Annotated in this window: 48 protein-coding genes (1 of these 48 running past the window's edge); 29 read left to right on the top strand and 19 right to left on the bottom strand. The window is 72.7% G+C overall.

Annotation, left to right across the window (positions count from 1 at the left end; genetic code table 11):
* The 3 genes from B056_RS0127600 to B056_RS0127590 form a co-directional block, all read left to right on the top strand.
* Positions 1–184: the end of a hypothetical protein gene (locus tag B056_RS0127600; protein ID WP_026240215.1), read on the top strand. It extends 1,241 nt beyond the left edge of the window; only the last 184 of its 1,425 coding nucleotides appear in the window; its start codon lies off the left edge, out of view; the stop codon is at positions 182–184.
* Positions 185–656: 472 nt separating this feature from the next.
* Positions 657–3,800, top strand: coding sequence for a hypothetical protein (locus tag B056_RS0127595; RefSeq protein ID WP_026240214.1), 3,144 nt, complete (start codon positions 657–659; stop codon positions 3,798–3,800).
* A 352-nt stretch (positions 3,801–4,152) separates the two neighbouring features.
* Entirely contained in the window at positions 4,153–5,529 is a 1,377-nt protein-coding gene (locus tag B056_RS0127590) for an ABC transporter substrate-binding protein (RefSeq protein ID WP_230203225.1), read from the top strand.
* A 233-nt stretch (positions 5,530–5,762) separates the two neighbouring features.
* Here B056_RS0127590 and B056_RS0127585 read toward each other — a convergent pair whose 3' ends face one another.
* From B056_RS0127585 to B056_RS0127570, 4 genes are read right to left on the bottom strand one after another with little or no spacing between them, the layout of a single operon-like run.
* The gene (locus B056_RS0127585; protein ID WP_018505077.1) at positions 5,763–6,359 is read right to left on the bottom strand and encodes a GTP-binding protein; all 597 of its coding nucleotides are present in this window, start codon (positions 6,357–6,359) and stop codon (positions 5,763–5,765) included.
* Positions 6,340–6,699 (bottom strand): DUF742 domain-containing protein, encoded by a 360-nt coding sequence (locus tag B056_RS0127580; protein WP_020463434.1) that lies wholly within the window; start codon positions 6,697–6,699, stop codon positions 6,340–6,342. Before B056_RS0127580 ends, B056_RS0127585 begins: the two co-directional genes overlap by 20 nt.
* A 25-nt stretch (positions 6,700–6,724) precedes the next feature.
* The gene (locus B056_RS0127575) at positions 6,725–7,147 is read right to left on the bottom strand and encodes a roadblock/LC7 domain-containing protein (RefSeq protein WP_020463433.1); all 423 of its coding nucleotides are present in this window, start codon (positions 7,145–7,147) and stop codon (positions 6,725–6,727) included.
* Positions 7,144–11,031 (bottom strand): sensor histidine kinase, encoded by a 3,888-nt coding sequence (locus B056_RS0127570; protein WP_026240213.1) that lies wholly within the window; start codon positions 11,029–11,031, stop codon positions 7,144–7,146. Before B056_RS0127570 ends, B056_RS0127575 begins: the two co-directional genes overlap by 4 nt.
* Before the next feature lie 474 nt (positions 11,032–11,505).
* Here B056_RS0127570 and guaA point away from each other — a divergent pair, with 474 nt between their 5' ends.
* From guaA to pcrA, 3 genes are all read left to right on the top strand, one after another.
* Complete coding sequence (gene guaA, locus B056_RS0127565) at positions 11,506–13,110, top strand: glutamine-hydrolyzing GMP synthase (RefSeq protein WP_018505073.1); 1,605 nt, start codon at positions 11,506–11,508, stop codon at positions 13,108–13,110.
* 948 nt (positions 13,111–14,058) lie between these two features.
* On the top strand, positions 14,059–15,537 hold the full coding sequence (locus tag B056_RS0127560; protein ID WP_026240212.1) for a pyridoxal-phosphate dependent enzyme: 1,479 nt from the start codon (positions 14,059–14,061) through the stop codon (positions 15,535–15,537).
* 179 nt (positions 15,538–15,716) lie between these two features.
* On the top strand, positions 15,717–18,314 hold the full coding sequence (pcrA, locus tag B056_RS0127555) for a DNA helicase PcrA (RefSeq protein WP_018505070.1): 2,598 nt from the start codon (positions 15,717–15,719) through the stop codon (positions 18,312–18,314).
* Here the strand turns inward: pcrA and B056_RS0127550 are convergent.
* Positions 18,311–19,474, bottom strand: a complete 1,164-nt coding sequence (locus B056_RS0127550; RefSeq protein ID WP_035753023.1) for an FAD-dependent oxidoreductase — start codon at positions 19,472–19,474, stop codon at positions 18,311–18,313. The genes pcrA and B056_RS0127550 overlap by 4 nt on opposite strands.
* A gap of 166 nt (positions 19,475–19,640) precedes the next feature.
* On the opposite strand from B056_RS0127550, the gene B056_RS38265 reads away from it, so the two are divergent.
* Entirely contained in the window at positions 19,641–20,357 is a 717-nt protein-coding gene (locus B056_RS38265; RefSeq protein ID WP_018505068.1) for a TetR/AcrR family transcriptional regulator, read from the top strand.
* 69 nt (positions 20,358–20,426) lie between these two features.
* Here the strand turns inward: B056_RS38265 and B056_RS38260 are convergent, their stop codons facing one another.
* The 3 genes from B056_RS38260 to B056_RS0127530 form a co-directional block, all read right to left on the bottom strand.
* Positions 20,427–21,149, bottom strand: a complete 723-nt coding sequence (locus tag B056_RS38260) for a M23 family metallopeptidase (protein WP_230203224.1) — start codon at positions 21,147–21,149, stop codon at positions 20,427–20,429.
* A 275-nt stretch (positions 21,150–21,424) separates the two neighbouring features.
* Positions 21,425–22,366 carry a lipase family alpha/beta hydrolase gene (locus tag B056_RS0127535; RefSeq protein ID WP_026240211.1) on the bottom strand — a complete coding sequence of 314 codons (942 nt, stop codon included), beginning with the start codon at positions 22,364–22,366 and terminating at the stop codon, positions 21,425–21,427.
* Complete coding sequence (locus B056_RS0127530; protein WP_018505065.1) at positions 22,353–23,903, bottom strand: carboxyl transferase domain-containing protein; 1,551 nt, start codon at positions 23,901–23,903, stop codon at positions 22,353–22,355. Before B056_RS0127530 ends, B056_RS0127535 begins: the two co-directional genes overlap by 14 nt.
* A gap of 307 nt (positions 23,904–24,210) precedes the next feature.
* Between B056_RS0127530 and B056_RS0127525 the strand changes: the two genes are divergently transcribed.
* The 6 genes from B056_RS0127525 (at position 24,211) to B056_RS0127500 (ending at position 31,843) form a co-directional block, all read left to right on the top strand.
* A complete protein-coding gene (locus B056_RS0127525) occupies positions 24,211–26,013 on the top strand; it encodes a protein kinase domain-containing protein (RefSeq protein ID WP_018505064.1) in 1,803 nt (600 codons plus the stop codon).
* Positions 26,014–26,480: 467 nt separating this feature from the next.
* Entirely contained in the window at positions 26,481–27,647 is a 1,167-nt protein-coding gene (sucC, locus tag B056_RS0127520) for an ADP-forming succinate--CoA ligase subunit beta (protein ID WP_018505063.1), read from the top strand.
* 22 nt (positions 27,648–27,669) lie between these two features.
* Positions 27,670–28,542: a succinate--CoA ligase subunit alpha gene (sucD, locus tag B056_RS0127515; protein ID WP_018505062.1), complete on the top strand. Its 873-nt coding sequence runs from the start codon at positions 27,670–27,672 to the stop codon at positions 28,540–28,542.
* Between the two features lie 210 nt (positions 28,543–28,752).
* Positions 28,753–29,640: a hypothetical protein gene (locus B056_RS0127510; protein WP_018505061.1), complete on the top strand. Its 888-nt coding sequence runs from the start codon at positions 28,753–28,755 to the stop codon at positions 29,638–29,640.
* A gap of 74 nt (positions 29,641–29,714) precedes the next feature.
* On the top strand, positions 29,715–30,260 hold the full coding sequence (locus tag B056_RS0127505; RefSeq protein WP_018505060.1) for a hypothetical protein: 546 nt from the start codon (positions 29,715–29,717) through the stop codon (positions 30,258–30,260).
* 164 nt (positions 30,261–30,424) lie between these two features.
* The gene (locus B056_RS0127500) at positions 30,425–31,843 is read left to right on the top strand and encodes a cell division protein PerM (protein WP_026240210.1); all 1,419 of its coding nucleotides are present in this window, start codon (positions 30,425–30,427) and stop codon (positions 31,841–31,843) included.
* On the opposite strand, the gene B056_RS43170 is transcribed toward B056_RS0127500, so the two are convergent.
* Positions 31,744–32,160, bottom strand: coding sequence for a hypothetical protein (locus B056_RS43170; RefSeq protein ID WP_026240209.1), 417 nt, complete (start codon positions 32,158–32,160; stop codon positions 31,744–31,746). The genes B056_RS0127500 and B056_RS43170 overlap by 100 nt on opposite strands.
* A 171-nt stretch (positions 32,161–32,331) precedes the next feature.
* On the opposite strand from B056_RS43170, the gene B056_RS0127490 reads away from it, so the two are divergent.
* Both B056_RS0127490 and purH read left to right on the top strand, forming a co-directional pair.
* Positions 32,332–32,973, top strand: a complete 642-nt coding sequence (locus tag B056_RS0127490; RefSeq protein WP_018505058.1) for a helix-turn-helix domain-containing protein — start codon at positions 32,332–32,334, stop codon at positions 32,971–32,973.
* 221 nt (positions 32,974–33,194) lie between these two features.
* A complete protein-coding gene (gene purH / locus B056_RS41140; RefSeq protein WP_076784790.1) occupies positions 33,195–35,690 on the top strand; it encodes a bifunctional phosphoribosylaminoimidazolecarboxamide formyltransferase/IMP cyclohydrolase in 2,496 nt (831 codons plus the stop codon).
* Positions 35,691–35,863: 173 nt separating this feature from the next.
* On the opposite strand, the gene B056_RS0127475 is transcribed toward purH, so the two are convergent.
* Positions 35,864–36,184, bottom strand: a complete 321-nt coding sequence (locus B056_RS0127475) for a hypothetical protein (protein WP_018505057.1) — start codon at positions 36,182–36,184, stop codon at positions 35,864–35,866.
* Positions 36,185–36,466: 282 nt separating this feature from the next.
* A complete protein-coding gene (locus B056_RS0127470; RefSeq protein WP_018505056.1) occupies positions 36,467–37,168 on the bottom strand; it encodes an FHA domain-containing protein in 702 nt (233 codons plus the stop codon).
* 931 nt (positions 37,169–38,099) lie between these two features.
* Here B056_RS0127470 and B056_RS0127465 point away from each other — a divergent pair.
* Entirely contained in the window at positions 38,100–38,408 is a 309-nt protein-coding gene (locus B056_RS0127465; RefSeq protein ID WP_018505055.1) for a DUF3017 domain-containing protein, read from the top strand.
* 412 nt (positions 38,409–38,820) lie between these two features.
* Positions 38,821–39,753, top strand: coding sequence for a malate dehydrogenase (mdh, locus tag B056_RS0127455; RefSeq protein WP_018505053.1), 933 nt, complete (start codon positions 38,821–38,823; stop codon positions 39,751–39,753).
* A gap of 208 nt (positions 39,754–39,961) precedes the next feature.
* Here the strand turns inward: mdh and B056_RS0127450 are convergent, their stop codons facing one another.
* Positions 39,962–41,191, bottom strand: coding sequence for an NAD(P)/FAD-dependent oxidoreductase (locus tag B056_RS0127450; protein ID WP_018505052.1), 1,230 nt, complete (start codon positions 41,189–41,191; stop codon positions 39,962–39,964).
* A gap of 63 nt (positions 41,192–41,254) precedes the next feature.
* Between B056_RS0127450 and B056_RS0127445 the strand changes: the two genes are divergently transcribed.
* The 3 genes from B056_RS0127445 (at position 41,255) to B056_RS0127435 (ending at position 44,011) form a co-directional block, all read left to right on the top strand.
* Complete coding sequence (locus tag B056_RS0127445) at positions 41,255–42,088, top strand: serine hydrolase domain-containing protein (protein WP_018505051.1); 834 nt, start codon at positions 41,255–41,257, stop codon at positions 42,086–42,088.
* 218 nt (positions 42,089–42,306) lie between these two features.
* Positions 42,307–42,843, top strand: a complete 537-nt coding sequence (locus tag B056_RS0127440; RefSeq protein WP_018505050.1) for a 2'-5' RNA ligase family protein — start codon at positions 42,307–42,309, stop codon at positions 42,841–42,843.
* A gap of 28 nt (positions 42,844–42,871) precedes the next feature.
* Positions 42,872–44,011 (top strand): YihY/virulence factor BrkB family protein, encoded by a 1,140-nt coding sequence (locus B056_RS0127435; protein WP_230203223.1) that lies wholly within the window; start codon positions 42,872–42,874, stop codon positions 44,009–44,011.
* Positions 44,012–44,143: 132 nt separating this feature from the next.
* On the opposite strand, the gene B056_RS38250 is transcribed toward B056_RS0127435, so the two are convergent.
* The gene (locus B056_RS38250) at positions 44,144–45,991 is read right to left on the bottom strand and encodes a D-alanyl-D-alanine carboxypeptidase family protein (RefSeq protein WP_230203222.1); all 1,848 of its coding nucleotides are present in this window, start codon (positions 45,989–45,991) and stop codon (positions 44,144–44,146) included.
* Positions 45,992–46,225: 234 nt separating this feature from the next.
* Positions 46,226–47,116, bottom strand: a complete 891-nt coding sequence (locus B056_RS0127425; RefSeq protein WP_018505049.1) for a DUF1003 domain-containing protein — start codon at positions 47,114–47,116, stop codon at positions 46,226–46,228.
* Positions 47,117–47,707: 591 nt separating this feature from the next.
* On the opposite strand from B056_RS0127425, the gene B056_RS0127420 reads away from it, so the two are divergent.
* Positions 47,708–48,928, top strand: a complete 1,221-nt coding sequence (locus B056_RS0127420) for a zinc-binding metallopeptidase family protein (RefSeq protein WP_018505048.1) — start codon at positions 47,708–47,710, stop codon at positions 48,926–48,928.
* Positions 48,929–48,965: 37 nt separating this feature from the next.
* On the opposite strand, the gene B056_RS0127415 is transcribed toward B056_RS0127420, so the two are convergent.
* Positions 48,966–50,063: a glycerol dehydrogenase gene (locus B056_RS0127415; RefSeq protein WP_018505047.1), complete on the bottom strand. Its 1,098-nt coding sequence runs from the start codon at positions 50,061–50,063 to the stop codon at positions 48,966–48,968.
* Between B056_RS0127415 and B056_RS43165 the strand changes: the two genes are divergently transcribed.
* The 8 genes from B056_RS43165 to B056_RS45545 are packed head-to-tail and all read left to right on the top strand — an operon-like array spanning position 50,062 to position 55,128.
* A complete protein-coding gene (locus B056_RS43165; protein WP_154677274.1) occupies positions 50,062–50,472 on the top strand; it encodes a hypothetical protein in 411 nt (136 codons plus the stop codon). The genes B056_RS0127415 and B056_RS43165 overlap by 2 nt on opposite strands.
* 8 nt (positions 50,473–50,480) lie before the next feature.
* On the top strand, positions 50,481–50,741 hold the full coding sequence (locus B056_RS0127410; protein ID WP_018505046.1) for a ferredoxin: 261 nt from the start codon (positions 50,481–50,483) through the stop codon (positions 50,739–50,741).
* Entirely contained in the window at positions 50,731–52,140 is a 1,410-nt protein-coding gene (locus B056_RS0127405; protein WP_018505045.1) for an NAD(P)/FAD-dependent oxidoreductase, read from the top strand. Before B056_RS0127410 ends, B056_RS0127405 begins: the two co-directional genes overlap by 11 nt.
* Before the next feature lie 28 nt (positions 52,141–52,168).
* The gene (locus B056_RS0127400; RefSeq protein WP_018505044.1) at positions 52,169–53,470 is read left to right on the top strand and encodes a cytochrome P450; all 1,302 of its coding nucleotides are present in this window, start codon (positions 52,169–52,171) and stop codon (positions 53,468–53,470) included.
* A gap of 35 nt (positions 53,471–53,505) precedes the next feature.
* Complete coding sequence (locus B056_RS38245; protein ID WP_018505043.1) at positions 53,506–54,234, top strand: hypothetical protein; 729 nt, start codon at positions 53,506–53,508, stop codon at positions 54,232–54,234.
* 57 nt (positions 54,235–54,291) lie between these two features.
* Positions 54,292–54,567 carry a type II toxin-antitoxin system HicA family toxin gene (locus B056_RS0127390; RefSeq protein ID WP_018505042.1) on the top strand — a complete coding sequence of 92 codons (276 nt, stop codon included), beginning with the start codon at positions 54,292–54,294 and terminating at the stop codon, positions 54,565–54,567.
* Positions 54,560–54,934 carry a hypothetical protein gene (locus B056_RS38240; RefSeq protein ID WP_230203221.1) on the top strand — a complete coding sequence of 125 codons (375 nt, stop codon included), beginning with the start codon at positions 54,560–54,562 and terminating at the stop codon, positions 54,932–54,934. The genes B056_RS0127390 and B056_RS38240 overlap by 8 nt, the downstream gene beginning before the upstream one ends.
* 59 nt (positions 54,935–54,993) lie before the next feature.
* Positions 54,994–55,128: a hypothetical protein gene (locus tag B056_RS45545; RefSeq protein WP_268258397.1), complete on the top strand. Its 135-nt coding sequence runs from the start codon at positions 54,994–54,996 to the stop codon at positions 55,126–55,128.
* 240 nt (positions 55,129–55,368) lie between these two features.
* Here B056_RS45545 and B056_RS0127380 read toward each other — a convergent pair whose 3' ends face one another.
* The 4 genes from B056_RS0127380 to B056_RS0127365 all read right to left on the bottom strand — a co-directional run bounded on the left by B056_RS0127380 (position 55,369) and on the right by B056_RS0127365 (position 57,093).
* Positions 55,369–55,740, bottom strand: a complete 372-nt coding sequence (locus tag B056_RS0127380; protein WP_018505040.1) for a DUF5615 family PIN-like protein — start codon at positions 55,738–55,740, stop codon at positions 55,369–55,371.
* Between the two features lie 5 nt (positions 55,741–55,745).
* Entirely contained in the window at positions 55,746–56,003 is a 258-nt protein-coding gene (locus tag B056_RS0127375; RefSeq protein WP_018505039.1) for a DUF433 domain-containing protein, read from the bottom strand.
* Positions 56,004–56,428: 425 nt separating this feature from the next.
* On the bottom strand, positions 56,429–56,836 hold the full coding sequence (locus B056_RS38235; RefSeq protein ID WP_026240203.1) for a type II toxin-antitoxin system VapC family toxin: 408 nt from the start codon (positions 56,834–56,836) through the stop codon (positions 56,429–56,431).
* The gene (locus tag B056_RS0127365; protein ID WP_018505037.1) at positions 56,833–57,093 is read right to left on the bottom strand and encodes a hypothetical protein; all 261 of its coding nucleotides are present in this window, start codon (positions 57,091–57,093) and stop codon (positions 56,833–56,835) included. Before B056_RS0127365 ends, B056_RS38235 begins: the two co-directional genes overlap by 4 nt.
* Between the last annotated feature and the right edge of the window lie 578 nt (positions 57,094–57,671).

Raw genomic sequence — 57,671 nt, 5'->3', positions numbered from 1 at the left:
GGAGTACATCGACGCCTGTCTCGGCGTGAGTGACGGCAACGAGCGCTACTGCACCTGCACGCTGGAGAAACTGGAGGCCGACTACACCCAGGAGCAGTATCAGGCCTTCAACAGCGACGTCGAGTCCGACAACTCCCAGCGCATCGTGCGCGAGATTTACGCGGCCTGCCGCAATCTCCGGTGAGAGCGCCCGTGTACAGTGGGATGATCCCGTTTGCGACTGATTCGTGCTTTCCACCCGCAAGTGCCTGGGCAACCACAACGCCGAGGCCGCCGTCGCGGACGGGGAGACGGGCGCATCCAGATCGGACTCGTCCGGAGCGTGTGCGTCGCGCACGGGTTTGGTGCGGGGTGCCCGGATCGGTCGGTCACCCGCCGGCCCGCACGTGGTGTGCCCGGAAGAGCGGGTCCGGTCCTGGTGAGCGGTCTCGTGCTCGGGTGGCGTCGGCTTTTAACGGCGCGACAGGAAGCGGCCAGCGTGAATTCGGCCAGTACGTTCACGGCCTGTACATTCAGACGGCTGACCGCCTTGGGACGCTGATCAGAGAGGCGGGCGATGCTCACCGGCGAGTGTGGTCGATGAGCATGGTCGACGTCCCGACAGCGCGACGCGGGTCCGGCGCCGGGACGTGGGCATCCGGCTACCTCGGCGGCAGGTGGGTGATCGCTCCGTGACCGTGGACGGCACCGGCCGACCCACCGGCGGTCGTCGTGACGACGACTTCTTCGCGGTCGAACGGGTCGGCGAACCCGACGACACCGCGGTCTCCCGCCCGGCTCCCGCCACTGACGGGGGCTGGGATGTCACTCCCTGGCCGTCCTCCGGCCTGGACGTGAGCGCTGGCAGCGATCCGGCCCGTGGCGTCATGGGCGGTCCGCTGGTGGACGGTCCGGTGCTGGGCGGACCCGTCGTGGGCGGCCCCACCGTCAGTGGTCCCACCGTCGGTGGCGGAGCCTCGGCCGGAGACGACCCGTTCGACGTCAGCTCGACCTGGAACGGGCCCGCCCCGGTCATCGGGGGGCCGTCGGCCGACCTGGGCCGGGCCGCACCCGAGATCCAGCCCGGACCGCGTTCCCCAGGACCGGGGTCCCCGGCGTCGCACCCCCAAGGGCCGCACACGCCCGTCCCACCGGCCGCGGCGCCGCAGGCGGGCCTGCCGCCGGTGGGTCCGTCGGTGACGGGCAGCTTCCGGGTTCCCAGCAGGTACGAGTCGGGCCCGCCCGCGCCTGCGCGCTCCTATGTGGAGCCGACACCGCCGCCACGGTTCCCGACCGAGCGTGGTTCCGCCCCGCCGGGCCGGGTCGGGGGCCCGGACACCGGTTCGGTGCGCATCGGCGGTCCGGACACCGGCCCGGCACCCGGCTGGGGCCCCGTCGGCCCGGGCGCGGGCCCGCCCGGCATCAATCCGGGGACGGGGAGCTTCCCGCTACCGCCGGCCCGGTCGGAGCCGCCCGCCGCGCGACCCGGAACGCCCGGGCCCAGCGCCTACCAGGGCTATGACGCGGCGCGCCCGCAGAGCACCCCCCCACCGCCGTCCTCGCCGCCGCCGGGAGTCGGCCATCCGGGCGGCCCGGGTCTCCCGCGCCCGGACCAGACCGGCGGCTTTCCCCGCCCGGACCAGACCGGTGGTTTCGCGCGGCCCGGTGCCGCCTACCCGAACCGGCCCGGCGAGCTGGAGCGGCCGGCTCCGCGTCCGGTCGACCCGTGGAACGGCCACAGCACGGGCTCCGGGCCTCGCCCGGACCTGTCACTGCCCCCCCGGGGAGGTACACCGCCCGCCGACCGTGGCCCGGACGACCGGCGTGACGGGTACGACAGTCAGGCCCGCGGCGGTTACGAGGTCCGTCCGGACCAGTCCCGTGGTGAGCGCGGCCCGGCTCGCGCCCCGGACGGCTACGGGGCGCGTGGCCCGACCACCGGCGGCTACCGCGTCGGTGGCGGCGCCGCCCCGCTCGGCGGCACCGGTTCTCCTGGTGCCGATTCTCCCGGTGGTGCCGCTTCTCCTGGTGGAACCGTGGTACCCGGCGGTGGCCCGTCCATGGACGCGGCCGCGCCGGGGCGGCCTGTCGGCGTCGGGCCGGGGGCGCGGGCCGCGCTGCCGCCCGGCTCCTGGTCCGGGCCCCCGGGCGGGGACGCGTCCGGACCGTGGCGATCGCCGCACCGGGATGATCCCGCGGCCTTCTCGAACGGCCGCCCCCGCGGCGCCGAACTCCCGCCACTGGTGAACGACCCGCTGTCCGGTCCGCTGCCGGTCGCGACCCCGCCGCCGGGACGTCCCGAGCTCGGTCGCCCAGGCGGTCGCCCGGAGCCGGGTCGGGCTGAGCCGGGTCGACCGGAGCCGGGCGGCCGGGGCGGTCCGGCGGGGACCACGCACGCGGAGCCGCTCGCCCCGGGCCAGGGCACGGGCACGGGACCGTCCGGGCCCTGGCGTTCTCCGCCGCCCCGCGCGGCCGTCGAGGACACCATGACCACCACGCGCTCGCCGTTCCGCGGGTCGGGTGCGCTGCCGGCGCTGCCTCCGGGCCGCTCGGCGGCCCCGGGAGCCCCGGGAACGACCGGCGCGGACCAGATGCCTCCGGGCACGCCGCCGCCGCCGGCGCCCGGCGCGGGGACGGGCCCGCGGGCCGCGACCGGCCCGCGCGGCGCGACCGGCCCGCGCGCGCTGCCCGGACCGGCCGCGGCGGGTGCCGCGCCGGGGCGGGCCAGGCGTCCCGAGAGCCCGGCGGAGATGACCTCCCTGGTCACCCGTCGGGGCCGCGCGGGTGCCGCGGGCGCGGCCGACCGGGGCGACGACTCCGGCTGGCAGCCGTCCCGGGGGACTCGCCGGACGGGGGCCCGCGGGGTGCCCGCGGACCGCAGGCGCACCCCGAATCCGACCACGGACACGAACAGCCTCCAGGCCGTCTCCGCGCCGCCGGCGCGGCGCACCACACCCCGGCCCGCCGACGCCCCCGAGGACACCGGCTCGACGACCGGCCGGTCGCGTTCAACCCGGGCGGACCGGCCGGGCCGGGGCGGCCCGGACGTCGATGACCTGCACGTGGAAAACCGCCGGTCGGCGGCGCGCGGCGCGGGCCTGGGCGGAGCGGGCGGCGCCCGCGGCGGTGGTGCCGGCGGCGGTGGTGCCGGCCGTGACGGGGCCGGCCGTGACAGTGCCGGCCGTGACGGGGCCGGTGGCCGCGGCGGCCGTGGCCGCGGCGCCGGAGATGACCGCCCGTCGACCCGCGCGGTCGGGGTGCTCGAGCCGGCCGAGGTGGAGGACGAGGCGGACGACCAGCCGTCCACGCCGGACCGGCTGGCCTGGCTCAAGGAGGGCTGGATCGGCCCGCTGGCCATCGCGTTGGTGGTCTCCCTGTTCGTGGTCGGCGCCTACACCCTGCTGGCCGGGGGAGACGGCGGAGACCAGACGCCGACCGAGCCCACGGCCACGCAGTCCGAGCCGCCGGTGCCGACGAACCCGGAGGCCCTCGCTGGTAAGGCCCTGGTCAACGGGACCTGGCACTGCCGCGTGATGGTTGACGGGGGGACCACCGGTGACCTCCTTCCCGACAAGCTCGTCGTCGATCCGACGGGCCTGACGTATCGCTGGAACGATGGCCAGGGCGCCTACACCGTCACGCCGAAGCAGAGTGAAGCCGGGGCGTCGCTGATCTCCGAGATCCAGTTCACCAGCGGTCCGCTGCAAGGAGTCACCGGCAAGAGCCTTATCACCACCAAGGAAAACAGCGGTTTCGCGACTGGCACGCTGCTGCTCGACGCCATGCCGAACGTGCCCACTCGGGGTTGCTTCGTGAACTGAACCACCTCGGGTAATCCCATCGAGGGAGCAGCGGCGGTTGCGCATGAGTGCTGTCAGCGCGACGGATATGGTTCATTGCGCTCCGTGAGCATGTATCGCTAGAATTCCGGCAAATGGTGTCGGAGAAGATCCGGCTCACTTCCGCGGGGTGCGGTGTCGGCGGACCCGGTGAGATGGTTTTAAACGCCATGCGGCAGGATCGGGTGTCATGTTCTGGTCTGACCGTGTTACGGGTACCAGGCGGCGGCAGGCCGCCCACGAGGTCTCGAACCACGGAGGCCGCGGCCTCCTTCATCCGGTTCGGCCGGACCCGGTAACGGCGGCGCAGAGCTCCCCGGAGACAGCGGACCCCGTGGTCGCGACGAGCTCCCCGGTGGCGGGGGGCCCGTCGGGCCCGCGGGTGGAGCTGCGGCCGGAGGGATGGCGGCTGGTGGACCGCCGCGGCCTGCTGAAGGCCGCGGGGATGGCCGCCGTCGCGACCCCCGCCGCGAGCCTGCTGGCGGCCTGTGGGGGCGGTGGCTCCGGTGGTTCCGGCGAACGGTCGGTGCGCATCGGCCTCGTCAGCCCGCGCACGGGCTCGCTGCGGTACTACTCCGAGGTCGACGCGCACATCGTCGAGACGATGCGCACGATCTTCCGGGACGGCATCCGGGTCGGTCGGAACACCCTGCCAGTGGAGATCTTCGTCCGGGACGGGCAGTCCGACCGCAACCGGGCCGCGGCCGCGGCGACCGACCTCATCTTCACCGACCACGTGGACGTCGTCCTGGTCGGTGGCACCTCGGACAACGCCAACCCGGTGTCGGACGTGTGCGAGGCCAACGGCGTCCCGTGCATCTCCACCGAGGCCCCGTGGGAGTCCTGGTTCTACGGGCGGGGCGGCAACGTCCAGGCGCCGTTCTCCTGGACCTACCACTTCTACTGGGGCATGGCGGACCTGCGGGGCGTCTACCAGACCATGTGGGGGCAGCTGGACATACCCCGCCGGGTCGCGCTGCTGCTTCCCAACGACCAGGACGGCAACACCTTCGGTAACGGTGTGTTCGGCCTGCCCCAGCTGGCACAGGCCGGCTTCCAGATAGTCCAGGACGTCCCGTCCTACGCGGTCGGTGAACGTGACTTCAGCGCCCAGATCCAGAAGATCGTCGATAACGAGGCGACAATCATCGCGGGTGTGCCCAACCCCGACGACTTCGCCGCGTTCTGGCGGCAGCTGAACGACCGGAGCTACGCGCCTCGGGCGATCACCATGTCGAAGGCACTGTCCTTCGTGCGTGACGTGAACGACCTCGGCACGAGCGCCGACGGTTTCAGCACCGAGGTCTCCTGGTCGCCGAAGCACCAGTTCCGCAGCTACCTCACGAACCGCACCGCGGAGGAGCTGGCCAACGAGTACTTCGACCAGACGGGACGGTCCTGGGAACAGGCCCTGGGCTTCACCCACGCGCTGTTCGAGGTACTGGCGCAGGCCCTGGTGAACGTCGACTCCATCGACAACGCGCGCGGCATCGCCGACGCCATCTCGCGGGTGAAGGCGGGCACGATCGTGGGCACCGTCGCCTTCGGCGGGGACCAGAACGTCCCCAAGAACGTCGGGAGCGTTCCGCTGGTGGGCGGCCAGTGGCGTAGGCAGGACAACAGCTTCGCCCTTCGCATCGTCGCCAACAACGGCAGCAACATCGCGCCGGACGGGCCGTTCGAGGACTGGCAGACGCTGCAGAGCTCCTGACCCGAAGCCCCGGCCACGGCGCCCGGCCACGGCCCCCAGGCCGCGAGCACCGGGCCGCGAGCACCAAGCGCGGGCCGGCGGCACGAAGCGTGATCGGAGCCGGGGCTCTCCCGGCCCCGATCACGGCCGCGGAAGCGGTGACGGAACCGGAAAAGCCGAAGGCGTGGGGGGTGCTCCGAAATCGGAGCACCCCCCACGCCTTCGCGCCCGGGAGATCCCGGAACGGTGATAGCTCAGGTCCGCGCCGCCGCGCGGGTCATCGTGTGCTCGACGACGGCGATCAGCGCGCTCTTCGTGGAGTCGCGGTTGCGGGCGTCGCAGGTGATGATCGGGACGGCCTGATTGATCTGCAGGGCCTCGCGAACATCCTCGATCGAGTGCCGCAGAATCCCGTCGAAGCAGTTCACGCCGACGACGAACGGCAGCTGACGCTGCTCGAAGTAGTCGACCGCGGCGAAGCAGTCCGCGAGCCGCCTGGTGTCGGCCAGCACGATCGCGCCGATGGCACCGCGCACGATGTCGTCCCACATGAACCAGAACCGGTACTGCCCGGGCGTGCCGAACAGGTACAGGATCAGGTCCTCGTCCAGCGAGACGCGGCCGAAGTCCATGGCGACCGTCGTGGTGGTCTTGTCCACGAGGTGGGTGAGGTCGTCGACGTGCGCGCCGGCCTCGGTCATGACGGCCTCGGTGCGCAGCGGGACGATCTCGGACACGGAGCCCACGAACGTCGTCTTGCCGGCGCCGAATCCGCCCGCCACCACGATCTTCACCGAGGTCGTGGCGACGGCGGAGTTGACCCGTCTGTGGTCAGAGCTTTCGAAGGCCACTGAGAACCCTTTCGAGCAACGCGAGATCCGGTGCCTCATCGCGGTCCGGCTGCTGGTGGACACGGACGAAGCCTTCGTCCGCCATGTCGCCTACCAGGACGCGGGCGACTCCGAGAGGCACCCTCAGACCGGCGGCGATCTCGGCGATGGATCGCACCTGCCGGCACATGGCGGCGATGGTCTGCTGCTCCAGGTTGAGGCTTAGCACCCGCTCCTCGCCGAGCGGGGTCGTGAAAACGAGTGCCTCGATGGCGAGCTCGTAACGTGACCGAGTCCGCCCACCGGTCATCGCATAGGGGCGGACGACCGGTCCGGGCGCGTTCTCGGGATCGATGCTCACCCTGACTCCCTGGACCTACCCATGTTCACCGCGGAAGCGTTCCCTGCAGCTCGGCTCGCAGAGCCGGAGTGAGAACGTCCTTGGCACGGGTGACGAGCAACGCCATCTCGTAGCCGACCAGTCCGATGTCACAGGACGGTGCGGCGAGTACCGCCATGCTGGCCCCATCGCTGATGGCCATGATGAAAAGGAATCCGAGCTCCATCTCCACGACGGTCTGGGTGACGGCGCCGGCCTCGAACACCCGGGCGGCCCCGCCGGTGAGGCTCACCAGCCCGGAGGCCACCGCGGCGAGCTGGTCCGCGCGGTCGCGTGGAAATCCGTCCGACACCGCCAGCAGCAGTCCGTCGGCGGAGACCACCACGGTGTGGGCGACGCCCGGAACCCGGTCGACAAAATTATTGATCAACCAGTTTAGGTTCTGGGCTTCGGAACTCACGGGTGTCACCGTTCCTCCTGCGCGTCACGTCGGGGATTCCTCGTGGTGTCGGTTCCGACATCACGTCCCTGCCGCACGCCCTGGTAGAAGCTGGCGAGCCGACCACCGACAACCTCTGGGGAGCGTGTCGTCGGCTCTGCTGGGGGACGCCGGCTAGCCGCTGGTTCGGCGCTGCCGGGCACGAGATGGGTCATGGGAACTCGAACCGGTAGTCCGGACCGGGTGGTCCCGCCGGCGCTGGGCTGGCGGAGCTGCTCCGCGGCCTTCCAACCGGCATCGCCGGCGGACGACCAGGAGCCCTCCGGCGGCTGCCCACCGGAGACCACAGGCTGCGGTCCTGTTTGCGGGGCCTGCCGCGCTGCCTGCGCGGCACCGGCCGAAACCGAGGCCCCGGGGAACGCGGCACCGAGGCCGGGACGGCGGATCCCCCGCGCGGGGGACTCGACGATCGGTTCTCCCCGGGCCGGCGTGCGCGGTGCCGCGGGAGGCGGCGTGGCGCGGTGCGCGGGCGCCGACGGCTGGGGCCGCTGGGGCAGCGGGGTGACCTGGTGGCTGGGCTGCTGCGCGGGCGGAGCCTGCCGGGTCGCCGGCGGCTGCTGCCCGGCGCCCTGGGTCCGGACCGGGCCGCGGGCGGGCCGCTGCCCACGCCGCTCACCCTGCCCGTTCGCGACCCCGTTCGCCGACCCGTTGGCCGCGCCGTTCGAGGGTGCCGGCGACCGGCGCTGGAACCACGCCGAGACGGAGTCGAAGATCGGCGTGGTGTCCGCGTCCTCGCCCTCGCCGCCGGTCGCCAGCTCGCCGGTGTCCTCGGCCCGGGGCTGGACGGGCCGCTCGAGGGGGCCCGTCTCCCTGGGCGTGCGGAACGCGGCGGCCAGGTTCGGGCCGGTCCGCGGGAAGGGTCCGGTCTGGTCCGGGCTGGGTCGGGTGGGCGCCCGGTTGAACACCCCGGCCGGCCGGGAGAGCGCGTCGGTCTCCGGTTCGGCGTACATCGAGGTCGGCCCGGTCGGCGGGCCGGCCTGTGCCGAGTACTCGTCCTGGTAGTCGTCCTGCTCCGCCTGGACGTCGGGCAGCAGGTACCCGCCGGTGTCGGCGCGCTCCGGCTGGGGCTCGTCGCCCTCGCCGCCGCGGCCGATCGCCATCGGGTAGGTGTACGGGTGTTCCCCGGTGTGCGGGTCGAGGTCGTTCCGGTCGTCGAGGTTCTGGCCGTCCAGACGCTGGGGCAGCGGGCCCGAGTCGAACGCCTCGAGCGCGAACTCGGCGGAGTCCTCGGGACCGGTCTGGCCCTGGGCCGGGAACGGGCCGCTCTCCTCGCGCCGGGGCTGACCCGCCCCGTTGAGCATGCGCTCGTCGGGGCTGTCACCGGGGTGGTGCCCGTTGCGGGCGGGCCCGTCCGGGCGACCGCCCCCGCTCGAGCCGAACAGGGACACCGGGCCGGTGTTGGGGAAGCCCGATCCCTGCCCGGGGCCCTGACCGGGCCCGAAGCCCTGCCCCTGCCCGGGACCTTGCCCGAAGCCCTGCCCCGGACCTTGCCCGAAGCCCTGCCCCTGCCCGGGACCTTGCCCGAAGCCCTGTCCCGGCCCGAAGCCGTTGCCGCTCGGCGCCAGCGACGATCCGCCGGCGGCGGCGGCCGCGTTCGGGTCGACGGTGGGACTGAAGTTGGTGGTCGGCAGGCTGTTCCCGGCGCCGTTGCGGTCGCTGCCGCGGGGCAGGGCCAGCCCGCTGGAGCCGCCGCGGGCGAGGGCCTCCCGGCCACCGGGCGGGCCGCCCGGCGCGGAGCCGCCCGGCCCGCCCCCGCCCGGCCCGATCGCCGCGGCCGGGCGGGGGGCGCTGGGGATCGCGCCGCCGTCGCCGGTGACCAGCTTCGCGGGCAGCCGGACGACCGCGGTGATACCGCCGGACGACGACTCGCGGAGCTGGACGCGGATGCCGTGCCGGCCGGCCAGCCGACCGACGGCGAACAGACCCATGGTCCGGGAGACGGAGACGTCGACGATCGGCGGGTTCGCCAGTCGCTCGTTGACCCGCTCGAGCTCCTTGGCCGGCATGCCGATGCCCTGGTCCTCGATCTCGATCATCGCCCCGGCGCCGGGGCCCAGCGAGTGGCTGGACACCATGACGTCGGTGACCGGCGGCGAGTACGAGGTGGCGTTCTCGAGCAGCTCGGCGATCAGGTGCACGACGTCGCTGACACCGCTGCCGGCGATGGACACCGACGCCGCCCCGGTCTGCTTGACCCGGGTGTACTGCTCGACCTCGGAGATCGCGGCCAGGACGACCTCGTTGACCGGGACGGGGTGCGTCCAGCGGCGGGCGGTGTCCGTGCCGGCGAGGACCAGCAGGGACTCGTTGTTCCGTCGCATACGGGTGGCGAGGTGGTCGAGCTTGAACAGGTTGGCCAGCTGGTCCGGGTCCTGCTCGCGGTTCTCCAGGTCGTCGATCAGGCGGAGCTGCCGTTCGACGAGGCCCTGGCTTCGCCGGGAGAGGTTCACGAACATCGCGTTGACGTTGTTCCGCAGCACGGCCTGCTCGGACGCGAGCCGGACCGCCTCGCGGTGGACCGCGTCGAAGGCCCGCGCGACTTCACCGATCTCCTCGTCGGAGTCGATACCGATCAGTTCGACGTCGTCGGAGATGTCCTGGTCGCTGGAGTCTCGCAACCGGCGGACGGCCTCGGGCAGTCGCCGGCTGGCGACGTCGAGGGCCGCGGTCCGCAGCGCGAGCAGCGGCCGGACGAGCGAGCGGGCGACGACCACCGCGGCGAGCAGGGCGCTGGCGAGGATGACGACGATCAGCAGACCGGACAGCAGCGCGCCGCGCTGGATCCCGCCGCGCAGCTCACTGACCCGGTCGTCGGTGATGCCCAGCAGGCTGCCGGTGACCTCGGTGCCGAGGTCGATCGTCTCCTTGGTGGCCCGCAGCCACTTCTCGGAGTCGATCACCGTATTCTGCAGGGGCTGCCCGATCGGCGCGTTGAGGACCTGCTCCGTATACAGACCGGTGTTCTCGATGTCGTTGTTCTGGTTGGAGTCCAGCTTGTCGCGGTAAATGGCGAGCTCGGCGGGAGTCGCGTCTTCCTCGAACGCCCGGAGCAGTTCCACGCGCTGTGAGTAGGTGCTCAGGAACTCTCGGTAGTCCTCGGTGGTGAATGGGCGGCCACTGATCGCCACTCCGTGCACCAGTGCCTGCTCGATGGCGAGTTCCTCGTTCGCCCGGACGAGGTGGTCCGTGGCGGTGACGCTCGTGAGCAGCTGCTGGTCGTCGTTGCCCTGAGGGATCCGAACGACGAGATCGATCAGGGAGTCGATGAGGGGTTTGTAGACCGCGCGCACCGAGCTCGGGTCCACCATCCGCACGGAGGCCTGGCGCAGTGAGTCCAGGCGGCCCAGCCGGTCGTCGACCGCCTTCAGCGCATCCTGGACCTCCGGGCCGAACGATCCGATGCGCCCCTTGGTGACGTTCTGGTAGCTGGTGTAGGCCTCGTTCACCGCCGTGCGGCGGGCCTCGACCGCGGGCAGCGAGCCGGGGCGGGCGACGAGGCCGGTGGTGAAGGTCCGCTCCTGCTGCAGCGAGTAGACCAGCGTGGACGCCGACCTGCTGATCTCGATCAGATCCCGCACCCGGTTCACGTCACGGGTACTGGTCAGCACCGATGCCGCCTGGATCGAGGAGTTGACCAGGATGGCCACGATCGGCACGGCGAGAATGGCGATCAGCTTGGTGCGAACCCGCCAGTTGGTGGGGTCGGTCACCGCATGACGAAGACTCCGGCCGCCGGACCGCCCGGGCCGGGGCGGTGCCGGGGGCCGGTCGTCGTGGTGGCCCTCGTCTTCCACGGACGAACCAGTCACCGTCATCGGTGGCTGGTCTGCGGCCATGCCCGTGCTGCTGGCCATCGGTTGTCTGCGCACGTACCTTCGCAACCTCTCCGCCAGCCTCCCGGAACAGGTCGTACCAGGATGGCTCGGTATCGGGCCCGGATGTCCCTCACAACGCACCTTAGCGGTACGTACTGAGCACCCGAAAGGCGCCTACCGTACGCCCGTTGTCGGGCTGAGGCCAGTTGTGGGCGGTTTGCGCCGAGTTAGTCACCGATGACCTCCTCGGTGAGCACTGTCGGTCGGTCTGTCCATCGTCGTCAGTGACGTTCAAGGGGTCTTAGCGATGGCATCTGGGGGTTCATCGCGTTCGGTGGCCCGTTCGGTCGATCGATCGATCGGTTCGTCGGTTCGGCGGCCCTTCGTCAGCGGGTTCGCCGGCGGGTTCGTCAGTGGTTCGCCGCCACAGTCGAAGGCGGCCCCAATGGGGGGCGAGTGCACGGCCCCGCCGCCTGCCGCACGGGGGTCCACCGCCCTCCGTAGGCTTGATGGGTGAACGAGTCACCTCGCGCCAGCTATGGCTCCACCGGCGCACATCCCGGTTACGATCCGGTTCTCGTGATCGACTTCGGCGCCCAGTACGCCCAGTTGATCGCTCGGCGCGTTCGCGAGTGCCATGTGTACTCGGAGATCGTCCCGTGGGATATGCCGGTAGCCGAGATCCTGGCCCGGCGGCCGGCCGCGCTCATCCTCTCCGGCGGACCGAAGTCCGTCTACTCCTCGGGTGCCCCCCGGGTCGACCCCGCGCTGTTCGCGGCCGGGGTGCCCGTCCTGGGTATCTGCTACGGCCACCAGGTGATGGCGCAGGCGCTGGACGGCACGGTCGCCCGCACCGGCACCGCCGAGTACGGGGCCACCCGGCTGCGGGTGGCCGACCCCGGAGTGCTCTTCGACGGCCTCCCCACCAGCCAGCAGGTCTGGATGTCGCACGGCGACTCGGTGACCGCCGCGCCCCCGGGGTTCCGGGTGACCGCGTCGACGCCGTCCACCCCGGTCGCGGCGTTCGAGGACCCCACCCGCCGGCTCTACGGCGTGCAGTTCCACCCCGAGGTCGTGCACAGCGAGCGCGGGATGGACGTCCTGCGGCACTTCCTGCTGGTCGGCGCGGGCTGCCGGCCGTCCTGGACGATGATCAACATTGTCGAGGAGGCCGTCACCGCGGTGCGGGCCCAGGTCGGCGGCGGCCGCCTCATCTGCGGCCTGTCCGGCGGCGTCGATTCCGCGGTGGCCGCCGCGCTGGTGCAGCGCGCCGTTGGCGACACGCTGACCTGCGTGTTCGTCGACCACGGGCTGTTGCGGGCGGGTGAGGCGGAGCAGGTCGAGCGCGACTTCGTCGCCTCCACCGGCGTCGACCTCGTCCATGTGAAGGCGGCGGACCGCTTCGCCTCGGCGCTGGCCGGCGTGACGGATCCGGAGCGGAAGCGGAAGATCATCGGGCGGGAGTTCATTCGCGTCTTCGAGGAGTCCGCGCGTGAGCTCGACGCCCGGGCGGAGGCGGAGGGAACGCACATCGGTTTCCTCGTCCAGGGCACTCTCTACCCGGACGTCATCGAGTCGGGCTCACCCACCGCCGCCAAGATCAAGTCTCACCACAATGTCGGCGGCCTGCCGGACGACCTGCAGTTCGACCTGGTCGAACCGCTGCGCACCCTGTTCAAGGACGAGGTCCGCCGGCTCGGTGAGGAGCTCGGGCTGCCCGAGGACATCGTCTGGCGCCAGCCGTTCCCGGGTCCGGGGCTGGCTGTCCGCATCATCGGTGAGGTCACCCCCGAACGGCTCGAGATCGTCCGGGCCGCCGACGCGGTCGTCCGGGACGAGATCCGTCGCGCGGGGCTCGACCGGGAGATCTGGCAGGTCTTCGCCGTGCTGCTCGCGGACGTGCGGTCGGTCGGGGTCCAGGGCGACGAGCGGACCTACGGCTTCCCGGTGGTGCTGCGCGCGGTGACCAGCGAGGACGCGATGACCGCCGACTGGGCCCGCTTGCCCTACGACCTGCTGGAACGCATCAGCAACCGGGTCGTCAACGAGGTTCCACAGGTCAACCGGGTCGTCTACGACATCACCTCGAAGCCGCCGGGCACGATCGAGTGGGAGTAGCGGCCCACGGGTGAGGCCACGGTTCGTCCGCGCCGGCGGTGGGACGACGGTTCGTCCGCGCCGCGGGCCGTCCGCCGCGGGCCGGGCGGCTGGCGGCCGGGTAGGCCGGATGGCCGGCGGTGTCCGGCCTTCCGCCGGGTGGTTCCGCCGCCGGCCAGGGCGTCCGTCGGTGGGCCCGCCGGTACGCCGCCCCACCGCCCGGCGGGGCGGTGTTGCGTGGTTCGTGTCCGGGAATTGCCGTGAAATGGTGTCGGATGTTGATTCGCCGCCGGGAAATCGCGTCAGCCGCCCGGCGGAAAGCCGCCGCTTCCGCCGCCGGGCGGGCCGTATTGCGCCCGCCGGCGGTTGTCCGTGCGCGCCGCCGCCCTTCCCGTGCACCGGTCCGGCGGCATCGAGATGCGCCGCCCGTTCCGGGCGACATGTCGCCCGACGTCTTGGTCGTACTTGGCGGTCCCGCATCTCGCCCCGTGGCCATTCGCGGTCGTTCCCGGCGGCCCGGTGTCGGAGACTTCCCGGGCGACTTCCGTACCGTCGAGATCTTTCGCGGACATTCTTGTTGGCGGGTTGTGGGCCGTAAGTCTTGTTTGTGGAGCAAAAAGACGACGAACGCCTCCCGAATCGGGGCATTTAGGGTGTTCTCGTATGTGGTTGACGGCTGTCGGCTCCGGACCCGTCCGTGATCCGCTCGGCGCCGCGGATCGAGGAAGCCCGGCGCCCGGCGGCCCGTACGCCCGCCGTGGCGGTGGTTCGTCGGTGCGGGCGCTGGTTTGACTACGCCCGGGCCGCGGAGCACGCTGGAGGGGTGCCGCAGCACCTCATGGTGATTACGTAGGCGCGTGACCGTCCTCGAACGGGTCGCGCGCCCAGCCCTTCCGCCCTACGGCGGGGGGCTTTTTTGTTTGCCGCGGCCCCAGCGAGGTGGCCGCCGAGCCACCCAGGAGATCTTCGATGACATCACCATCCGTGAGCGGGCCCTCGGCGACCGGCGCCTCGCCGTCCCGGGTGGGCGACCCGGCTGACGCCGACGACGCGGGAGATCGCCCGGCCGCGGCAGCTCCGGTGGCCCCGGCCGTAACCGGGGTCACCCCGGTCGCCGCCCGGGTCGGAGCGCGGCCGGGGCTGTTGCGGCCGGGCGGCCCGCGCAGGGCGTCCAGTCGACGCACGCTCGGGCCCCGGGCGGCCGCGTCCGGCCGGGAGGCGGGGTGCCGCCCGGGTAACGGTGCCACGCTGCCGTCCGGTGTCGCGGTGTCGTCCGGTGCCACGCTGCCGGCCGGAACCGCGTTGCCGGCGGACGCCGCGCTGCCGGCCGGGACCGCGGCACCGGTTGGGGTCGGGCTGCCGGCCGAGGCCCGGGTGACGGGGGCGCCGGCGGTCGACGTCGCCGACGTGGTGGCCGCCGCCGACGGGCTGCGGGGGGTCGCCCGGCGCACCCGGGTCGTGGCCGACGCCGACCTGACCCGACGCACCGGCTCGCCAGTCTGGCTCAAGTGTGAGCACGAGCAGCACACCGGGTCGTTCAAGCTGCGCGGCGCCTATCACCGGATCGCGGCCGCGGGCCCGCGCGCCCGCGAGCGGGGAGTCGTGGCGGCGAGCGCGGGCAACCACGCGCAGGGCGTCGCCTTCGCCGCGGCCCGGTTCGGCGTCGAGGCGACGATCTTCGTGCCGGAGAGCGCCAACCCGTCGAAGGTCGCCGGCACCCGGCGCTGGGGTGCCCGGGTCGAGTACGTCCCGGGCGGGGTCGACGCGGCACTGGCGGCGGCGGCCGCGTTCGCGAGCGCGGGCGGCCGGCTGCTGGTGCATCCCTTCGACGACGCCGCCGTCGTCGCCGGGCAGGGGACGATCGGGCTGGAACTGCTCGAGCAGGTCCCGAACCTCGCCACCGTCATCGTCGGGGTCGGCGGTGGTGGTCTTCTGTGTGGCCTTGCTGTAGCGATCAAGGGCCTGCGCCCGGACGTCCGCGTCATCGGCGTCCAGTCCGCCGCCGCGCCGGCCTTCGCCACCTCCTTCCGTACCGGGCACCGTGTCACGGTGCCCCCGGGCAGCGGCGGCCCGGCGGGATCCGTCGACCAGCCGGGAACCGCGGCCGGGACGATCGCCGACGGGATGGCCGTGGCCGCCCCCGGACGGCTCACCCTCGAGCTCGCCACCCACCTCGTGGACGACGTCGTCACGGTCGACGAGGACGCGTTCTGGGAGGCGATGGTGCTGCTGCGCCGGTCGGGCCAGCGGGTGGAGCCCGCGGGCGCGGCGGGGGTCGCCGCGTTGCTGCGGGCCCCCCTGCTCGCGGTCGGGCCCACCGCGGTGGTGATCTCCGGTGGCAACCTCGACCCAGCCGTCGACACCAGGGTCGCCGCGCTCGCCGCCGGCGCTGACCCGACCGGCGCTGACCCGACCGGCGTCGCCGCGGGCCGTCGGACGGTCGCCTGACAGCCGTCGCGCGAGCGGCGCGGGGACTGCTCGGCCGACTCGCCCCGGCGGTCGTCCGACCCGGCCGCGAGGGCCCGACCGGGGCATGGAAGTGTCGGACCCGCCCGGCAGCATGACGTGGTGGCCGGGGCGGCCGCGGCGCCGGGCGGTTCGCCCGTCGAACGTACGATCGGGGTCTGATGAGCACTCTTTTCGACGACACCTTCGGCCCCGGGGCCCTGGTCGACGGCGGTGCCCCGGCCGGCTCGGGCACCGTGGGCGGCCACGAGCCGCACGGTGATCGTCCCGGCGGCGGGCGGGCGTCCCGCGAGGCCTTCGGCCCGGCGGTGCTCGAGTCCGGCGGCGTCGCCCGCGCCCGGGCACCCCGGCTCGACCCGGACGAACTGCTCGAGGGGCTCAACCCGCAGCAGCGCGCCGCCGTGGTGCACGCCGGCTCTCCCCTGCTGGTCGTCGCCGGTGCCGGGTCCGGCAAGACCCGCGTGCTCACGCACCGGATCGCGTACCTGCTCGCGGCGCGCGGCGCGCGGCCCGGCGAGATCCTGGCGATCACCTTCACGAACAAGGCCGCCGGTGAGATGAAGGAGCGCGTCGAGGCGATCGTGGGGGGCCGCACCCGGGCGATGTGGGTGAGTACCTTCCACTCCGCCTGCGTGCGCATCCTGCGTTCGGAAGCGGGCCGGCTCGGCTTCGCCTCCTCCTTCTCGATCTACGACGCGGCGGACGCCCAGCGCCTCATCACGCTGGTCACCAGGGATCTCGACCTCGATCCGAAGCGGCACACGGCCCGTGGGCTCGCCGCGGCGATCAGCGCGCTGAAGAACGAGCTGGTCGACTGGGAGACGGCCCGGGACAGGGCCACGAACCACATCGAGCGCACCGTCGCCGAGGTGTACGCGGCCTACCAGCAGCGGCTGACCCAGGCGAACGCGCTGGACTTCGACGACCTGATCATGACCACGGTCAACCTGCTCCAGGCGTTCCCGGACGTCGCCGAGCACTACCGGCGCCGGTTCCGCCACGTCCTGGTGGACGAGTACCAGGACACCAACCACGCCCAGTACGTGCTCATCCGTGAGCTCGTGGGCCGCCCGGTGCCCGCGGGCACCGACCCGGCGGCGGATCCCGCCGCCGCCCCGCCCCCCGGTGGTTCCGCGGAGCACGGTGGTTCCGCGGAGCATGACGATTTCACGGAGCACGACGGGGCGGAGTGGCCCGCGGCGGCGGTGCCGCCGTCGGGTGCCGTACCGCCCGCGGAGCTGTGCGTCGTCGGTGACGCGGACCAGTCGATCTACGCCTTCCGTGGCGCGAACATCCGCAACATCGTCGAGTTCGAGCAGGATTTCCCGAACGCGGCGGTCATCCTGCTGGAGCAGAACTACCGCTCCACCCAGACGATCCTCTCCGCGGCGAACGCGGTCATCGCCCGCAACGCCCAGCGCAAGCCCAAGCGCCTGTGGTCGGACGCCGGTGACGGCGAGCGGATCGTCGGCTTCGTCGCCGACAACGAGCACGACGAGGCCGCGTTCGTCGCGGAGGAGATCGACCGCCTCGGCGACGAGAACCTGGCCCGGCCGGCGGACGTCGCGGTCTTCTACCGGACGAACGCGCAGAGCCGCGTGTTCGAGGAGATCTTCATCCGGGTCGGCCTGCCGTACCGGGTCGTCGGCGGCGTCCGGTTCTACGAGCGTCGCGAGATCCGTGATCTTCTTGCCTACCTGCGGGTGCTGGTGAACCCGACGGACACGGTGAACCTGCGGCGCATCCTGAACGTCCCGCGCCGTGGCATCGGCGACCGCGCGGAGGCGATGGTCTCGGCCTTCGCCGAGCGGGAGCGGATCGCCTTCTCCGACGCGCTCACCCGGGTGGACGAGATACCCGGCCTGGCCACCAGGTCGGCCCGCTCGATCCGCGATTTCGTGGCCCTTCTCGACGGCCTGCGCGAGCAGTTGCCCGCCGGCCCGCTGGCCGTGATCGAGGCGGCGCTGGAGCGGACGGGCTACCTCTCGGAGCTGGTCACGGAGGACACCATCGAGGCACAGGGCCGGGTGGAGAACCTGCGTGAGCTCGTCGGGGTCGTCCAGGAGTTCACCGAGCGGCGCCCGGACGGCACGCTCGCCGAGTTCCTGGAGCAGGTGGCGCTCGTCGCCGACGCCGACCAGATCCCCGACGACGACGGCTCGGACGGCGTGGTCACGCTGATGACCCTGCACAGTGCGAAGGGCCTCGAGTTCCCCGTCGTGTTCCTGACCGGTCTCGAGGACGGCGTCTTCCCGCACCTGCGCACGCTCGGGGATCCGACCGGGCTGGAGGAGGAGCGTCGGCTCGCCTACGTGGGTGTCACCCGGGCCCGGGCCAGGCTCTATCTCACCAGGTCCCAGGTGCGCAGCGCCTGGGGGCAGCCGGCCTACAACCCGCCGTCCCGCTTTCTGGGGGAGGTGCCGGATTCGCTCGTCGAGTGGCGGCGGCTGCCCGAGCCGGCTCCGGCCGCGGGCGGTGGGCGGTTCTCCGGCGGCGGGTCGACGGGTACGGGCAACGGTTCCGGTGGGTCCGGCGGGAAGCTGCCGAACTCCCCGTTCGGGGCGAAGCCCGGCCGCCCGGCGGCGCGTCCGATCGTCGAGCTCACCCCCGGCGACCGTGTCACCCATGACACGTTCGGTCTCGGTGTGGTCGTCGCGACGAGTGGGATCGGGGACTCCCGCCAGGCCAAGGTCGACTTCGGCGCGGAGACCGGCACGAAGGACCTCCTCCTGCGCTACGCCCCGGTCGAGAAGCTCTAGCCCGCGGTCGGCGCGGTCGCCGCGTGCGGCAGGGTGCCGAGGTCGTAGTCGTAGAGCCAGCCGGTCGCCCGTTCGTACATCCGTGGGAAGACGATCGGCATGATCAGATCACGGAGCCGGGCGGCCACCGGGCCCGCCGTCTTGGCGTCGCGGTTCGCGCTGGCGGCCCGCGTCATCTTCCCGAGCCGGTCGCGGCGCAGCCGGTCGTAGGTCGCCAGCGCGTCGCTCGTCGTGGTCCGCCGGCCGAGCTCACGCCCGAGAACAACGGCGTCCTCCAACGCCATCGACCCGCCCTGCCCGGCGCCCACGGGATGAGCGGCGTCGCCGATCAGGACGACCCGGTCGTCGTGGTGGCGAGGTACGAGCGGCAGGGTGTGCAGGAGCGTGCCACCGTGTACCCGGGTGGTCGCGCGCAGGACGGCGGCGGCCCGCCGCTCGGCGGCGAAGATCCCGGTCAGCTCGGCGACCCCCACCGCGCGCGGGTCGGGCGGGGTGCGTGACGAGACCTGAGCCGACCACCAGACACCGCCGTCCGGTGCCGGCACGTAGAGGAAGGCACCTCGCCGCCCGAAGATCATGTTGAACGCGTCGGGTTCGACGTCGAGGGTGTGCGACTCACCCGACACCGAGTAGAGCCCGGCGTACCCGGGATCCGCGGCGGTGGGATGCAGCAGCCGCCGGGTGGCGGACCAGATCCCGTCCGCGCCGACGATCAGGTCGGCGCCGGCGCGGAGCCGTTCGAGCGCGGAGATGTCGAGTGGATCGTCGGTGCTGATCCGGGCGCCCAGCCGCGTCGCCTCGGCGCGCAGCACGGAGACGAGGTCGGCGCGCATCAGGGTGACGCTGTGCAGGGGATCGCTCGAGCGGCGGCCGCGGGGCACGTCGCCGAGCAGGCGGCCACCGCCGGACCACATTCGCTGCCGCTCGACGGCGCGGCCCGCGGCCTGGACCGGCGGCAGGCAGCCCAGCGCGTCCAGTGCGCGCAGCCCGTTGGCGGCCAGGCTCACGAACGAGCCGACGGGGCCGGCCGGCTCCGCGTACGCCTCGTGGACGGTGACCGTCGCGCCGGCCCGCGCCAGCGCGATCGCGCTGGCCGCCCCCGCCACACCGCCGCCGACCACCACCACACGTAGCGGAGCTGTGGCAGTCGCGTCAGCCATGTCGCACTCCTCGGATCAAGGGGGTTCGACTGTCTGCCGAACCCGAACTCGCCGAACCCGAACTCGCCGAACCCGAACTCGCCGAACTTAAATTCACTGAAATTTAATTCAGCGAATGAGGGTTCAGTATTGTTGTCCCGACGCGCGGAGTCAAGGAGGGGGCAACATGAGCGTTCGCAAGGAGCGGGCGGCGCGGACCGAGGTCGCGCTGAAGGAGGCGGCCCGGCAGCTGTTCGTGGAACGGGGCTACCTCAACACCAAGATCACGGACATCACCGCCGCCGCGGGCCGCTCGGCGGGCTCGTTCTACGAGCACTTCAGTAGTAAGGAGAACCTGCTGCAGGCCCTGCTGGCCGACATGCACGGCCAGGCCGGCGAGGCGATCGCGGGCGAGGCGGTGGTCGGCGGGGGGACGGTCGGCGGGGCGGCGGGTGACGCGGGGCATCCCCGCGAGCACGACCTCACCGACCGCGCGCAGCTGCGCGCACACCTGGCCGTCGCCTGGCGCGTGATGCGGGCCAACCTGCCGGTCGTGGTCGCGCTGTACGAGTCGGCCATCAACCGGGGGGTACGGTCGGACGCGCTGTGGGAGCAGCTCGTCCAGGACACGGCGGTGCTGTGCGAGCACCTGGAGTACCTGCGCGAGCGCGGTCACCGGCTGCCCGGTGAGCCGGTCCTCGTCGCCGCGGCGATGGGCGCGCTGCTGTCGACGCTGGCCTACGCCCTGCTTCCCTCGAACGAGGCCGGCTTCTCCGACGACGATGTCATCGACACGCTCACCGAACTGCTGCTCGCCGGAGTGCGGGGCGACCCGTCGGAGTCCGGCGACCCGTCCGGGCCCGGCGAACCGTCAGAGCCCGGCGAACCGCTCCAGCCCCGGTAGTCGCCTGGTCTCGGGCCGGTCCTCAGCCGCCCGGCCTCGGTCGCGCCCGGCCTCAGCCGTGGCCGGCGCTCAGTCGTGGCTGGTCTGCGTCGTGGCCTGGTCTCCGTAGTGGACGCCGTGACCGGCGAGCCAGGCCAACGGGTCGACCTTCGTTCCGTACTGGCCGTTGAGGCGGACCTCGAAGTGCAGGTGCGGACCGGTGGAGTGGCCGGTGCTGCCCTCCTTGCCGATCTGCTCGCCGGTGGCGACCTCCTGCCCGAGCCGCACGTCGATGCGTGACAGATGGCCGTAGCTGGTGACCACGTTGTTCTCGTGCATGATCTGCACGAAGTTCCCGTAGCCCGACTCCCAGCCGGCGTAGATGACGGTGCCGCGGTGCGCCGCGTAGATCGGCGTCCCGTGTGCGGCGCCGAAGTCCACGCCGATGTGGTGGTTGGCGCCACCGAAGCCCTGGGTGATCCGTGCCTCGATCGGGCGGACCCACCGGGCGGCCTCCAGGCGCTCGGTCTCGGAGGCGACCGCGGCGGCGTACTGGGTCAGAGTCGCCGCGGCCTCGCGGGCCCCGATCTGGTCGGTGACCTGCAGGTAGGTGCTCAGCCGGCGTTGCGCCTCGGCGGCCGCGTCGTCCGGAGCCACGCCGGTGAGACCGTCCGTCCCGCCGGCGGAGATGACGTTGACCGTTCCGGCCGCGGAACCGCCCGGGCCGGTGGATGCGCCGAGCACGGTGCCGGTCGGGCGGATCTCCGGCGACGTGGTGGTCTCCGAGTGCGCCACCCCGGTACTGTTGATCATGACAAGCCCGATGGTGGACGCCACCGCGGTGGCGACACCCGTGCGCCGTAGCTGGACGGCGGCGAAACCCGATCTACCGAACGCGGATGATTCCTGCTCGTCGGAGGATCCTGCATTCCGGCGGCGGCGTGCTCCGTGTTCGGTTCTCGGGAACTGCGGTCGCATCAACACGCACTCCCATGGTCGCAAGGCATCCGCCGGACGAACCGGGCGGGGAGGGGGACCTCTAAACCGATGAGGAGGCTACACCGTGCGATTCCGACAGATACGCCTAGCTAGCTACAAAGGTGGGGCACTTTAGTGGTGCTCTGGGCCGGTTCGTGACCGTCGGCGGGGTCCCCGGCCAGCCTGCGGGCGATCATGTGCGCCACCGCGCTGCTGAACGGCAGCCCGTGGTGACCGGCCCCGTCGACGACCACGTTCTCGGCCACCAGGTCAGGATGGGTGAGCGTCGCCTCGCCCGGGCGGACCACCGTGTCGAGGCCGCCGGCGACGGCCAGGAAGCGGGTCCGGATACCGGGGGCCGGCTCGACAAGCTCCCGCAGCAGCGGCGACCCGGGGCGGAGCTGGCTGACGAGCCGGTAGGAGACGGCCTTCGGCACCAGGCAGGCCAGCCGGGTGCCGTTGTGCGGTGTCGCCAGCGTGACCAGGGTCCGCACGTGGTCGCCGCCGCCGAGCCGCTGCACGTAGTAACGGGCCACCAGACCGCCGAGCGAATGGGCGACGATGTGCACGCCGGTGTCGCCGTGACGGCCGGCGACCTGCTCGACGGTCCCGGCGAGCTGCGCCGCGGCAGCCTGGACGCTCGTCGCGAACAGCGGGATGTCCACCGAGGTCACCGTCGTGAAGCCGCGGCGGCGCAGGGAGCGCTCCAGTCGGGTGAACACGGACCTGTTGTCGACGAGGCCGTGCACCAGCAGGATCGGCGTCCCGGCCGCCAGCGGGTCGCCGATGAGCAGGCCGCGCTGCAGCGGTGTCAGGCCGGCGAGGCGGTAACGGTCGGCGAGTCCGTCGTCGTCGCGGCGCCGGCGGGGCAGTGCCGCCGCCGGGTAGAGCGCGGCGTGGGTGGCCAGGCAGGCCGCCTCGACCACGAGGCCCTTCACACCGTCCAGCGGGGCGCCGCCGATCCGGGTGAGCAGCCGAGTATCGATGACCGTCCCCTTCGCGGCGACCTGTCCCCCGTGGCAGGTTGGGTCAACGACGTTACAGAAAGCCATCCAATCCTGTCGACCATTTTGCCTTTCGTTGGCGAAGACGGACAGCGTTGTCGCGCATCGTCAACTCGGTCAGCGCCGCGGTCACCCGGTGTGCCAGACCAGGCAGATCGGTGTCGTCCGCCGGGAGGACGCCATCGGCGAAACCCAGGCTGACCAGGTCCGACGGGCGCAGCCCCGCGGTGTCCGCGGCCTGGTCGAGCCCGATCCGCAAGGTGGTGGCCGTGCCCTCTGGGGACAGGGCGGTGACGTAGCCGTCCGGCGACATCAGGACCACGTCGGTACAGCACGCCGCCAGGGCTCCGCCGGAGCCGCCCTCGCCGACGATCACGGAGAGTGTCGGTGACGCGCAGCCGAGCACCTCCGCCATCGCCGCGCCGATCTCGGCCGCGATGCCACCCGCCTCGGCCGCCGGCCCGCACTCCGCCCCCGGAGTGTCGACCAGCGTCACGAGTGGCAGGCCCAGCCGGCTGGCGAGGCCCGCGGCCCGCGCGAGCAGTCGGTACCCGGCCGGCCCCGGGGCGCCGCCACGGCGGGCCGCCAACGCGAACCCCACCGCGTGTGGCCCGGGCCCGCCGGTACCGGGCGTCCCGGCCAGCCGGCCGACCCGGGCGCGCACTGTCCGGTCCGGACCGGACAGGTCCACCCCGTCGGGGAGCAGATCGTCCAGGATGTCGCCCGCGGGTCTGCGCTGACCGGTGCGGGCGGCGAGGACCTGCTCCCAACCGCCGCGAACCGGCGCTGTCCCGGCCCCGGTCCCGCTCCCACCGCTGTCGTCGCCGGTCTGGTCGCCGGCGCCGCTGGTCCGGCTGTCGTCGCCGGTCTGGTCGCCGCCGCCGGTCGCCGCGGGCCGGTCCGGTGTGCGCGCGGCGGCCAGGACATGGGCGGGCAGAGCCACCGCGTCCAACGCGCGCCGCAGCCACGAGGCCACGGCCGCCGGTGCGACGGCCGCGTCCACCAGCCCGGCGGCCTGGGCGGCCGCCGCGGTGTGGCTGGCGCCGGCCGGGGGAGTCTCGCCGGTGACCGCGGCCACCACCCGGGGCCCGGCGAACCCCACCGTCGCGCCCAGCACGGCGCACCGCAGATCGGCCCGGGAGCCCACCGTGACCCACATGCCGCCGGTCGTCGGCTGGTCCGAGACGGCGATGTGAGGCAGGCCCGCCGCGGCGAGCTCGGCGAGCGCGAGGGACACCCGGGCCAGCCCCACCAGCCCGGCCACGCCCTCCTGCAGCCGCGTCCCACCGCTGCGCACGAGCGACACCAGCGGCCGCCGCCCGGCGACGGCCGCCGCCGCCGCATCCGTGAACGCGCCCGCGTCGGCCTCCCCGAAGCTGCCCCCGTTGACCGAGAAGTCCCAGACCGCGACGACGGCGTCCACGCCCGCGACCGGACCGGTGCCCCACCACAGCGCGGGACGCCCGTCGTAACCCGGCCAGCCGAGGCGGTTGGGCGTGCCGGCGCCGGCGGGCCGGCGGACGACATCAGCCAGGACGGCGGCCCGCCAGTCCCGGTCCGTCGCGGTGGAATCGCGCTCAGCCATGGCTACAGATCCTCGCCTCGATCGGCGCCGGCGGTGCTGTGACGTGTGGGATCGCTCGTTCGGCCGCCCCCGTCGGCCGTCGGCGCGCGACGGCCGACCGGTCTGCCCGTCCCCGCCGGGACACGGGGTCGTCCGGTGCCGGACACCGGTGCCGGACACCGGTGGCGCGCGGTCCAGGTCGGCGGGGTGCGGTCCCGCTGTCGCCCGCTGTCGTCGACCCGTCGGCCGTGCGTCATAAGGTGCGGAATAGTCTTGTGTGCTCTGTTGGTGGAGCGGTCACACGGCGCCCGGCCGGCCGAGGGGAGTCATGCTCACACCGCTGACGGACGACGACCCGAGGCAGGTCGGCCGGTACCGGCTCCACAACCGGATCGGTGCCGGCGGGATGGGCACCGTCTACCTCGGCTTCGCCCCCGGCTCCGAACCGGTCGCGGTGAAGGTGGCCGCCGCCGAGCTGTCCGAGGACGACGAGTTCCGGTCCCGCTTCGAGCGTGAGGTCCGGGCCGCGCTGCGGGTCCGGGGCGGTGCCGTGGCCAGCGTGCTGGACGCGGACACGAGCGCCTCCCAGCCGTGGATGGTGACCGAGTACGTCGAGGGCGTCAGCCTGGCCGACGCCGTCCGGCGCCGGGGGCGGCTGGAGGCACACCTGGTGCGCGGGCTGGCCGTCGGCCTCGCCGACGCGCTGGTCGCCATCCACGCGGCGGGGGTCGTGCACCGTGACCTGAAGCCGTCGAACATCCTGCTCGCCTGGGACGGCCCCAAGGTCATCGACTTCGGCATCGCGCAGCTCACCGACAGCGCCACTTTGACCAGGACCGGTCATGTCATCGGCACCCTGGCGTGGATGGCGCCGGAGCAGATGCGCGGTGAGTCGGCCGGTACCGCGGCGGACGTCTTCGCCTGGGCGAGCTGCGTCACCTACGCCGCGACCGGCCGGCACCCGTTCCACGCCGATGCTCCTGACCTGCTGGCGCAGCGCGTCCAGCGCGACGAACCCGATCTCGACGCGGTTCCGCCCCAGCTGCGCGGCCTGGTCGGCCAGGCCCTGGCCAAGGCGCCGCGCGAGCGGCCGGGGGCGTCCAGCCTGCTGGCCGCGCTCGTCGGGCATGAGGTTCACAGCGTCACCGACGCCGACGCGGCCGCGGGATCCGTTCTGGAACAGACCTGGACGGGGCCGTCGCCGGCTTTCGGGACGCCGCCGGCCGTGGCCGCGCGCCCGGCCGCCCGGCCCGCCGGCTTCCCGCCCGCAGCGCCGCCGCCCACCGGGCCGTCGGTTCCGGCGGGTGGGTCGGGTTCGGGCGGGTCGGCGCGCTCCAGCCCATCCGGCTGGGCCAACTCGCCGGGGCCCGCCTGGCTGCCGGGGGTCTCCCCGGGGCCGGGGCGGTCGTCGCCCTCGCCGCCCACCGCGTCGGGTCCGGTGGGTCCGCCTCCGCCGGCCTCGGCGTTCCGCGCGACCTCCGGTCCCGGTCTGGCGCGGCGTGGGCCGGGCGGCCCCGGCCAGCCGGGCGAGCGGGCTGACGGCGAATCCACCTACCGCCCGGCCGACCCGGTGCCGCCGGCGGGTCCGCCCGACCCGCGGGCATGGCCGGCCCGGGGTGCGGCGGCGCCCGGCCGGCCGGCGTCCGGAGCGGATCCGGCGCCGCCGCCTTACCAGCCGGGACGTACCTCGGCGGGGCCGGCGCCATTCCCGGTACCGAGCGGCTACGCCCAGGCGCGGCCGGGCGGCCCCGCCGTGCCCGCGGCGCCCGCGGCCGTGCCGGAGGCGCCCGCCGGGTACCCGCCACCCATCGGGCCGACCGGGCAGGTCGGAGCCGGGCTGGGCCGGCCGTCGGCCGCCGGCGGACGTTCGCCGACCCCCCGCCGCGCCGGCCAGGGTTCCGGGCCCTTCGAGCGGTGGAACACCTGCGCGCTGCTGTCGCTGGCCCTGGGCATCCTGTGGATCTTCGGCCTCGGCAGTGTCGCGGCGGTGGGGCTGGGCTATGCGGGGCGGCTGCAGATCCGGCGCCGGGGCCAGCGGGGCTCGCTCGCCGCGACGGTGGGCATCGGCCTGGGTTGGCTCGGCATTGCCACGACCGCGGTGATCGGGGCCCTGGTGTGGCTCATTTTCTGAGGAGCTTCTCCGCGGAAACGGAACGGCCCGCGTGGCCGGTACCTCCTCCGTGAGCTGATCAGTGTTCCCCGTGGCTGTGTGAGATCGGACATATCTGGGCGCCTCGTCGCGGTGGGAAATCGAGGCCGGTGCGCCCGCGCGCGGGGCCGGTAACGGTCCGCCACGGGGAGTGTCGCCCCGACGCGTCCCTGCGGTTGCCGGCCTCCCGGGCCGTCCGCGGCACGAAAAGAGGCGAAACCCGCACTCCTGGCAAGGGTTCCGCGCGAAGAGGCGCTGGCACGAAAGCGCCCCGGCCGACCCGGCGGACGGGTGCGGGGCGGGGGTGCGGGGCCGGTCGGTGCCCACGGCGGAGGTGACGGGGATCAACTCTGGGTCACCGGCCGGCGCCGAGCGTCCCAACGACCTCGTCAGTAGGCTCGCAGGCGTTCTGTGCATCCCCTGACCGACCGCATCCGACTGGACGGACCGTGGATCTCTTCGAATACCAGGCGAAGAAGCTTTTCGCCGAACATGGCGTACCGGTACCCACCGGGAAGATTGCCACAACCCCCCAACAGGCACGTGAGATCGCGACCGAGCTCGGCGGCAAGGTGGTCGTCAAGGCTCAGGTCAAGGCCGGAGGCCGCGGCAAGGCTGGTGGCGTGAAGGTCGCCGACGGGCCCGACGACGCGTTCGAGAAGGCGTCGGCGATCCTGGGGATGGACATCAAGGGCCACACGGTCCACTCCGTCCTCGTCGAGCAGGCCAGCAACATCGCGGAGGAGTACTACGCCTCCTTCCTGCTCGACCGGGCGAACCGTACGTTCCTCGCCATGGCCTCCCGTGAGGGCGGCATGGAGATCGAGGAGGTGGCGGCCACCAACCCCGAGGCGCTCGCGCGCATCCACATCGACCCGCTGACCGGCGTGGACGCGGCGAAGGCCCGCGAGATCGCCGTCGCGGCCAAGCTGCCGGAGGCCGCCCTCGAGGGCGCGTCCGCGCTGCTGGCGAAGCTGTGGGAGGTGTTCGTCAAGGCCGACGCCACGCTGGTCGAGGTGAACCCGCTCATCCTGACCGGCGACGGCAAGGTCATCGCGCTCGACGGCAAGGTGAGCCTGGACGAGAACGCGGACTTCCGGCACCCGGAGAACGCCGAGCTCGTCGACGTCGCCGCGGTCGACCCGCTGGAGCAGAAGGCCAAGGAGAAGGGCCTCAACTACGTCAAGCTCGAGGGCCAGGTCGGGATCATCGGCAACGGTGCCGGCCTCGTCATGTCGACGCTGGACGTCGTGACCTACGCCGGTGAGGAGTTCGGTGGCCAGCGGCCGGCGAACTTCCTCGACATCGGCGGCGGGGCCTCGGCCGAGGTGATGGCGAACGGTCTGTCGATCATCCTGAGCGACCCGGCCGTGAAGAGCGTCTTCGTCAACATCTTCGGCGGGATCACGGCCTGCGACGCCGTCGCGAACGGCATCGTGCAGGCGCTCGCCATCGTCGGGGACGTCACCACCCCGCTGGTGGTGCGTCTCGACGGCAACAACGCCGAGGAGGGCCGCCGGATCCTGAAGGAGGCCAACCTCTCGGTGGTCAAGCCGGTGGACACGATGGACGGCGCGGCGAAGCTCGCCGCCGAGCTCGCCGCGGCCGCGGCCTGACCTGGGTCGGAGGACACAACCGATGGCAATCTGGCTTGACGAGAACAGCCGCGTGGTGGTGCAGGGCATCACCGGTGGCGAGGGCAGCAAGCACACCCGGCGGATGCTGGCGGCGGGCACCAAGGTCGTCGCCGGCGTGAACGCGCGCAAGGTCGGCCAGCAGGTCGAGGGGGTCCCGGTCTTCGGTTCGGTGGCCGACGCCATGGCCGAGACCGGCGCGAACGTCTCAGTGATCTTCGTTCCGCCGAGGTTCACCAAGGACGCCGCGCTCGAGGCGATCGACGCCGCGATCCCGCTCGCCGTCGTCATCACCGAGGGCGTGCCGGTGCACGACACGACCGAGTTCTTCGCCTACTCGCAGTCCAAGGGCACGACCCGGATCATCGGGCCGAACTGCCCCGGAATCGCCAGCCCGGGCGTCTCCAACGCCGGCATCATCCCCGCCGACATCACGCCGGGTGGGCGGATCGGCCTGGTCAGCAAGAGCGGCACGCTGACCTACCAGATGATGTACGAGCTGCGTGAGTTCGGTTTCTCGACCTGTGTCGGCATCGGCGGTGACCCGGTCATCGGGACCACGCACATCGACGCCCTCGACGCGTTCCAGGCCGACCCGGGCACCGACGCCATCGTCATGATCGGTGAGATCGGCGGTGACGCGGAAGAGCGCGCCGCGGCCCACATCGACGCGCACGTGACGAAGCCCGTCGTGGGTTACGTCGCCGGGTTCACCGCGCCGGAGGGCAAGACCATGGGCCACGCCGGCGCGATCGTCTCGGGCTCCTCGGGCACCGCGCAGGCGAAGAAGGAGGCCCTCGAGAAGGCCGGCGTGCGTGTCGGCAAGACCCCAACCGAAACCGCGCGGCTGATGGCTGACATCATGCGGTCGTTGTAGCTCTGTTCGCGGGGGGTCTTCCTCTGAGCTGGGGGAAGGCCCCCGCGTCGGGCGGTCCAGGGGTTCTTTGGGTCGTTGGGGCGGGGACGCGGACGCGAACGCTTTCCGTCTTGCGGCGTTGCTGTAAGACTCCTGATGTGGTCAGGGTGGGCTGTGGGACGATGGTCGGCCCACCCGACCGACCGACCAGACGAAGTGGGGTTTGCCGTCGTGGTACAGATCGGTGGTCGTAACGTCGCGACCAACGACGTCGGAGTGATAGCGGCCGGCGCCGTAGCGTTCATCTTCAGTTTCCTGTCGTGGTACTCGGTCAAGGGCGAGTTCTTCGGCTCGTCCTATTCCAACAGCGTGAGCGTGTGGAACACCGACGTCGGTGGCTGGTTCTGGGGATGGCTCGCCATCCTCCTGATCCTCGCGGTCGCGGGGCTGACCGCGGCGCTGACGTTCGTCGCCAATCTGCGTCTACCGACGCTCCCGGTTCCGCTTCCGCTGATCTTGGTCGGCGCGTCCGGCCTCTCGATCCTGCTGATCCTGATCCGTTGGGTCGCCTACCCGAATATTCCCAGCAGTTTCGAGGGTGGCGCTTCGTACGGTTTGTTCATCGGTCTGATCGCGGCCATCGCGCAGACCGTGTTCGGGGTCCTGAATCTCCGTTCCGGTTCCGGTGCCGCGGGCCAGCCGCCGCAGGCCGGTGGCTGGCCGGGTCAGGGGCAGCCGCCGTACGGCCAGCCGCCCGCCGGGTACGGCCAGCCCTACGGCCAGCAGCCGCCTCCCGGCTACGGCCAGCCGCCCACCGGGTACGGCCAGCAGCAGCCGCCGGCCGGTGGGTACGGCCAGCAGCCGCCCACGGGTGGTTACGGCCAGCAGCCCCAGGGGGGGTACGGCCAGCAGCCGCCCACGGGTGGTTACGGCCAGCAGCCCCAGGGTGGCTATGGCCAGCAGCCGCCTCCCGGCTACGACCAGCCGCCGGCCGGTGGGTACGGCCAGCAGCCGCCCACGGGTGGTTACGGCCAGCAGCCCCAGGGCGGGTACGGCCAGCAGCCGCAGGGCGGGTACGGCCAGCAGCCCGGGTACGGTCAGCCGCCGTCGGATCGCTAGATCCTCGCCGGACGACGTCCGCCGACGTGGGAGCCGGTGACGGAGTGGGAGCCGGTGACGGAGGGGGAGACCCAGTGGCGCCACCCGCCGGCCGGTTCGCCGGCCGCCCGGTCACCTACGGGCTGCTGGCTGGTGGCGCGCTGGTTCTCTGCTCCGGATTCCGGCCCTGGTTCGCCCCGGCGGACGGCGCCTACGGGACGTCGTCGGCCGGCTGGGACGCCGGTCCGGCCGGGCGCCTCGCCCTGGTTCTCGGCCTGGCGCTGACCGGCGGCGCCCTCCTTCCTCTGATCACCCGGCGTGTCCCGGTGTTGTCACGCGGCCAGGACCGGTTCCTCGGCTGGGCGCGGCGCCGCCACCACGGCGCACGCGGCTGGGAGCCGGCCCGGCTGACCGCCGCGCTCGCCGTCGCCGTCGCGGGCACGGCCGTGGTGGCGACCCTGATCGGCTGGCTGACGGCGCCGGCCATGGCCGACCCCGTTCTGCCGGCCGGCGGCGGTCCGGCGATTCCCGGCGTGGCCCGGGACGGTCTGTTCGTCGGGCTCGCCGGCACGACGGTCGAGCTCGTCGCCTGTGTGTGGGCGTTGCGCCGCGCGCCGATGGCGGGGCGGGCGGCGGGTTAGCCCCCAGGTGGGGGTCGCGGCGGCCGGGAGCGTACCGGCGTAGCCGGTCGGAACGGCGTGACCGGTGTGTCCTGTTACCGACCTGGGTCGTTCTCGGATATCTCGGCGTGTTGTCCCGGAAGTGGTCCTCCGTCCGTGCGAGCCTGCCGGGCGTGGGTGCTCCCGTGCGAAACTCCGGCGCGTTGACCGGGGCCGTCCGCGGGCGCGAGCCCGCCGTGGACCCTGCCGGCGCCGCCGACTCCGAGCAGGCCGCCGGCGGGCCGCCACGAGCCTGGCGGCGCCTCGGCCGTCCAGTCGTCAGCGCCGTCACGACCAGCGCCATCGGGCTGGTCGTCATCGAACTCGTCGTGCTTGTCGTGTGGGGAACGGACACCAACTCGTCCGCCGGCCCGGACACCGCGGCCCGGGTCGGCGCGGACCTCTGGCTGCTCGCGCACGGCGCCACCATCCACCTGCCCGGCGGGACCGTCGACTTCCTCCCGGTCGGGCTGGCGCTGCTTCCCCTCCTCGCGGCGACGACCGCCGCGCACCGCCGGGCCGCCGGCAACCTCGAACGGCTGCCGCCGGCGCGGGGCCGGCGCCCGCCCGCCCTGCGTCCGTCGAGTCTGCGCCCGGGCCGCTCGGCGCGGGCCGGGACACCGCCGCCCTGGGGAGCACTGGGCCGCGACGTCGCGCTGGTCGCCGGCACCCAGACGGTCTTCGTCCTGCTGGTCGCCCTCGCCGTGTCGGCGCCGGCCGCCCGCCCGGATCTCCTCACCGTCGTGGTGGGCGCGCTGTCCTTCAGCGTGACCGGAGCGTCGATCGGAGCCCTCTCCGGCTACGGCGCGCTGCGGTCGGCCTGGCGCGCCCTGCCCGGCATGGTCCGGGTGCCCGTCGCGGCCGCGTTCACCTCGTTCACCGCGCTGCTGGGCGCCTCCGCCTTCGGGGTCGCCGTGGTCCTGGCCGCGACTCTGCCCGAGATCGCCGCGGCCGACCGTGGCCTGGGCACCGGCGTGGTCGGTGGCGTCGGGCTGGCCGCCGTCCAGCTCGCGGTACTTCCCAACCTGGTCGTCTGGGCGCTGGCGTACACGCTGGGCCCGGGTTTCGGTACCGGCGGCGGGTTCGTCCGGCCGGACGCGGTGCACCCGGCGATGCTGCCTGACCTGCCGGTCTTCGCCGCCCTGCCGCCCGGCCCGCTGCCCCGGCCCGGCTGGCTCGTGCTGGCTCTGGTGCCCGTCGTCGCCGGGATCATGCTCGCGGTGTCGGTGCGCCGCTGCGCCGGGCAGGTCAGTCACCGGCGTCGGCTGGCGGCGGTGCTGGCCGCGGCGGGTCTCGGCGGCGTGCTGATGATGCTCGCCGCGCATCTGTCGGCCGGTCGGCTGGGCGAGGCCTCCGGCCGTTTCGGGCCGACGGGATGGTCGGTGGGGCTGGCCGCCGCGGGGGAGCTGGCCGCGGTGGCCGTCGTGGTGTCCTGCCTGGTCGAGCTGGTGGCGCGGCGGGCCGGTCAGCCCTTCGTGGCCGGCTCGGTGCGCAACGCCTCGCTGAAGCGGCGGCTGCACTCGTCGAGCGCCTGGGCCGACCGCGCCTCGCGCCGGCACTCCTGATAACGGTGCAGGTCGTCGCCGTGCCGTTCGTAAAAGGCCCACGTCCCACCGGCGACGGTGACCGCGACCAGCAGTGAGAGGGCGCCGAGCGCCAGCCCCGCCGTGCCCGGGCCGCCGCCGGTCCCGCCGCGGCGGGCGTGGGTCCGGGCCCGCATCCCAATCACGATCGCGGCGATCCCGACGGCGCCGCCGACGACCGCGATGCTGGTGACCAGCGCGACCACACCGAGGGCCAGCGATATCCGCCCGGTGCGGCGCCCGGGCACCGGCTCCCGGCGGGAGTCCTGGTCGGAGTCCTGGGCGGAGTGGTCGGACACGATCGCTGCGCCTCCCGGCCGGCTGCCGGCCGGCTCCGAACTCGGTTCCGCGGCCGGCCGTGGATGTTCTCGGACGACATCGTAGGAGTCGGGCGGGCGTCATCCGGACCGGACCGGAATGTCGGCCCCGTCCGTTACGGTCCTCCCGATTGATCAACCGTGGGAGGGTGCATGCCGAGCACGTCGAAGGCGCTGCGGGTCCAGGCGATCCACCTGCGCTCCCTGGGCTGGACCTACCAGCGCATCGCCCTGGAGCTGCGCCTGCGCCATCGCGTCAACGCGCGCGTCGCGTACCGCCTGGCCCATGGCTGGACGCAGGAGGAGGTGGCCCGGCGGTGGAACGAGCGCTGGCCCGGCCCGGGCGTGGCCAAGACCGGTAAGACGATCTCGTACTGGGAGGTCTGGCCGGCCCGTGGCGGCCGAGCCCCCTCGGCGCACACCCTGGCCCGGCTCGCGGCGCTCTACCACTGCCGCCCCGGCGACCTGCTCGACGGGACGGATCACGACGACCTGGACGAGCTGCCCGGCCGGGCGCCGTCCGAATGCGGCCCCCGCCGTGCTCTGAGCCGGTATCGCCATCTGGATCAGGGCTCCTTCGCCGCCGCGGGTGAGGAGCGGGAGCCGCTGGCCGCGCCGACCGGCCACTCCCGTGGGCCGGCCGGCGCCGCGGGCCCCGTGTCGCCGTGCGCCGATCCCCACTGCGGCTGCCACGGGGGCGCCGGCGAGACCGTCGACCTGGTTCGCGCGCCGGTCATGGCGATGACGCATCAGGACGCCCCCGGAGCACCCCTCGTCCCGGGCCGCGCGGCGTGACGCCCGTCGCACGCGAGTGTTTCCGCCGTGGGGAAGGCCTCCGCCGCTCGGCACAGGCCGGACCGGACGGTGGGCGGGTCTGGTGCGTGCGGTGCTCGTCCGGCGTGTCGTGAGGCACCGGGTCAGTACATTCGGACAGTCGCCGCCGCGGGGCGTGTCCCCGCGCGGCCGATCTCTCGACCGGTCCGGTGCCGGCCGGCCGACCACCCACGGAGGGTCCTGTGCCCGCTCGCCTAGTCGTCCTCGCCTCGGGGGCCGGCACCACCCTGCAGGCCGTCCTCGACGCCTGCGCGGACCCGGCCTTCGGCGCGCAGGTCGTCGCGGTCGGCACCGACCGGCCGGGCACGGGCGCCCAGCGGCGCGCGGAGGCGGTCGGGGTACCGGTGTTCACGGTGCGGCTCGAGGAGTGCGCCGATCGCGCCGCCTTCAACGACGCGACCGCCGCCCGGATCGCCGAGCACGCGCCGGACCTACTCGTCCTCGCCGGGTACATGAAGATCCTCAGTAGTCAGGTGATCGGCCGGTTTCCCACGGTGAACACCCATCCCTCGCTGCTCCCGGCCTTCCCGGGCGCCCACGCCGTGCGCGACGCGCTCGCCGCCGGCGTCCGGGTCAGCGGGGTGACCGTGCACTGGGTCGACGAAGGCGTCGACACCGGCCCGGTGATCGACCAGGCGGCCGTCCCGATCGAGCCCACCGACGACGAGGATGCGCTGCGGGCCCGCATCCAGGCGGTGGAACGGCGGCTGTTCGTGGCCGTCATCGGCCGTGTCGTCCGGCGGGAGCTCCCACTGGGGGGCGCGCGCGTGGGTAGTACGGGAGCGGGGGAGGCGACAACCGGCCCGGTGCTCGCCGCCGGCCCGCGCACCGGCCATGATCAGGTGGAGTCCGCCCGCGCGGGCGGTGAGCCGGCACTCGCCGGTCGCGCCGGCGGGAGCGGCACTGCCGGGAGCAGTGCCGCCGGGAGCGGCGCCGGCGGGGTCCACGCCGAGAGACATCATGCCGACGGAGGCATCGTGGAAGGTTCAGGAGGGGTCATGGCGGGGGAATCGGGCACGGGCACGGGACCTGGTGGCACGAGCGGGGCTGCGGGCAGCGCGGGCGGGGCACCCGGCGACCGGCCCGCCGAGGGATCGACGGAGCTGGTGGCGACGGGCCACCGGAGGCTGCGCCGGGCCCTGGTGAGCGTCTACGACAAGGCCGGCCTGGAGGAGCTCGCCGCCGCGTTCGTCGAGGCGGGGGTCGAGGTGGTCTCCACCGGTTCGACGGCCGAGGTACTGGCCCGCCACGGCGTGGCGGTCACCCCGGTCAGCACGGTCACCGGCTTCCCGGAGGTGCTCGGCGGCCGGGTGAAGACGCTGCACCCGCGGGTGCACGCCGGTCTGCTGGCGGACCTGCGCAACGCCGAGCACGCGGCCGTCCTCGCCGAGCTCGACATCGAGCCGTTCGACCTGCTTGTCGTGAACCTCTACCCGTTCCGTGAGACGGTCGCCTCGGGCGCGACCGAGGACGAGGCGATCGAGCAGATCGACATCGGTGGCCCGGCCATGCTGCGGGCGGCGGCGAAGAACCACGCCTCGGTCGCCGTGGTGGTCGCGCCGCGGGACTACGGCGACCTGGCCGCGGCCGTTCGCGGGTCCGGCTTTGATCTTCCCACCCGGCGCCGGCTGGCGGCCCGCGCCTTCGCACACACCGCGTCCTACGACGCGGCGGTAGCCTCCTGGTTCGCCAGCGCGCTGGCCCCCGACGACACCGCCCGCGAGACCGGCTGGCCGGATGTCCTCGCGGCCCAGTGGCACCGGTCCAGCGTCCTGCGGTACGGCGAGAACCCGCACCAGCGCGCCGCGCTGTACGTCGGCGAGGACGGCGGTCCGGGGCTCGCGTCCGCGCGCCAGCTCCACGGCAAGCCGATGTCCTACAACAACTACACCGACACCGACGCGGCCTGGCGGTCGGTGTTCGACTTCGCGGATCCGGCCGTCGCGGTGATCAAGCACGCCAACCCGTGCGGGATCGCCGTCGGTGCCACCGTCGCCGAGGCGCACCGCAAGGCCCACGCCTGCGACCCGGTGTCGGCGTTCGGTGGCGTGATCGCGGTGAACCGCCCGGTGAGCGTGGAGCTCGCCGAGCAGATCGCGGAGATCTTCACCGAGGTCGTGGTGGCGCCCGACTACGAGCCCGGGGCGGTCGAGATCCTCGCCCGCAAGCCGTCGATCCGGCTGCTCGTCTGCGCGCCGCCGGCCCACCCGCGCGGGGTCGAGATGCGCCAGGTCAGTGGCGGGATGCTGTTGCAGTCACGCGATGCGCTCGACACCCCCGGCGACCACCCGTCGAGGTGGACGCTCGAGGCCGGCTCGCCGGTCGACGACAGCGTCCTCGCCGACCTCGGCTTCGCCTGGCGCGCGGTTCGCTCGGTGAAGTCGAACGCGATCCTGCTCGCCGCGGACAACGCGACCGTCGGAGTCGGCATGGGTCAGGTCAACCGGGTGGACGCGGCGCGTCTCGCCGTGACCCGCGCCGGCGACCGGGCGAAGGGCTCGGTGGCCGCGAGCGACGCGTTCTTCCCGTTCCCCGACGGCTTCCAGGTCCTCGCCGACGCGGGTGTGCGGGCGGTCGTCGAGCCGGGCGGATCGGTGCGTGACGACCTTGTGATCGCGGCCGCGCGGGAGTCCGGCGTCGCGCTGTACTTCACCGGCGTCCGGCACTTCGCGCACTGAGCGGTCCGCTGAACGCCGCCCAGCGTGGCGGCCGCGGAGAGTCGCCACCCGGGCGCGGTCCGCTGGGCGTGGTACTGGAACGTCGGCGCTGACGCCCGGCACACCGCCGCCGTCACCCCGCGGGGATCTACATCGGTCCCCGCGGGGTGATCAGGTCGCGCTGCCCACCCCGGTCAGGAGGTGGAACCGACCTCCGCCGCGGCGGTGCCGCGGCGGCTGACGGTCGGGCTGCCGTTCGAGGCGGCGCCGTTCGGCGACACCGGGGTCGTGCCGCCCGGCAGGTCCGCGGTCGGCACGTACCGCTGCGCGACCCAGTCGAGCGCCTCTCGCCAGCTCGCTCCGTAGAGGACGGAGATCCGGTCGGCGGTCTGGCGCGCGAGCGCCTGCACGAAGACCCGGTCGTCGCTGTCGAGATGACGCGCGTCGCCGAAGGTCTCCCACGCCCGGAACATCAGTTCCTGAAGCTTCTTGCTGTGCGGCGAATCGTCTGCCACGTCGAACTCCCTACCATTTGGGGACCGCGGCGGCAGTCTCCCCTAGTCGCGCACGACGTGTGCACTCGGGGGGTCTGTCCCGTTGGTGGTGGAGTGTGTCGAAGTCCTCCGACGTGGATCCTCAGGGATGTGTCCGTTGTGCCGATATCGACGGGTTTCAGTAGAGAAGTCCCTGTGGTGAGGGATATACCGCGATTCTGGGGCCGATCGGGCCACTTTCGAGGCGGAGTGATCCTGTTGTGCCCAAGGTGTCCGGCTCGTTCGCGGGGTGCCTCGAACGGGTCAGCCCGGTGGAGCCATCACGTCGTCCACCGGCCGCACCACTCCGAGTCGGACAGCCTCGTTCGCGAGGCGCCCGCGGCGGTTCGGCCCGGGCCCGATCCCGAACTTGCGGTACAGGCGGAGCAGGTGCTGTTTGACCGCCCCCTCGGTGACGACGAGGTCGCGGGCGATCTCCCGCGCCGAGCGAGGCATCACGAAGACGCCCGGCTCGGTGAGGGGACGGCACAGGGCGCGCAGCACATCCCATTCGCGGCGCGTCAGGTCGGGCGGGTCGGGGACGCGCATCCCGGCGGTCGTGCCGGCCAGGTCCTCCAGGCTGGTGAGGGCCGGTGGCTCGTCGTCCCGGATGCCGTTCCCGCTCGGTGACAGCGTCTGGTCCGCCAGGTGGGCAGGCCCCCCGGCGGCCAGGTCGGGCCGCTCGTCCAGGACCCGCACCCCCGCCGCCCCGAACCGGACGACGTCACCGTCCGAGAGCACCTTGCGGCCGACGAGACGTCCGTTCACCCGGGTGCCGTTGCGCGACAGCCCGAGATCGGCCACGTACACATACGGCCCGCGGCGGACGATCTCGGCGTGCAGCCGGGAGACGCTGGTGTCCGGGAGCGAGACGTGCACGCCCGGCCCGCGCCCCACGGTGGTCACATCCTCGGTCAGCTCGACGACCTCACCTGTCCGTTCGATCCGCAGACTCGGCCCGTCCACTGTCGGTTACCTCCTCCTTTCGATGCCGGAGCACGCGGCTGCGCGGGCTCCGGCCAGTTGTCCAGAACTACTCGATCAATCCCCGGTGGCGAGCCCGATAACACCACCAGGTGATGTGGCCTCGCATCGGCCGCGGTGCCCGGTCGTCCCGGATCGACGCGAGGCGAGCGCGGCGGTACCGCGGGCCAGGCGCCGCCGCGCGCCACCGCGTTGACCGGCGAGGGCCGGGCGGGGGACCGGGCTGGCTGGGCGGCTGCCCGCCGGAGAGCGGGCGGCGCCTACTGTGTGGCCTCAGTGGCCCGCGCGCGGGGGATACGCGCGCGGGGGCGGGCCTTGAGGAGGCGGAGAGCAGGTGACCGAGACGGTCCCGGGTGCGTGGGGTCGGCCTGATCGGGAGCGTGGCGCGCGTGCCGACGGCGCCCGGCGGCCCGAGGAGCGGCACTCGGAGTGGCCTTCGGAGGTCGAGGTGGGGGGACCGTCCGAACCGGGTTCCGCGCGGTGGCGCTCCGGCTCCGAGGAGGTGTCCGGTGGCGGCTCCGAGCGGGACGCCGGGCAGCGGCCCCCACCCGCGTGGCCGGCGCGGGCATGGCACCCGGAGCCCACGGCCCCGCAGCACGGCCGCCCGGAGTCCGGTCGCCCGGACCGTGGTCGCCCGGACCGTGGCGGGCCGGGCGGGGGACGTCCGGCGAGCGGCGGCGCGGATCGGGGCGCGGACCGGCGGCAGCGGCGGGAGACTCCGTCGGTCTGGCCGTCCCCGGGAGAGGGGCTGCCGGCGGGTACCTGGGCGCCGCCATCGCACCCCGATGGCCCTGGGGCGGCGGACCATGGTCGAGACCACTCGCGTGCCGGCGATCCGCTTACTGAACGTCAGCACGCTGGTCCCGTGGGGGCCGAAGGTCCGCCCGCCCCCGGGCCGGGTGCAGGTGCCGGTGTGGGCCGGTCATCCCGCCGCCGGTCGGCGGGGGCGGCGACCGGCGGCCGCCTTGGCCGGATCGTCTTCGGCGGCATTCTCGGCGGTGTCGCGCTGGGCCTGCTCTTCGTCTCACAGGACTACTGGCGGCGGGGGCTGCTCACCGCTGGCGGTGTCCTTCTTGTGGCCGCCGTACTGCGGCTGTGCCTCCCCACCCGGCAGGTGGGGATGCTCGCCGTGCGCGGCCGGGTCTTCGACACCGTGACCCTCGTCGTGCTGGGTGTGGCTGTGATCGTGCTCACCTGCACCGTCCCGTACAGCGGCGGCTGACTCGCGCCGTCCACCGAAAGCGGCTGCTGGGGTCACGGTGCGACACGATGCCGCGGGCGAACGCCGTGCGCGGCTGCGCGCGGCCGGCCCGGCCGGACGTGGCCCACGTCGCCGACCCGTGCCCTCGATCCGACTCGCGCGATAGCCTCGGCTGGTCATCGGACAACGTGCACAGATGAGCGGGGCGAAGCGCGCCTATGGCGAACCGTCACGTAGCCCTGATCCTCGGCGGCGGCATTGGGCCCGAGCTGACCGATGCTCCCCTGTGGGGTGGCCAGCCCGTCGCCGAAGAGATCGCCAGGAGGGCACGTCGGTCACCTGCGACCACTACGCCGGCGCCTGAGGACCCCGCCGTGGGCACCGCCGAGATCGTCGACGCGATCATCGCGATACTGGGGAGCTGATCAGTCCAATGCCCGGAAAAGTCACTGTCGTCGGGGCCGGTTTCTACGGTTCGACGACCGCGCAGCGACTGGCTGAGTACAACATCTTCGACACGGTCGTCATCATCGACATCGTTGAGGGCAAGCCGCAGGGCCAGGCGCTCGACCTCAACCAGTCCCGGTCGATCGAGGGCTTTGAGACCAAGATCGTCGGGACGAACGACTACGCCGACACCGCCGGTTCCGACGTGGTCGTCATCACCGCCGGCCTGCCCCGCAAGCCGGGCATGAGCCGGATGGACCTCATCGAGGTCAACGCCAAGATCGTCCGTCAGGTGTCGGAGAGCATCGCGAAGACGTCGCCGGACGCGGTCGTCATCGTGGTCTCCAACCCGCTCGACGAGATGACCGCGCTGGCCGCGAACGTGCTGGGCTTCCCGCGCTCGCGGGTGCTCGGCCAGGCGGGCATGCTCGACACCGCCCGCTTCACCGACTTCGTCGCGGAGACGCTGAACGTGCCGGTCGGGTCGGTGAAGACCCTCACGCTGGGCTCGCACGGCGACACGATGGTCCCGGTGCCCTCGCAGTGCACCGTCGACGGCAAGCCACTGAGCGACCTCCTCCCGGCGGACAAGATCGAGGAGCTGGTCAACCGGACCCGCAACGGCGGCGCGGAGGTTGTCGCGCTGCTCAAGACCGGTTCGGCCTACTACGCCCCGTCCGCGGCGGCGGCCCGCATGGTCAAGGCGGTCGCCGAGGACTCCGGCGCCGTCATGCCGGTCTGCGCCTGGGTGCAGGGCGAGTTCGGCATCTCCGACGTCTACCTCGGTGTGCCCGCGCAGATCGGCGCCGGGGGTGTGAAGAAGGTCGTCGAGATCGACCTGACCGGCTCCGAGCTCGCCGCGCTCAAGACGGCCGCCGAGGCCGTGCGCGCCAAGCAGGCGGACGTCGCCAGCCTCTAGCGGCGGCGGCGGGGCGGCCAGCCGTTGGCTTTCGCCCCGCCGGCCCACGTACCCCGGGGGCACCGGACCGGAGGATCCTCGAGAATTTCCGAGGATCCTCCGGGACCATCGAGCTGGTGGCCTGCCGGGCCGGCGGGTGAGCGATGTCGAGTGCCGGCGAGTGTCGGCGCGCTGTCGAGTGTCGGTGCGCTGTCGAGCGCCGGAGAGCTCAGCGCGTTGAGGTGAGCACGCGCCGCAGCCCCAGCCGGGCCAGCGACCCGGCCGGGATCGTCCCCTTGCCCAGTCCGATCTCGACGAGGCTGTCGTACAGCTCGGTGCGGCGGCTGGCGGAGCGGACCGCGGCGTCCATCAGCGGGCGGTGGCGCCCGGCGAACCCGGCGAGCAGCGAGGTGTGCCGCAGGTGCCGGCCGAGTTCGCCGTCCAGCGCCCGTCGGTAGGCCCGTCCGGCGGGCGGGCCCGGGTCGGTGATCGCCGCCTGGCCGGCCAGCGATCCCGACAGCAGGGCGTAGTAGATGCCCTCGCCGGTCAACGGGTTGATCAGCGACGCGGCGTCCCCGGCGAGGAGCACGGGTCCGTCCGGCAGCCGGGGGCGGTGCGTGGACAACGGCAGGTGATGCGCGCGCAGGGTGCCCTCGTAGGCGGGGGTGTCCGGCAGCAGCCGGGCCAGCGTTCCGTGCAGGACGGCCTTCGGCGTCGTGCCCGCGGCGCGCAGCCGCGAGCGGAGCATGCCGTACCCGATGTTGGCCCGGCCGTCCCCGATCGGGAACGACCAGGCGTAGGCCGGCCAGCCCTCGTCCGTCATCTCGATGAGCTGCTCGGGCGGGCGGTCGTCCTTGGGCGCGTCCGCGTAGGCGCGGACGGCGATCGCGAGGCCCTCGGGTGGGTTCGGCGCGATGCCCAGCGCCCGGCGCACGGTCGAGTTCGCCCCGTCCGCGCCGACGACGACCCGGGCGCGCAGCACGCCGCCGTCCACCGTCACCACCGGTTCGCCCCTGTCGCCGGCGGCGACCTCCAGCGAGCGCACCCGCCGCCGGAGGAACTCGGCGCCGCGGGCGCGCGCGGCGGCGACGAGCCGGGCGTCGAAGACCTCCCGCGGGATCACATGCGTCGCCCGCTCGGACGGCGTGGCGACCTCGGCACCGCCAGGCGTGCGCAGGCGCATCCGGTCCACCGGGCGGTATCCGCTGGTCACGTCGGTGACGCCGAGCGCGCGCAGGACGTCCACGCCGTGTGGCGCGATGCCGTCCCCGCAGGTCTTGTCGCGGGGGAAGTCGGCGGCGTCGACGATCACGACCCGGGCGCCGGGCCGCAGTTGCAGCGCCCGCAGCGCCGCCGCGCTGCCCGCCGGGCCGGCGCCGACCACGAGCAGGTCTACAGGCGGCCCGTTCCCGGTGCCGGGGCCGGCGGCGCGGACGGGGCTGGGTGCGTGGGTGGGCACACCAGCCAGTGTGGCAGCCGGCGTCCCGGCACCGGTCGGCCGGCGGTTCGTAGAGTGCCGAGCATGGACGCGCTCAAGCAGCTGGACACGTGGCCCGTGCGGACGGCCGCGGCCGTCGTACTGGGGTCGCCAGGCACGGCCGTTCAGCTCGGTGTCGCCGGCGATCCGACGGTCAGGTTCCGGCTCGCGTCGGTCTCCAAGCTGATGAGCGCCTACGCGGTGCTCGTCGCGATCGAGGAGGGCGCCCTCACTCTGGACGAGCCGGCCGGCCCGGAGTCGTCGACGGTGGCGCACCTGCTCGCCCACGCCTCCGGTCTCGCGTTCTCGGGTGACCGGGTGCTGGCCCGCCCGGGCACCCGCCGCATCTACTCGAACACCGGTTTCGAGGAGCTCGGGCGTCATCTCGAGCGGGTGACGGACATCCCCTTCGATGTTTACCTGACGGAAGCCGTTTTCCGGCCGCTGGGAATGGGGACAGCGGTGCTCGACGGTTCGCCGGCGCATGCGGTGACGGCCACGCTGGCGGATGTCGGAGCGTTCGCCGCGGAACTGCTGGCGCCCAGCCTGGTCTCCGCGGCCACGTTCACCGCGGCGACGTCGGTGGCCTTCCCGGGCCTTTCGGGGGTGCTTCCGGGTTTCGGCGCGCAGCACCCGAACGACTGGGGCCTCGGGTTCGAGATTCGCGGAATTAAGAGCCCGCACTGGACGGGTGCGACCAACAGTCCCGAGACTTTCGGTCATTTCGGGCGCTCGGGAACCTTCGTCTGGGTCGACCCCGCGGTGAACGTGGCGTGCGTAGTACTGACCGATCGGGATTTCGGTGACTGGGCGGGGGCGGCCTGGCCGGCTCTCTCCGCGGACGTCCTGGCCGAGCTCGCGGTGACCGGGACGGCCTGACCGCCGTCGGATCCCCGTGGCCCGGTCCGCCGGTTTCGCCTTCCGTGGCTGTGCGGTCGCGCAGCGATGTCAACCCTGGTCCGGAGAAGACAGCGTGGTCTCGTGGGCCATGATGGCGCCATGGTTGGTCGGCAGAGCTCGTCCCGCGACCGCTGGTCGGCCCCTCCGCGGCCCGGCCGGATCCGCGTGACGTGAAGGACTCCGTGCGGTCCATAGGTGTGGCGATCGGTGTTCCGGAACCTTTCCGGACCGAGCTCCAGGACTGGCGGGAACGGCTCGGTGATCCGAATGCGGCGCTCATTGTGCCGCATGTCACGCTGCTCGGCCCGACCGAAGTGCCCGCCACCCAGCTTCCCGCCGTCGAGCGTCACCTGGCGGAGGTCGCCGGCGGCGCCGAGCCGTTCGTGATCCATCTGCGCGGTTCGGGCACCTTCCGGCCGCTGTCGGCGGTGGTGTTCGTGACCCTCGCCATGGGAATCTCCTGCTGCGAGTTTCTGGAGAAGGCCGTCCGGTCCGGCCCGTTGGACCGTCCCGTGCGCTTCTCGTACCACCCGCATGTCACGGTCGCGCACGATGTCGACGAAGAGTCGCTGGACCGTGCCTTCGAGTTGCTGGCGGAATATCGGGCGCAGTTCGAGGTGACAGGTTTCGGGCTCTACGAACGCGGCGATGACTGCGCCTGGCGCCAGTTGCGTCATTTTCCCTTCGCGGGCGGGGGTGGCAGGCCGGGTGACAGGACCACGGGAAGCGGTTAAGACGGGCGTGGGAACGGTGAGCGGCGCCGTGGATGCGGTACGGCGTCGGTACCCGTTCGTCGACCACACGGTGCGTGCGTACGGTCGCTATACGTCGGACGGCGGTGACCGGCTCGCCGCATCCACGACCTATTTCGCTTTCCTGTCCTTTTTTCCGATCGTGGCGCTGGTCTTCTCGATCGCCGGGTTCGTGGTGGACGCCTATCCCGACGCCCAGGCCAAACTCACCGAACAGATCAACGACTATCTGCCCGGCCTGGCCGACAGACTCGACGTCTCGACCATCGGCCATGCGAAGGTCGGTGCCGGGCTGATCGGTCTCGCCGGTCTTCTCCTGGCCGGACTGGCCTGGGTCTCGGCACTGCGCGACAGCATCCGGCTCGTCTGGCACCAGAGCCTGGAGACCGGCAACTTCATCGTGCAGCGCCTGCGGGACATCGCGATCCTCACCGGTCTCGGCCTGACCCTGCTCGCCTCGCTCGTCGTCACCAGCCTGGCGACGTCCGCGACCGGGGTGTTCCTGCGCTGGGTCGGACTGGAGGGGAGCACGGCCGCCGCCTGGGCCACCGGGGTGCTCGCGCTCTTGGTCGCGCTCGCCATCGACGCCGCCGTGTTCGTCTACATCTTCTGGCGTCTGCCGGAGCGCACCAACCGGCGGCGGGTGCTGCGCGCGGCCGCGCTGGGCGCGGTGGGCATCGAACTGCTCAAGCTCCTCGGGACCTGGCTGGTCGGTCAGACCACGTCCAACCCGGTCTACGGCATCTTCGCGGTCATCGTCGGCCTGCTCATCTGGATCAACATCGTGATGCGCTGGCTGCTGTTCGTCGCCGCCTGGGCGGTCACGGCGCCGTACGCGTCCGACGTCCACCCGTCCGGCACCGCCGCGGCCGAGCCGGGCCCCGACGACGGTCCCGGTGCCTCCGGTGGTGTCGGTCAGGACGGTGCCGGGGCACGTCCCGACACCGCCCTCGGGTCGCCCCCCGCGCGTGCCGGCCAGCCGGCCGCCCGCTCGCCCCGCCCCGGGCACGATGACCAGAGCGATCACGACGCCGACGGCGGCCACGGCCACGGCGGCCACGACGGTGCGAACGGCCGCTCCCGGCGACCGCGGTGGCTTCGCCGCCGCCCCGCCCCGCCCCCGGCGGACCGAACACCGGCTGCCCGCTGACCCCGCCCCACCACCGAAAGCGAGTTGTCTCAACCGCCCCACCCAGGCGGGTTCTCGCAACTCGCTTCGGCCGGCTCCTCCTCGGGGGCGCCATGGGGGTGGGTGGGGTTGGGCGGGAGTGGGGGCTGGGGGTCAGGGGCGGGGGGAGCGGGCTGTGCCGAACGGTGGGGTGTCGGTGTGGGATGAGTCGGTCCGGCCCCGCTGTGGTTCGGGGTGAAGCGACGGTAGTCCGACAAGGTGCCGCTGGCCGTCGGCGCCGGTGTGCGGTCGGTCCGCGGCGGAGACGCGGGCCCGCGCCCGGGCCGCCGCGCCGTCTCGCCGCGTCCTGCTGGTACCTCTCCGGTGGCTCCCTCCCCCCGGAATCCGCCCTGGGGCCGCGGCGCGTCCGCGCTGTCCGCCGAACTCGCCGGGGCTCGCCCCGTCCCGTCGGCTCGCCTTGTCCCGTCGGGCGGCCCCGTCCCGGCGGCCCGCGCCGCCGCTGCCGGGGCGGGTGGTGCGTCCGGTGGGCCGGCCGGTCACGCCGAGCCGCCGGCGGACCCGCCCAAACACGGTGAGGGCCGTCGCGACGACCGTGACCGCGAGGGCCGTCCAGGTGATGACGCCGACGCCGCCGCCGGTGTCGCCGGCCGCGGCCCGCCCCAGCGGGTTGTCGCCGTCCCGGCGGGCGTCACGGCTGTCGGTCCGCCCGTCGCCGTCGCCGTCGCCGCTGTCGCCGGTGCCGCTGCTGTCGCCGCCCGCGGCGGAACCGGGTGCTGCCGCCGTCCCGTCACCGGTGGTCAGGCCACCGGGAGTCGCGTCGAGGGGTCCGGCGAGACGGCCCACCGGGCGGACGTCGGCCGCGTGCGCGAAGCCCCAGTCGAGCAACGCCCGCGCGTCCGTCGCGTAGACCGGCGCGGTGCGCAGCAGCGAGACGATGAGCGTCCGACCGTTCCTGGTCGCGGCACCGACGAACGTCGCCCCGGCGGCGACCGTGTAGCCGTTCTTGATGCCGATGGTGCCCTCGTAGTTGCCGAGGAGGGTGTTGTGGTTCGCGATCTCGAAGCGTTCGTCGCCGCGGCCCGGCAGGGAGGCCCGGGGGATGGTCAGGTAGCCGCGCACGATCGGGTTGTCGAGGACGGCCCGTCCGATCACCGCCAGGTCGTGGGCGGTCGTGTGCTGACCGGGGGCGTCGAGGCCGGTGGGATCACCCGCGACGGTCTCCGTCGCGCCGAGCGAGGCCGCGAGCCGGTTCATCCGGTCCAGTACGGCCTCCCGGCCGCCGGCCGCTTCGACCAGCGCGACCGTGGCGTCGTTTCCACTCGCGATCAGCATGGCCGTCGCGAGGTCACGCACGGTGTAGCGGACGCCGGGGACGAGCCCGACCCGGGTGCCGTCGACCTGGGCGGCCTGGTCGCTGATCGTCACCTCCCGGTCCGGCGGGAGCCCGGGCAGCACGGTCAGCGCGGTCAGCATCTTCATCGTGCTCGCCGGCAGGTCCGGGAGGTGCGCGTTGTGCGCGGCGAGGATCGCGCCGCTGCCGGCGTCCGCGACGAGCCACGCCTCGGCGGTGATGCCGGCCGGCGGCGGCACGGCTGCCCCCACGACACCAGCGGCCCCCACGGCCGCTGGGGTGCCAGCAGCCGCTGTGGTGCGTGTGGTCTCTGCGGTGTCCCCCGAGCCGATGGCGCCCGCTGTGGCCGCCGAGCCTGCTCTGCTTGGAGCAGCGGCGGACGCGCCCCCTGCTGTTCCGTGGGGCGCCGTGTCGTTGCCCGGCGCGGCTCCGTTGGCCGGCTCCGCCTCGGCGGCCGGCTCCGCGTCGGCTGCCGAGGGTGCGGTGAGCGGCTGGATGGCCAGGGCGCCGGCCGGGAGCGTGCCGGCGGTGAGCGGCCGGACGGGCGGTCTCCTGGCCGGCAGCGGCTCGGCTCCGGCCATCGCGGCGGAGGGCGGCGCGCTCCCCAGAACGAGGACCAGAGCCGAGACCAGGCCGACCGCGGCGCTCACCGCCCGACGGAAACGCACGGGCGGGTCAGGGCGGCGCGGTTCGAGACAGCTCAGGCCGAGGCGGTGTGAACCAGGGCGGTGTGAACCAGGGTGGTGCGGGTCGGGCGGGGTGGGACCCTCCCGAGCGTCCTCATCGGTGCGGCGCTCGAGCGGGCCGGGGCGGGGTCGACGCGTCCGGCCGGCATGCACCTACCGAACGTTACCGGTCGATCTTCATCCGGTGAGTTTGTCGTGTCACGTGTCTCGGATTCGTGGTCGCGTCGGTCGGATGGGTACCTTTCGTCCGGCCCGCGAACCACTTCGGGCCGGGACGAGAAGATGGCCCTGGGTGGCTGCCCCGTCCGGGGAGGGCGAGCTCGGCGCCGGGACGACGACCAGAGCGGGCTCCGGGACGGGCGCGGCGCCCTGACCCGCGTGATCCGATGGCGGGTCCGCCGACACCGCCGGGTTCGGGCGTGCCGGCTCGTCCACTGTCAGTGTCGCGACTGTTGACGTACCGGGCACGGACGGCCGGGCCGCGCCGCCACGTGTGGGACGCTGCGCCGACCCGTTCGGGGTGGCCGAGAGGGGTTGCGCCGTCGGTGCCGTCGGCTGGAGCGCCGTGCGGAGCAACGCCTCGATGTCACCACGCAGTGACTCGAGCTGGTTCGTCAGCTCACCGCGCACGTACTGCCGGGTGGCCGCGTCGCTCTGGGCGAGGCGCAGCGCCGCGACCTCGCGGGCGAGGAACTCGGTGTCCTCGCGCATCCGGATGGCCGCCGCCCGGTCCTCCGTGAGTGAGGCGCGGTCCCGGTCGTCCTGCCGGTTCTGCGCGAGGAGGATCAGCGGGGCGGCGTAGGCCGCCTGGGTCGAGAAGGCCAGGTTGAGCAGGATGAACGGGTAGGGATCCCAGCGCATGAGCGGCAGTGCGATGTTGAGTGCGATCCAGACGATCACCACACAGGTCTGGATGGCCAGGTAGCGGCCGGTACCGAGGAAGCGCGCGATGGTCTCGGCGCCGCGGCTGATCGTCTCGCGGTCCACCCGGCCCGCGATCAGCGGAGATCGGCCGGCGACCGGGATGTCGAGCCGGTCCGATCCGGTTCCCCGGCGTGCCGCGAGACGGGTGGCGGTGTTGATGCTCATAGGAGGTCCCCTCCGCGCTCGGCCGTCGCGAACGAACGGACCGATACGCACTTCAGAGCAGGCTGCGCGGGAGAAATCCCAACGCGGCCCGGGGTCGACACGTCGCTGATCGACCGCACCTGCCGGAAAGGAACCCGGAGATCACCTGAACCCGGGCGTCATGGACGCGGGCTGGACTGACTGGCCGTGCCGGCCGCCACGAGGAGGGGCGGCCGCGCCGACGGAACCATCCGCCGCGGGCCGATCGTCAGCCGGCGTCCACCAGCAGGAAGCGGCTGTTACTGGAGCACCCGCCAGGACTCACAGCGGCCACCTCCTCTGGTCGGCCTCCGTAGAGGATCCAAATGTTGTTGTCAAGGATAGCCGCCCCTTGCGATTGTTCCGCTATGGGGTCGTCCGTGACCTGTGTCGCGCCGCCGTCACCCGCCGTCGTGCCACCGGTGATCTCGCCCCGCGTCCGGGCCGCATCCGCCCGGAATCCAGGCCGCCTCCGGGCCTGTGCCAGGCCCCTCGAGCGGTTCCCGTGGCGTCGGTCGGGTAGTGGATGGCGGGATCACCAGACCGCGCGGACCTTCTTGGAACGGATCACTCATGCTGGCTTTCGGCTGTGCCTACTGCGGCCAGCTTGTGTTCTTCGAGAACTCGACGTGTCTGCGCTGCGGATCCGCACTGGGGGTGGCGCCTTCCGCGCGGCGCCTGATCACGCTCGTCGACGCCGGCGAAGGACTGTTCCGGGAACGGCCCGCGGTGGCCGACGAGGCGGCGGCCCTCGCCGCCGAGATCACCGCGACTGCCGGGGCCCCCGGAGGCGGTTCCCCTGGTGGTGGGGCCCCTGGCGGGGGCGGGGCCGTCCCAGCTGAGCCACCGCGGCCACGGTACCGACGGTGCGGCAACGTGGACCTCGTCGGCTGTAACTGGCTGATCGAGCTTCCACCCGGCGCGGCCGAGCCGCCACCCGGGCAGCTGTGCGCCTCCTGCCGGCTCACCCGCACCCGTCCCAACGACGCGGACACATCCGCCGCCGAGCTGTTCGTGCGGGCCGAGGCGGCCAAGCGACGCCTGGTCTTCCAGCTTCTCGACCTCGGGCTGCCGATCGTGTCCCACACCGACGATCCCCACGGGGGACTGGCGTTCGACCTGCTCAGCAGCACCTACGAGCCCGTCGTGACGGGCCACGACGACGGCGTGATCACTCTGGATCTCGCCGAGTCCGACGACGCGCACCGGGAGAACGTCCGCGCGCGGCTCGGCGAGCCGTACCGGACCCTGCTCGGCCATTTCCGGCACGAGACGGGGCACTACTACTGGCCCCGGCTCGTCGACGCCGACCCGGCCGTGACCGGACGGTTCCGCCAGCTCTTCGGTGACGACCGCGTCGACTACGGTGAGTCCCTCGAGCGTCACTACAAGGAGGGGGCGTCGGGGGACTGGAGCGAGCGGTACGTCAGCGCCTACGCCACGATGCACCCATGGGAGGACTGGGCCGAGACCTTCGCCCACTACCTGCACATCAGGGACACCCTGCAGACCGCCGCCGAGTACGGTCTGCGCACCGACGGCCCGGACCCGAGGCGCTTCGGTGTCGCCCTGGAACGCTTCGTCGCCCGGCCGACACCCCTGGAGCCCGCCGCCCGCCGCGGCGCGGCCGGCTTCGACGAGATCGCGGCCCAGTGGCTCCCGCTCACCTACGCCCTCAACGCGGTCAACCGCAGCATGGGCTTCGATGATCTCTACCCGTTCGTCCTGACTGCCACCGTGCTGGACAAACTGAGCTTCGTCCACGACCTCACGACGGCCCGCGCCACGTCGTGACGGCCGCGCCGGCGGGCCGGGCGGGGCGACGTTCCGTTCAGCGGCTGGCCCGGCCGGCGGCGTCGGCCGCCAGGATCGCGTCGACGATCATCGGTGGGTCGAGGTCGAAGGGCTCGTTGTGGGCTGTCTCCCCGTCGGCGAGCGCCCGGACGGCGATACCGCGCAACAGCTCGATCGGCGGATCAGCCAGCCCCACCTGGGCGAGCGTGCGTGGCAGCCCCACCCGGCCGCAGAACGCCAGCACCTCGGCGAGCTCCTCCTCCGGCCGGCCCTCGACCACGAGCTGGACGATCAGCCCGAACGCGACCTTCTCGCCGTGCAGGTATCGATGGGTCTCCGCGGCCACGGTCAGGCCGTTGTGCACCGAGTGCGCCACGGCCAGCCCGCCCGACTCGAAGCCCAGCCCGGACAGCAGTGTGTTCGCCTCGACGATCCGCTCCAGCGCCGGTGTCACCGCGCCGGCGCGCACCGCCCGGATCGCCGCCGCCGCGTCGTCGAACAGGATCCGCCGGCACAGCTCGGCCAGCGCGCCGGCGGTCGCCGTCTGGGCGCCGTCGAGCTGGTTGGCCCGCCGGGCCTCGCCGACGGCGCGGGCCTCGTACCAGGTGGCGAGCGCGTCGCCGATCCCGGCGACCAGCAGGCGGGCCGGCGCCGCGGCGACCGCGGTGGTGTCGACCAGGACCAGGTCCGGATTGCGCGGGTAGAACAGGTACCGCTCGAACGCGCCCTCCGGGGAGTACACGACGGACAACGCGCTGCACGGCGCGTCACTGGACGCGGTCGTCGGGCAGGTCACCACCGGCACGTCGAGCGCGGCCGCGGCCGCGCGGGCGGTGTCGAGCACCTTCCCGCCACCGGCGCCGACGATCACCGTCGCCTCCGGGTCGCGCGCCGCCGAGACGACCCGGTCGATCTCCTGGTCGCTGCACTCGCCGCCGAACAGGTGCACGGAGTAGGCGATGCCCGCGCCGTCCAGGCTCGTTCGCCAGGTCTCCTCGAGCAGACGCAGCGGTGCCCCGCTCGTCACGATCACCGCCGGGCCGGTCAGGCCGAGACGGGCCATCTCCGGCCCGAGCGCGGCGGTGGCATCCCGACCCTGGACATAGCGACCCGGCGACCCGAACACGGCGAGCATGGACGGTTACGGTAGCGGTTCCGCCGGCCTGCGCCAGCATGTCCGCCCCGTGTCTGCTCCCCGGCGCGCGAAGGTCAAGCGCGCCGCCGACCAGATCCGCGTGCTGGACAAGGCGCTCGGCGGCACCCGGGACAGGGCGGTCGGCAGCCGCCACGTCGGCGGCCACCATCACGTCGAGCTGAATTTTCTGGGCCTGTTTCGGGAACCTGGGCCTGTTTCGGGAACGCGGTCGAAGGGCCTCGGGTTGCCGGTCGTTCCGGGTGTGCCTACCGTGGATTTCCCGACGGCCGCCCGTAATGCGGAAAGGATATTCCCGGGTCGGGCGGACCTCGGCTGGAACGGGCGACGTCTCGACCGGGAAATGCCACCGGAGGTCGCGCCGACGCTTCGAGGGGGGCGGATTCCATGAGACTTCTGGTGGATCTGAACCGGTGCCAGGGCTACGGGCAGTGCGCATTTCTGGCCCCGCGGGTCTTCACCCTCGCGGGCGAGGAGGCGTTGATGTACACCCCCGAGACGGACGATTCCCAGCGTGCCGCCGTGCGCCGGGCGGCCGCGGCCTGCCCGGTACAGGCGATCCTCGTCGGCGAGTCCGGCGAGTCCGGCGAGTCCGGAAAGGCGACGAAAACCCGAAAGGCCGGGCGGGCCGGGGTGCGGGAGGCCGTCCGTGTCGGCTGAGAACGGCCGGGTCGGCGGCGGCGCCCGCGGCAGGCCGGCCCCCGGCGAACGGATCGTGATCGTCGGGGCCGGGCTGGCCGGGCTGCGCGCGGCGGAGACGCTGCGCCGCGACGGCTTCACGGGAGCGCTCACCATGATCGGTGACGAGTCCGGCGAGCCCTACGACCGCCCCCCGCTGTCCAAGCAGGTGCTGCTGGGCGATGTGCCGGCCGAACGCACCGCGTTGCCACGCCAGTGCGAGGTGGACGCCACCTGGCTGCTCGGGACCCGGGCGACTGGCCTGGACCTGGCGGCCAGGACGGTACGTCTCGACGGCGCCGCGGACGTCGAGTTCGACCAGCTCCTCATCGCCACCGGGCTGCGTTCCCGGCCGTGGCGGGACCCGGCCGGCGCCGCGCTCGACGGCGTGTTCAGCGTCCGCACCAGCACCGACGCCAGCCGGTTGAAGGCCCGCCTCGACGCCGGGCCCGAACGGGTCGTGGTGCTGGGGGCCGGTTTCACCGGGTCGGAGATCGCCTCGGCCTGCCGGCAGCGCGGCCTCGACGTGACGGTCCTGGAACGCGGCCCGGCACCGCTGGTCGGCGCCCTCGGTGGCGTGCTCGGCGAGATCGCCGCCGACATGCAACGGGCCGCCGGTGTCGATCTGCGCTGCGGGGTGACCGTCGAGGCCCTGGAGGGCGACTCCGCCGGGCGGCTGCGTCGGGTACGGCTCTCGGACGGCGAGGTCATCACGGCGGACGTCGCCGTCGTCGCCCTCGGCGCGCTGCGCAACGTCGAGTGGCTGGCCGGGTCGGGCCTTGGCGCCGGCCCCCGCGGGGTGGCCTGCGACGCCGGCTGCCGCGCCTTCGACATCAACGGCATCGTCACCGACGACATCTTCGTGGCCGGTGACGTGGCCCGTTTCCCGCATCCGCTGTACGGCTACCAGCTGCTCGCCCTGGAGCACTGGGGGAACGCGATCGCGCAGGCCGAGACCGCCGCGCACAACATGCGCTGCTCCGAGTCACGCCGGCGCCCGCACCTGGAGGTCCCGGCGTTCTGGTCACACCAGTTCGGGGTGAACATCAAGTCGGTCGGCGTGCCGACCTACTCGGATCAGGTGGCCATCGTCCAGGGCTCCGTCGACGAGCGCCGGTTCGTCGCGGCGTACGGCTACCGCGGCCGGATCACCGCCGCGGTGACGTTCGACCAGGCGCTGTGGCTCGACTTCTACCGCGGCCTGATCGAGCGGGCCGCGCCGTTCCCGCCCGAGTTCCCCGCGGTCGGCCGCCCGTCGGACTTCCGGCCGGTGCCGTCGGCCGTCCCCGATCCGGCGGTGCTCAGCCACGGGCCCACCGTCGCCGTGACCGGCCACAGCCCGGACGAACGCCGGGTGACCCTGGTCAGCCCAGCCCCGTGACACCCGCCGGCCGCGAGGGGATCCGCTCATGACCGCCGAGACACTGCTGCGCCAGATCACCGACTACGCCAACCGCCCCGACCCGTATCCGCTCTACGCCGAGCTGCGCCGGACACCCGTCACGCGGCAGGACGACGGGACGTATGTCGTGAGCACCTACCGGGAGATTCTCGGGCTGCTCCACGACCCGCGGATCAGCTCCGAGGCCGAGAACCGGATCAGCACGGAGGAGGACACGTCCGGCACCGCCGTGACGGCGGACGCCGAGAAGACCGGGGACGCCGAGGAGACCGGGGACGCCGAGGAGACCGGGGACGTCGAGCTGGCCGGCCTGCCACCGAGCCTGATCAGGATCGACCCACCCGACCACGACCGCCTGCGCCGCCTCGCGATGCGGCAGTTCGGTCCGCCGCACTGCCCCACCCGCGTCGACGGCATGCGCGAGGACATCGCCCGCATCACCGACAGCCTGATCGACGGTTTCGCCGACAGGACGCGCATAGACCTCGTCGACGACTTCGCCTACCCACTCCCCGTCACGGTGATCTGCGCCCTGATGGGAGTACCGCGGGAGGACGAACCCCGTTTTCACGCCTGGGCCGACACGCTCGTCTCGGGGCTGGACCCCGGGAAGCGGGGCCCGGGCGCCGGGCCGTCGCCCGAGCAGCGTCAGGCCAGGCTGGAGATGGCCGCCTACATGGCCGAGCTCGCCGCGCGACGCCGCGACGCACCGCGCGACGACATGCTCTCCGGCCTGGTCAGCGATGACGGACCCCAGGGCCGGATGTCCCAGGTGGAACTGGTCACCACGGCCATCCTGCTGTTCATCGCCGGTCACGAGACGACGGTCAACCTGATCACCAACGGCATGCTGACCCTCCTGCGCCACCCCGAGCTACGCGAACGGCTGCGCCGGGAACCGGACCTGATGGCCGGCGCCGTCGAGGAGCTGCTGCGCTACGAGCCGCCAGTCCACATGCTTCCGCAGCGCACACCGCTCACGGACATCGAGATAGCCGGGACGACGATTCCCCGGGGCGCCCCGCTCACCCTGGTGCTGGCCGCCGGTAACCGTGACCCCCAGCGGTTCGCCGACCCGGACACGTTCGACCCCGAACGCCCGGACGTCGAACACCTCGGTTTCGGCGGTGGAATCCACAGCTGTTTCGGTGCCCCGCTCGCCCGGCTGGAGACGCAGATCGCGCTGACCGCACTTCTGCGCCGCCTCGACGAACCGTCGCTCGTGACGGACCCGCCGGTCTACCGGCCGAACCCCGTCCTGCGCGGTCCGCGCCACCTGCCCGTCGCCTTCGCCGGAATCCGCGGCTGACGGCCGGCCCCGACCCGACGTGGAGGTCACCCATCATGTCCGTGGCCAGGCAGGACGGCACGCGGGGCCCCGAAATCCTCGAAATCTCCGAAAACCCGGAAGCGAATTCGACTCCGGACGGCGAGAAGCGGCCCAGCCGGGCCATCGGTGTCGCCGGAATACTGTTCGCCGTCTTCGAGACCGTCTCGTTCCTGCTGCTGCACCGAGGCCCGTCCGTACGGCTCAGTGACGCCCAGACGGCGGCCTGGTTCGCCGACAGCGGCAATCGCCGGCCCATCATCGTCGGGCTCTACCTGGCCCCGATCGCCGCGATCTTCTTCCTGTGGTTCCTCGCCGCGACCCGCGCCCGGATCGAGGGCCGGGAGAACCGGCTCGTCGCCACCGTCTTTCTCGCGAGCGGCCTGTTGTTCGTCACCTGCCTGCTCGCGGCGAGTGCGGTCTGGGGGAGCCTCGCGGCGGCGGTCGAGTTCCTCGACATCGGCCCGTCCGTCGACACGTCCACCGTACTGTTCGGAAAGGGGCTGGCCTATTCGTTCGCGATGGTCATGAGTCTGCGTTTCGGCGGGGTCTTCATCATCGCCGCCTCGACACTCGGCCGTCGCGGCGGCGCGCTCTCCCGACCGGTCGTCGTGCTCGGCTATCTGGCCGCCTTCGTCCTGCTCTTCTGGGTTCCCTACCTGGACCAGCTCGCTCTGGTGCTACCCCTCTGGACCTGTCTGGTCGGCCTCGAGATCCTCCGGACCGGAATCCGCCCCAGAACCTGAGGCCCTGCCCGGGATTCACCTCGGGGCGGAGGCGCTCTCGCGAGCTGCTGTTGACGGGTGCTGCCGTCGGTCGGACTCGATCTCTATGCCGTCGTGACCGGGGAGTTCCCGTCGTTGAAGGCGCGGCAGCTCCTGCGCGTGCTCGGGCGGCTGGGGTATCGGGTGACCAGGCAGGATGGCTCGTCCCACCGGTGGCTGGAGGCGGACGGACGCCCGCGGCTGCGGCTGGCGTTCCACGATCGTGTGACTGTTGGTCCGGGCCTGGTTCGTCAGATACTGGTGAAGCAGGTGGGCCTGACCGTGGAGGCGCTGGAGGTGATCCACGGTGACTAGGGCGATCACAGTGATCGTGCGGCGGGATGGGGAGTCCTGGTCGGCGTGGTCGCCGCAGTGCCCTGGTCTGGCGGTTGTGGAGCCGGCGGCAGCGGAGCTGCGCGGGGCACTGCCTGAGGCGCTGACCTGGTACTTCGACGGGGACGCCGACTTCGAAATCCTTGTCCATGTTGAGCAGGAGCTGCGGGGCGTCGTTGTTCGGATCGCTCAGGATGCCTTCGGGTGGGAACGGCAGCTGGTCGCGGAGCGGCTGGGGGCTGCGCTCGGCGTCGAGGACCAGGCGGAGCGGCTGCGCGCGGCGTCGCCGAACTCTGCGGGAGAGATCGTTTATGTCTGCGCGCTGCCGACCGACCCCCTGCCTGGCTGACGGCGCAGCTCGATGACTTCACCGATCCGGTTGTTGTCGCGCTGCCCGCGGGAGAATCGATGTTGTGGACCCTGCAATTCGGTGCGGGGAGCCGAGTTGGCGCTGGTCCGGTGGACGTCGGCTACCTGCCGGGCGCAACATTCGGCGAGATCATGACGACATTCACCGGGCCCGGCCTGAAGCTCAGCGCGTAGATCCCGGCGCTCGATTCCAGGAAGTGGTTGTGCCTGCCGTGCTCGACCTCACGCGGTGCGGCCGTCCTTGATCGGCTAGTCCTCCCGTTCGGGTGCGAAGCTGGTGGGGTGACTCTGTCGAAGCGTGCGTCGTGGTTCCTGATCGCGGTGGGTGTGGACGTGGGCGATCTGGCCGAATTTGTAGAGCATTCACTTATGACCTAGCTACTGCGCCGCTACGCCGAGGGTGGTCGGTAGAGATCAGGGGATCAGCGGCAGTTTCCGGACCCGGACAAGACGGTCAGTGAGGACGATCATGCTGCCGTCCTTCAGCGCGTCTGCCAGCTGGTCAAGGTTCGCGAGGAGAAGCCGAAGCTGTTCGACGGGGCGGCGACCACCTTCACGACGGAAGAGGATCACAGAAGGGCTGTCGAGTCCGCTCCGGGCGAGGATGCCGCCGAAGTCGGTATCGGCTGAGATCAGAACCCTTCGCTCGTCTCGCGCGAAGCCGAGGACGGTGATGTCGTCGGCTGCGCCGAGTTCGACGTCTCGAACATGGAGAACGTCGTGCCCAGCCTCGTGCAGACCGGTCGCGAGAGTGTTCGAGAGGTTGTTGTCGAGCAGGAAGCGCACGTTGGTCAGGCTGGGATGATCAGCGGAAGCTGCTGCTCGCGGACGGCTTCGGCTGCGAAGTGGAGCGCCTCGCGGATGTCGTCCGCATCGAGGTCCGGCAGCTCAGTGATGACCTCGGTGGCGGACATGCCGTCCGCGATCATCCCGACGACCGTTGCTACCGGGATGCGCAATCCACGGATGCAGGGAACCCCGCCCATCTGCGCCGGGTTCACCGTGATGCGGGTGAAGTGCACTGGCCACCTCCTCTCGTACCTCAGCATACGGTGATCATGGTGGTCCTGAGGTGGTCGCCGTGAGACAGGCCGCGAGGTCGCGGCAGAGTGTTGCTCGTGGGTCGTGCGCCAGCCAGGGCGCTGGCGTCGCGTGCGTGTCCAGCTTCACGGCCTGCAGCAGTTCTCGATCGTCCCGTCCGTACATACGGGTGCGAGGCTGGAGGGGTGACTCTGTCGAAGCGTGCGTCCTGGTTCCTGGTCGCTTTTGGTGTGTGGACCTGGGCGATCTGGCCGAATTTGTAGAACATTCACTTATGACCTAGGTACTGGGCTTGTGCCACACCGTGCGCCGGTGGTTGGCCAGTGGCTGCGAGGGCGCCAAAAGGGCAGGTCACCTGCGAAGGACCGTCCCGCTGGGGGATGGGTCCGCATGTCGCACTCGGGGAAGCTGCGCCGCCTCGATCGATGATCGATTAGGGCAGGATAGTGAGCGTCCGATTGGCTTTGACAACGGTGAAATGCCGACGGTCGACCGTGGCGACCTCGTCGACCCCGAGTCGTTCCGCACAGGCGATCACCGACGCGTCCACGGTGCCCAAGGGCAGGCTGCGGTACTGGTTGACCAGGTCAGCGATCCGCAGCCAGTCGGTCGGGTGGACGGTCTCGACATCGAACGCCCCGGAGGCCAAGTCCGCGAGGAAGCGCAGCTCGGCCTGTGTACCAAGCCGGGTACTGAGCAGGTAGACCACCTCGGTGATCACGAGGGTGGGGACGATCAGCGGTCCAGGGTGAGTTTCCAGCAGATCCGCGCAGGCCTTGTGATGTTGGTCGTCGGCGTCGACATACGCGTACAGCGGACCGGCGTCGACTACGAGGGCTATGACGCCACCTCGTTGGCGAGGATCTCCTCCATGCGTTCCGAGATGTCCTGCCGGCCGCTGCGGCCTGCGCCCCGAGCCCCGAGCACCCGCCGGCCGTTGGTCGTCTCACCCCGTTCGAGGAGTTCAGCAAGAGCCGCCGGCACGATCGCGGCCAACCGCTGGCCCTTGTCCGTCAGGTAGACGACCTGACCAGACGCGGCAGCCTCTCGGACGACCTCGGCAAGTTGGTCGTCGGGGGGGAGTGGCATCTCCGTCATGGCGACATCGTAACTTGGTTCACCCGCCGCACCCTCCGTCGATCGCCTTGCCCCGGGCAGGGCGGCGATGGCCCCACCGCTCAAGAGCGCTTCAGTAGCAGGCTCGTCGAGACTCAAGCTGCTATCTCACCCTATGGCCGATTAGCGTGGCTGAAATCGCGCGCCCACGGAGAGGACACGGCGTCTGTGGGTGCGAGGCTGGTGGGGTGACTCTGTCGAAGCGTGCGTCCTGGTTCCTGATCGCGGTGGGTGTGTGGACGTGGGCCATCTGGCCGAACTTGTAGAACATTCAACTTATGACCTAGTACTGCAACGGCACTTGTGGGTGTCCTCGCCGTCGGTAGTGGCAGCGTCTGGCCTGGTGTTGACGGCGTCTGCGCCAGGTCGACCAGGCCCAGACGAAGGCGGGTGGGTGGAGCCGGTGGAGGAGGGTGGCGATCAGTCTGCGGATCTCCGGTACTGTCAGTCCGATCATGTCCTGACAGGTGTGGGTGCTGCCCCTTTTACCTGCTCGGCGCGGACGGCGGCGAGGGTGGCGTAGGCGAGCATGGACAGGGTGATGTGGGCGTACCAGGCCC

The organism is Parafrankia discariae (assembly GCF_000373365.1).
Classification (GTDB): domain Bacteria; phylum Actinomycetota; class Actinomycetes; order Frankiales; family Frankiaceae; genus Parafrankia; species Parafrankia discariae.
Note: the sequence above shows the minus strand (reverse complement) of the source record. Positions and strands in the feature narration are given on the sequence as shown.

Excerpts from the sequence above, each read along its gene's own strand:
- B056_RS0127570 (WP_026240213.1), bottom strand. The coding sequence starts at position 11,031 with ATGGCCAGCAGCACGGGCATGGCCGCAGACCAGCCACCGATGACGGTG.
- B056_RS0127560 (WP_026240212.1), top strand. The coding sequence starts at position 14,059 with ATGACATCACCATCCGTGAGCGGGCCCTCGGCGACCGGCGCCTCGCCG.
- pcrA (WP_018505070.1), top strand. The coding sequence starts at position 15,717 with ATGAGCACTCTTTTCGACGACACCTTCGGCCCCGGGGCCCTGGTCGAC.
- B056_RS0127550 (WP_035753023.1), bottom strand. The coding sequence starts at position 19,474 with ATGGCTGACGCGACTGCCACAGCTCCGCTACGTGTGGTGGTGGTCGGC.
- B056_RS38265 (WP_018505068.1), top strand. The coding sequence starts at position 19,641 with ATGAGCGTTCGCAAGGAGCGGGCGGCGCGGACCGAGGTCGCGCTGAAG.
- B056_RS38260 (WP_230203224.1), bottom strand. The coding sequence starts at position 21,149 with ATGATCAACAGTACCGGGGTGGCGCACTCGGAGACCACCACGTCGCCG.
- B056_RS0127535 (WP_026240211.1), bottom strand. The coding sequence starts at position 22,366 with ATGGCTTTCTGTAACGTCGTTGACCCAACCTGCCACGGGGGACAGGTC.
- B056_RS0127530 (WP_018505065.1), bottom strand. The coding sequence starts at position 23,903 with ATGGCTGAGCGCGATTCCACCGCGACGGACCGGGACTGGCGGGCCGCC.
- B056_RS0127525 (WP_018505064.1), top strand. The coding sequence starts at position 24,211 with ATGCTCACACCGCTGACGGACGACGACCCGAGGCAGGTCGGCCGGTAC.
- sucD (WP_018505062.1), top strand. The coding sequence starts at position 27,670 with ATGGCAATCTGGCTTGACGAGAACAGCCGCGTGGTGGTGCAGGGCATC.
- B056_RS0127490 (WP_018505058.1), top strand. The coding sequence starts at position 32,332 with ATGCCGAGCACGTCGAAGGCGCTGCGGGTCCAGGCGATCCACCTGCGC.
- mdh (WP_018505053.1), top strand. The coding sequence starts at position 38,821 with ATGCCCGGAAAAGTCACTGTCGTCGGGGCCGGTTTCTACGGTTCGACG.
- B056_RS0127445 (WP_018505051.1), top strand. The coding sequence starts at position 41,255 with ATGGACGCGCTCAAGCAGCTGGACACGTGGCCCGTGCGGACGGCCGCG.
- B056_RS0127425 (WP_018505049.1), bottom strand. The coding sequence starts at position 47,116 with ATGAGCATCAACACCGCCACCCGTCTCGCGGCACGCCGGGGAACCGGA.
- B056_RS0127420 (WP_018505048.1), top strand. The coding sequence starts at position 47,708 with ATGCTGGCTTTCGGCTGTGCCTACTGCGGCCAGCTTGTGTTCTTCGAG.
- B056_RS43165 (WP_154677274.1), top strand. The coding sequence starts at position 50,062 with ATGGACGGTTACGGTAGCGGTTCCGCCGGCCTGCGCCAGCATGTCCGC.
- B056_RS0127415 (WP_018505047.1), bottom strand. The coding sequence starts at position 50,063 with ATGCTCGCCGTGTTCGGGTCGCCGGGTCGCTATGTCCAGGGTCGGGAT.
- B056_RS0127400 (WP_018505044.1), top strand. The coding sequence starts at position 52,169 with ATGACCGCCGAGACACTGCTGCGCCAGATCACCGACTACGCCAACCGC.
- B056_RS38245 (WP_018505043.1), top strand. The coding sequence starts at position 53,506 with ATGTCCGTGGCCAGGCAGGACGGCACGCGGGGCCCCGAAATCCTCGAA.
- B056_RS45545 (WP_268258397.1), top strand. The coding sequence starts at position 54,994 with ATGTTGTGGACCCTGCAATTCGGTGCGGGGAGCCGAGTTGGCGCTGGT.
- B056_RS0127375 (WP_018505039.1), bottom strand. The coding sequence starts at position 56,003 with ATGCTGAGGTACGAGAGGAGGTGGCCAGTGCACTTCACCCGCATCACG.
- B056_RS0127365 (WP_018505037.1), bottom strand. The coding sequence starts at position 57,093 with ATGACGGAGATGCCACTCCCCCCCGACGACCAACTTGCCGAGGTCGTC.